The sequence below is a fragment of the Paenibacillus sp. J31R109 genome, from assembly GCF_059692055.1.
In genome coordinates this window covers 631,026-688,696 of the sequence record NZ_JCAUAR010000002.1, presented here as the reverse complement: position 1 = coordinate 688,696, position 57,671 = coordinate 631,026, and the positions used below count along the sequence as shown (strand labels likewise).

Below are 57,671 nucleotides of genomic sequence, written 5' to 3'. Positions count from 1 at the left end.
ACGAAAGCTGAATTTGGTCATTAAGAATCCACCGCCTGTTGCAGTTACCACAGTACCAAGCATCATTGGAAGCAAGACTAAGCCTGAGTTTGTGGCCGACCCGCCTAAGACCCCTTGAATAAATATCGGAATATACACGGATGCCGTTATGAAAGCTGCACCACTACAGATCGCGACCGCATTACTGGTTGCATACAAGCGATTCTTAAACATCCCGAACGAAATAATCGGCTCAGCTGCTTTACGCTCAACACATATAAAGGTGGTCGTCAACACGGCAAATAGGCCGAATAAACCAAGGATGAACGCGGAATCCCAAGCATATTGTTTGCCGCCTAATTCCAGTGCAAACATAAGTGACACAATGGCGGCGACAAGCAGGCTAGCTCCCCACCAATCGATGCGTTGCTTCGAATGCTCGACAGATTCTTTATAGAAGAAGGCAATGAATATAAATGCAACCATACCCAAGGGCAGGTTGATGTAAAAGACCCATTTCCAACTAATATAATCGGTTATGTAGGCGCCTAACAACGGTCCGAATATACTCGACATCCCGAATACCGCGCCGAATAAGCCACCTAACTTACCGCGGGATTCCGGTGGGACCGCATCAAACATAATCGTGAAAGCGATCGGTACAAGTGCACCGCCGCCAATCCCTTGAATGGCCCGATACATACTCAGCTCGACAATCGATTCAGCCGTACCGCACAGAATGGAGCCCAACATGAAGACGAGGAGCCCGAATACGAAAAATCTCTTACGGCCATACATATCGGATAATTTCCCGAAGATCGGCATGCCTGCCATTTCTGCAACCATATAAGCGGAGGTTACCCATACGAATTTATCCAATCCGCCAAGCTCCCCGACAATGGTCCCCATCGCCGTTGCCACAATGGTATTATCCATGGAAGCCATAAGAATGCCTAGTAGAAGCCCTGCAAGGACAATGCCTAAACCTTTATTCTTTTGTATGGTGGACATAGCGTAACTTTCCTCACTTTCTTCTACATGAATGGGTTCAAACACCTATTTTATATGTACGCAAGATGTGCTGCATGATATCAGCCTAGGGATGTATTTTGCTCGTTGGCGATCCGTGTTTGACCAGGAGGTGTGAGGGTGATAAGTTTAAAAGAAGATACAACGAAAGGTGGACTACCACATGACAGATCATTCAGCACAACCAATCATAGGCCTCATTGGAACAGGCGTTATGGGTAAAAGTATGGCAGGGCATTTTATTCAGGCTGGATATGAGGTTCATGTCTATACACGTACGAAGGCTAAGGCGGAAGAACTTGTAGCGAAGGGTGCGGTATGGCAAGAAACACCAGGGGAGTTGGCACAGAAGTGTCAGATCATTATGACCATGGTTGGTTTTCCGAGCGATGTTGAGGACATTTATTTTGGGCAAAATGGGATTCTCGCTATGGCACAGCCTGGCAGTTTTTTGATCGATTTGACGACCTCGAGCCCGTCTCTGGCAAAAAGAATTTATAACGAAGCGCTGACTCGGCAACTCTTCGCTTTGGATGCGCCTGTCTCTGGTGGAGACATCGGAGCGAGAGAAGCGCGATTGTCCATTATGGTCGGAGGCGCGCAAGACGCGTTCGAACAGATGCTTCCCATTTTCCAGAAAATCGGCACGAATATCGTTCATCAAGGTGAAGCAGGTGCTGGGCAACATACGAAGATGTGCAATCAAATTGCCATTGCAAGTAACATGATGGGTGTCGTTGAGGCACTGGTTTATGCGAAGAAAGCAGGGCTTAACCCAACAACTGTACTGCAAAGCATAGAAACCGGCGCGGCGGGAAGCTGGTCTTTAAGCAATTTGGGGCCGCGGATGATTGCGGATAATTTTGCGCCAGGCTTTTACGTGAAGCATTTTATTAAGGATATGAAGATTGCCTTAGAATCAGCTGAGGAAATGAAAGTGGAGCTTCCTGGTCTGACTCTGGCGAAATCACTTTATGAACAATTAGCTGCCATGGGCGAAGAGGAAAGTGGTACCCAAGCGTTGTATAAATTAATTAATAAGTAACGTTAGATACAACGACCCTGGAGGCTGAGCTATGAAAATTATTATCGCACCGGATTCATTTAAAGGAAGCCTTAGCTCTGAAGGGGCGGCCGAGGCGATTAGAGCCGGGATTCTGCGAGCCATGCCCGAGATAGAAACGATCCTCATACCGATCGCGGATGGGGGCGAAGGAACCGTGGATAGTCTCGTTCAGGCTACACATGGCCAGAAGATTACGCTCCAAGTACAAGGGCCGCTGCAAGAAGAGGTAACGGCTATGTACGGAGTTCTCGGAGACGGTGTTACGTGCGTAATTGAAATGGCATCAGCATCTGGCCTTATGCTCGTTCCAGCGGAAGGACAGAATCCGTTACTGTCGACGACATACGGGACGGGACAACTCATCAAGCATGCACTCGATCAGGGATATCGTTCCTTCATTCTTTCCCTTGGCGGGAGTGCGACCAACGATGGTGGAAGCGGCATGCTTCAAGCGTTGGGCTTACGGCTCCTGGATGAAGAGGGGCGTGAGATTGGGGCGGGAGGGCAAGCCCTCGCTCATCTTAGACATATCGATGCCACCAATTGGGACGAGCGTATTGTTGAATCTACATTTACAATTGCTTCCGATGTCACCAATCCGTTCATTGGACCGCAAGGGGCATCCCATGTCTTCGGGCCGCAGAAAGGTGCTACGCCAGAGATGGTTGAAGTGCTAGATAAGGCCCTCACGCATTGGGCTGATCAGATGGAAGCACATACGGGGATCGCTGTGCATCATCAGCCTGGGGCTGGCGCTGCAGGTGGACTTGGCGGTGCCTTTCAAGCTTTCTTCCCCTCCAGCACGAAGCGAGGCATTGATGTCGTCATTGAGAATACCAAGTTGACTGAGCATCTCAAGCATGCACAACTTGTCTTCACTGGCGAGGGGCGGACAGATGCACAGACCGCCTCTGGCAAAGCTCCGATGGGGATTGCACAGGCTGCCGCGAAGCTCGGCGTGCCAGTTATCGTGTTATCGGGATCCGTTGGGCAGGGGATTGAGAAGCTTTATGAATACGGCATCACAAGCATTTACAGCATCGTGAACGGTCCGATGACACTTCAGGAAGCCATGAGCCGCACATCAGAGCTGCTCACGCAGAAAGCGGAGCAAGTGATGCGTACATTTTTGGCTGGAAGTAAGAAGGAAGAATAGTGTCTGTCAACGAATAAACAAGATGAGGCTCTTAAGCGCACGAAAAAGGTATACCTTCAAGCTCCTAGTCATAAATAAGGTTATCATGTTGTATAAAGGAGTAAGCTCATGACATTGGCAGACCAATTCTATGTAGCGACAACTGGGAATGATGATCACGATGGGAGTAAAGAAAAGCCGTTTTTAACTATAACGAAAGCACAGATGACAGTTCGGAATTGCATCCAAAACGGGATGAATCACGATGTCATCGTGTTTTTGTGCGGCGGCACCTATTATGTAGAAACAACATGGCAATTCGACGAGCGAGATTCCGGAAGAAATGGTTACCGTGTCACTTATCGCAATGTGCCCGGTGAAGTCGTTACGATCGTGGGAGGCAAGCCCATTACGAACTGGGAACCCTATAGCTCAGACATGTGGCGAGCGTGGTGGGGGACTGGAAGTAACTTCCATACGTTATTTGCGGATGGTGAACGTATCACGAAAGCACGGCTGCCAGCAACGGGTTACTTCGAAGCAGAAGGAGAGCCAGAGGCTGGTTATATAGAAGGAATCCATTACCGTGAAGGGGATATTCCAATTGGAAGTGATCTCTCTCAAGCACAGGTATTTCTATGGCCTGGAAAAGGGGAGTGGAATTGGTTTTCAGAGCTGAGGGCTTTGAAAGCACACGATGTGGAAGCTAGATTTGTGCAATTCCAGCACCCTTCGATTTGGGATATCGGTGTGGGTTCGCGTTATTTTATCCAAGGCTCCCTCGATTTTCTTCAAGCTCCGGGTCAATTTCACTTGGATGAGAAGGAAGGCTGGCTCTATTACAAACCGAAAAAAGGAATACCGTTACAGCAAGAAGTCGTTGTCCCAACGGTAACGAGGCTGATTGAATTGAGAAGCAACGTTCATGATGAGCCTATTCAGCATTTTCATTTGCATGGACTCCAATTCTCCTGCACGGACTTCTGGTCCGATTATCAAATGATTCAAGCAGACGAGGGCTTGAGCAACGTGGAGCGGGATGAGCATCGTGAAGGCTTGATTTACATGCAGAACGCGGCTCATATTGAGATCTCACATTGCCAGATTGTTAACTCAGGCAGCTGCGGCATATTTTTGGATCATCAGGTGAGGAACAGCCAGATTAACAATAATCGCATTGAACATATGGGATATATGGGCATATGTGCTTCTGGATTTTCACCGCTTCAAGGACATTTTACTTCGGCGGCAGCATCGTACACGAATAGAGATCATACGATCACGAATAATGTGATTCGGTATGGTGGAGAGCTGATTGGACATGGTTGCGGGATCCTGCTCTATCAAAGCGGACATAATGAAATCACGCATAACTTGATCTCACATATGCCACGATACGGTATATCGTTGAAAGGTTTACGACATAAGGTCATGCCACCTACGATTTACGACATACCGGTAACTTGGGAGAATCACTGGGATTTCCTGCATACGAGGAATAATAACATCGCTTATAATGATATTTCACATGTGATGATGGACAGTCAAGATGGCGGTTTAATCGAATCATGGGGTGTCGGGACTCAGAATGTCATTCATGGAAACCGCTTACACCATAGTGGGATTCATTTCTCTTTCGGCTTTGGCATTTATTTGGATGATGCTTCAGATTACTTTACCGTGACTCAGAATGTGTTGACGCACCTCTATTCCACAGGGGAGGGTAAGTTGTGGATGCTTATTTTTTCGAAAGGGATAGGTAACCTCATTCAAGGAAACCTGCTCGTCTCGAATCCGGATGCGATCGCTGCGATTGGTACACAAGAAATGGCAGGCGAAGACAATAAGGATGTCAGGGTGAAGGGAAACATCATTTACAATTCTGGTTATCTCTATTATTTCGTCAACTGGCGCGATGATAAATTTGCTGAAGCGGATGGAAATCTCTATTGGCAAGATCACACTAAAGGCATTTGTCAGATTGCTGGCAAGCTTCCTCTACCAGCATCCGGTGCTGACATACTGGATCGTCATGTCTATGACTGGCTGTCATGGCGTTCCTTACTTGGAGGTAAGTTTGACGCGAACACATCGATCGCCGATCCAAGGTTCATCCAGTCAACTGATGGGAAGCTGCGGCTCCAACCGGATTCACCAGCCTATGCACTTGGTTGGATAGACATTGATGTTGCCCGGATAGGACCACAATAATATCGCGAGCATGTGAGGGGGCTTGGTCGTCTTGAAAGGATTCGGGTTCTATAAATCCAAGAAATATTTGCAGCGTGTACTGAACTCTATCCTGTTATCGATGGTAATCGTCCTATTAGCTTCGTCGTTTGCCAATACGTATTTACTTGAGAAATCAGTCAAACGGATTCAGGAAGATTCCAATCTGAAAATTCTTACCCAAATGCAATACAATTTCTCCTATATGAATGAAATCATCACGCATTTATCCTACTTCGTTTTTAAGGATAACCTGCTCATTCCATTGATGTTTGATGAAACTTTGCCCAAGATGGATTTAATCCGCAGCTACCAACGCATGTCCAGTATCATGGACAGTTCCTCGTTCTTACATTCCATGGTCGTTTATAATCATACGCAAAATGAGATTTACGGCACGACCAGCAATTTCCTTCTAGACGGCGGCGTGACCAAAAAGAAAATTTTCGATTGGCTGCTAGACCCCTCTCACATGCACGAAACTTCCCGACTCATCCCAGTGAGCCTTGAACACGAGGATGGACAGATCGATGCGTTCGCTTTTGTTGTAACCGACTCTTTAAAACCCTTCTCACGCGGTGAATCAGCTATCGTACTCTACATTAAATCTGATTGGGTATTCGATAGTTTGAAGAAAATGAACGACACAGGCAGCCGATCGCAAGGTGACATTCTGATGGGGGATCAGGAAGGCCGTTTGTACTCTTCCCACGCCTTGGGTGATTATGCGCAGTCATCGACGCAAGACGCCATACACAATTACATTATGAATCATAAGCTTGCAACGAACGAACCGTCTGGCTTTGTTATTGGGGACGTTGACGGTAAGAAAAGCATGATTACCTATATGGCAGATCCAATTCCGAATTGGACGATCCTGTATGTTCAGTCGTATGACCAATTGATGGCTGAGGTCACAGAGACTCGCGTCAAATCACTGCTGGTCTCGGGTGTATTACTTTTGATCGCCATTGGCATTTCAGTCTGGTTGTCCTATAAATTGTATCACCCGATCGAAGATATGCTGCACCGCATTCGCTTCCAGCATCCGCGTGATGAACACACAAGGCGAACCGAAGGTGATGAGTTGCATGTCATGAGTGAGAATTATCTAGCGTTATCCCATACCTTGCAGGAAATTAGTTCCGAGCACATCGTAAATAAGTATTACATCCGCAAATTTCTGACAGACGGTCAAATGTTTTCCCATCACGACATGATCCATCTGATCGAAAAGCATCGCTTAAACATCGTCTATCCATCCGACACGATTGTGTGTGTACTTCGATTAGACCATTTTCAAGCGTATGCAAGTACTACAGACCTTGCCCTAAAGAAGATGCACAGCTTTGCCATCACCAATATTGCGCAGGAAATGATGTCGAAGACATATCCTTGTGAAGCAGTGGAGGTATGGGGGGATCATGTCATCCTTATTGTTTCACGGAATGATACAGCGACGACAGGTGAAATGGATCGGATGATTCCCATTCTGAAGGAGATTCAACAAACGATTGCGACGTACTACGATTTGAGTCTGTCTTGTGGGCTTAGTGACCCGATTGCTCAGCTGACGCAGCTGTCATCTGGGTATACCCAAGCTTTGCAAAACAGCTTGTACACGGTTATTTTTGGCTACAAATCGATCATTACGAGTGAAATGGTGAAGGAAAACAACGCGAATAAGCGAGTATCCATCCCAGAAGCGATTGAGCGCAAATTATCCGAGAGCTTGAAGAAGGGCTTAATGACGGAGGCTGGTATCGAATTAGAGAAAGCATTCTCTCTTTTTGCCACTTTTCATTATCATGATATTCATCGCGCTGTAACGAATCTAGCCTGGGTGATCAAATATACAGTCGTTGAGATTATGGAGAATCGGGTAACGAAGATGAGCTTCAGCGTCGACTATATTCATCACATCCCGCAGGAAAAAGAGACGCTAGAAGAGATGTACGTCGCTCTGCTGGCTTTATGTTCCCAAATCTGTGAGGGTCAGAAACCATCCAACGTGGAACGCAATGACATGATTCTAGAAACGGTCAAAGAACTTATTCATCAGAAATATGCGGATATTAACCTCAGCCAACAAACCATAGCTTCAACCGTCAAGCTGTCATCAGCTTACTTGGGCAAATTATTTAAGGATAGCTGTCAGCTGACGTTAACGGAGTATATTAATGATATTCGACTCAAACATGCGCAGCAATTACTTGAGAATGGGGATCATTCGGTCTTAGATATTATGGAAAAATGCGGATATGCGAATCCGAGTTACTTTTTCCGACTGTTCAAAGCCAAATTCGGCAGTACCCCGAAAGAATACCGCATGAAGAAATCCATTTCATAAGAGGGATCATGGATACGACTAGCCGCCACTTCATCCACCATTTGGTGCCTAGAAGGGCGGTTTTTCACTTTTTGATGGTAAAAAAGAGAGTAATTCGAACATTGTACATAAGTTTTGTACATGAATTCTGAAATCTTACGCTATGTAAACGCTTTATCTTGTGGCAAGATACGGATATGGAGGAGGAGCACAATGAGGAAATCACATCCCATCAAAAACCGATGGCTTATACAGGAGTTCAAACATCTGCGCAAAAATCGAGAGCTGCTGTTGCTCGCGATGCCTGGCATCTTGTTTAAATTAGTCATTGCCTATTTCCCTATGATTGGTCTCATCCTTGCCTTCAAATTTTTCAGATATGATCAAGGGATTCTGGGGAGTAAGTGGAATGGGCTCAAAAATTTTGAATTCCTATTTAAATCGCAGGATGCCCTACGGATTATTCGAAACACCTTATTGTACAACATGACCTATATCTTACTTGGCACATTGGCGGCGCTAATCTTATCCATTTTGTTATATGAGGTTAGTGGACGCATGGTGAAAGTGTATCAAACGACTTTATTTTTACCGTATTTCATTTCGCTTGTTTTAGTTGGTTATATTACGTACGGCTTCTTAGAGCATAAAAGCGGCTATCTCAATACGTTATTGACGACCTTTGGGTTATCCCCGCACAAATGGTATTTGGAAACGACACCATGGTTATTTATTTTACCTTTGGTGGCTGTGTGGAAAGGTGTTGGATTCTCAACCTTGATCTACTACGCGGGGATTGTAGGCATTAATACGGAATATTATGAGGCTGCAAAATTAGATGGCGCTTCACGCGTTCAGATGATCTTTCGCATTACATTGCCCCTCATGAAACCATTAATTATCATTGTGTTTATCTTAGGCCTGGGCAATATTTTCCGCGGGGATTTCGGGTTGCATTATTTTGTACCGAATAATGTAGGAGCTAACTTCGCGACAACAGATGTCATCGATACGTATGTGTATCGTGCGCTCTCGAAGCTCGGCGACATCAATTCTGGGGCGGCTGTAGGCTTTCTGCAATCGATTGTAGGCTTAATTACTATTGTGACAGCCAATGCAGCAGTTCGCCGAATTGACAAAGATAACGCACTATTTTAATGGGGGAGGGGCTTAGGAGTCCTATGGAACTTGCACTAGCAAAACCAGTGAAAACAGCATCGATTTGGTATATCCATGTATTCTTTACGATCATTTGTCTGTTGATGATCATCCCCTTTGTGCTCGTTATTGCCGTGTCGCTGACTTCGGAGAACAGTTTAATTCAGTACGGTTATCGTTTTATTCCAAATGAGCTCAGCTTAGAAGCGTACCGAATTGTATTGAAATCACCGGAAATTTGGATGAAATCATACGGAGTTACGATTGTCATTACGGTTGTTGGCACCGTGTTATCACTATTGTTAACGACACTGACGGCCTATCCGATGTCGCGACGCGATTTTCGGTATCATCGACCACTTACATTCTATATCTTCTTCACGTTATTGTTTAATGGCGGCACGATTCCGTTCTATATGCTCATGACACAGTATCTCCATTTGAAAAATTCCATGCTTGCACTCATCATTCCACTACTGATGAATCCGTTCAATATCATTATTATGAAAAGCTATCTCGATAAAATCTCGATGGAAATCATCGAATCTGCCAAGATTGATGGCTCTAGCGAGATTCGTATTTTCTTTCGCATTATTGTTCCGCTGTCAACACCGGCGCTGGCGACGCTTGGCTTATTTATTTCTTTTGCCTATTGGAATGATTGGTTTAATGCGTTGTTGTTCATTGATGACAACAAATATGTACCGCTTCAGCTGCTTCTCGTTCGTATTTTATCGCAAATTGAGTTCTTAGCGAATTCACCTCTGGCTGAGACAGCAAGTAAATTACAGTTCGCGAACTTCCCCACATTGTCAGTTCGCATGGCTATGGCTTTGGTAGCCGGCGGGCCGATGATGATTCTGTTTCCTTTTTTCCAGAAGTACTTTATTAAAGGAATAACGGTAGGTTCATTAAAAAGCTGAGAGGAGGTGAGCGTTGCGTTGGTAAGGTTGGTTTGATGGATCTGATGAACTTAGGGGTACTTATTATGGAGGTGTGAAGGTTGAAAAAAGGAAAAAAAATGTACCTGAGCAGTGTAGCCATTATGCTTCTGAGTATGACGGTGTTAGCTGGATGCAAGACTGATACGGCAAGTGAAACGAAATCGCCGACGGCAACAACACCAGCAACTTCGACAAGCGCAACCCCAGCAACACCTGCACCAAGCACGCTGCCAGAAGTCAAGTTGACATTCTATTATCCAAGTAATCCGCCTGGTAAAGATCAAGCACTTGTGAATGAGGAAGTCAATAAGTATGTGAAGAGTAAAATCAATGCAACGGTAGACTTAAAACCTCTTTCCTTTGATGAATATGATCCGAAGCTGAATACGATTATGGCTTCCGGCGAAGCCTTTGATGTGGCGTGGGGCTCGAAATATTGGCTGCTAGGCTATCAGCCGAACATCGATAAAGGAGCACTCCTTGAGCTGACAGACGCAATGATCAGTAAAAATGCGGGTCAGGCCAGGAAGAACATTCCTGATAAATTCTGGCCAGATATGAAAGCAACTGATGGCAAGGTCTATGGCTTCCCTGTGTATCAAATTGCTGCGAAGACCAAGAGTCTTGTTATTCAAAAACAATTCGTTGATAAGTATAAATTGGATGTCAATTCAATTAAAACCTATAAAGACCTCGAGCCTTTCTTGAAGACGATCAAGACAAACGAAAAGGATGTTATTCCATTTGGAATGGCTATGAATTCTTGGGGCCTCTATACCGATCCTAATTTGGTGAATGCAGATGGACTTGCGGTTGCTTACAAAAAGGATGATAAGACGTACGCATCGATCACGAAAATTCAACAATTGTTGAATAAGAAGGACTTCTATACGACCATGCACAACTGGTCGAAAGCAGGCTATATTAATGAGGATGCACCACTAGTGAAAAACATCACGGATCTCAAGAAAAAAGGAAAAGTGGCTGTCAGTCTGGAGTTTACAACGAAACCAGGCGGTGAAGTAGATGAAATGGCGAATAACGGCAATAATCCGGTCGTGTATGTGCCGATTTCTGACTCTTACTTTACCGGTGTGGCAAGTGCGATGCAGGTCATTTCCAAAACATCCAAAAATCCAGAACGTGCCCTCATGTTTATTAATTTGCTGAACACGGATAAAGTGTTATACAACCTCATTTCGAATGGTGTGGAAGGCAAGCACTACACGAAGAAAGATGATAAGTATATCGAACCGATCAAGGATTCTGGGTATGCGCCGAATGTAGATTGGGTGTTCGGTAATCAATTCAATGCCTACTTAAAAGGTGCGCAGACGGCTGATGTATGGGATAAAACGATTAAATTGAACGAAAGCGCGATGGTTCCAGCCTCCTATGGCTTTGATGTGAACAGAGACACCATTAAATCGGAGGTTGCCAACGTGACGGCCGTCGATAACGAGTTCCAAGTTGCTCTTGAAACAGGTGCCGTAGATCCTGCGGATCAACTGCAGAAATACATCGACAAGCTGAAAGCAGCGGGGCAAGACAAGATTGATGCAGAAACGACGAAGCAATGGCAAGCCTTCTTGAAAGCGAAGGGCTTGTAAGAGTCGCAACACAAGTAGCCGTCACTTGGGGTCATTTGACCTTGTGTGGCGGCTTTTTTCATAGCTTGTCTATCATATTAGGCCAAGTTCCCGAATATAGTTGAGTGAGGGAATGACGATATGAGGTGGATGAGTAGACAAAGACAGCTGCCTTTTCAAAGTAAAAGGATGGCTGTTTTTGTTTTCATGCATATACTAATTCTACAACCCAGGAACGAAAGAGGTGATCTTGGTGGGAACACGGCTATTATCGGAGAAGCTTGTGAAAACTCGCTTTCCCCATTTAAGGTACATCCGAATTCACACTTCAGATAAATATAAGGCCACGATTTATGCTTGGACAGAGGATTTGCAACTAACGAAGCAGGATGCACTTAATGTAGAAAAATATGCAAACGCTTACTTGTACCCCTACGTCGCATTTCAAGTAAAAGCCTACTGTGCGGTTCGCGCAGATAAAGTGCCGTTAGTAGAAGAGGTGCCTGTCGAAATTGTTCAGACAGCGCTGCGCACGAACTTGAATCAATTTGGTATTCTAGCTGCGATTAATCGGCAGTTTCCCTATGGGCGTTTGCGTTTTAAGCATTATGATGTGATCCATAGTATGATTCATTTTGATTTCGATGCGCTTAAGCAAATGAGTGAGTCTGAGAAGGACAGTCTGATGCGCTATCTGCGCGAAATGATTCCACTTGGTTGTTTCTGTGAGGTTTGTTTTCTGGAAGATGATTCCTAAAGCACGGTTGTTAAGATCTGCGGGAAGGTGGTAAACTTGGTGTGCCGCAACAGCTCGTAAGATCTTAAAGGAGTGCAACTATGCTGAACCGTTCACCGTATTTCTTATTAATTCTCGCAACCTGCATTTGGGGAGGTAACTTTGTCGCGGGTAAGGCACTCGTTCTGCAAATTCCTCCCATCACTTTAGCAACAGTGCGCTGGGGAATTGCTTTCTTATGTTTACTGCCTTTTTTTGGCCAAGCAGCTTGGCGGCTCAAACATGAATTTTTTGCCCATTGGAAAATGGTGCTATTTCTCTCGCTGACAGGCGTGGCAGGATTTAACTCACTGACCTATGTTGCTGTTCAATATACAGGCTCTATTAATGCGTCATTAATGAATTCAGCGACACCTATTTTTGTAGTCTTGATCACTTGGGCAGTGATGAGGGAAAGACTTGCCTGGTGGGCGCTGCCAGGAATCGGTGTATCGATTGTAGGTGTGTGCTGGATTATCAGTCAGGGCGAATTGTCTGCGATTCTCCGATTATCGGTCAATCAAGGTGATTGGTTCATGCTAGTCGCCGTTATCTGCTGGGCTTTGTACTCAGTCGGCATGAAAAGGATGGCAGGAAAGTTCCCTGCCAGTCCTTTTTTGCTAGTTCAAGTAATGGTAGCGCTTGTTGTTTTGCTGCCAAGCTCTACCATGGAATGGGCGATCCGAGCACCTCAAGTTACGTGGAGTCCCGGCTTAGTGAGCGGTTTATTCTATGTAGGTATCTTTGCTTCCATCGTTGCTTTCCTGAGTTGGAATAAAGCGATAGAGCTTGCCGGTCCCCAGCGTTGTGCGGGATTTCTCAATTTCATCCCGTTGTTTAGCGCAATCTTTGCTACCACCTTCACCGGGGAGTCCTTGCAGCTTTATCACTTCATTGGGGCCTTCTCCATCGTGTTAGGCGTGTACATGACCAATAGGGCAATGAAGAAGCAAGTTCGCCCTTTTGTTTCAAAATAAAAGAAACTTATCATCGGGGAAACTGCTAATTGGGTGAAAGTCCCGAGTTATAAGCAGTTTCTTTGTATTGGATCACGAAAATTGATTGGATTTCCTCTCGACTTTAATTCAAAATAGAATTAAGCGTAGGGGAGGTTGAGCGTTATGTCAAAGAATATACTGAGCAAGCTTATAGCGATATTTTGCGTGTTTTTACGCATTAGCCCGCTCACATTCGGTGGCGGCTATGCGATGCTTCCAGCCATTCAACGTGAAGTGGTCTCTCAAAAACAATGGATGACAGACGATGAGATGTCTGAACTTTTGGCTATTTCGGGTGCAGCTCCAGGTGGCGTTGGTGTGAATGTGTCGGCGTTGGTCGGATACCGACTTGCAGGCGTCTCGGGGGCAGTTGCTGCGATTGTTGGAATTACGTTGCCAACCTTCTTCATCGTTCTGCTGCTTAGTTTACTCTATGCTTGGCTTGCGCATTACCCCAAAATGCAAGCCATCATGGATGGGATTCATGCGGCAATTATTGGCCTCATTGCGGCTGCTGCGTACAGAATGGCGAAATCCGCGATCTTAGACAAGCTCACACTTCTGACAACCATAGGAACGGTAATTGTAATGTTTACAGTTCCCATCTCACCGCTTGTCTTGGTCGTACTTGGTGTAGTGGTAGGTAGGATTGCTATGTATTTGAAGAACAAATGGGGCATGAACAAGCCCGTTACGCATACAGCAACACCACCCTCTACGAGTAAGGACAACAAGACTGCCGATTTTTATATGGCAGATGGCATATAGGGATGAGGTGATGGGCAGATGCTGCTTCATTTATTTCTCACATTTTTCCAAATCGGACTCCTCTCCTTTGGCGGTGGTTATGCCATTCTTCCCGTCATCCAGCTCGAGGTCGAGCGGCATCAATGGATGACCGTAGATGAATTCTATCATGTGATCGCATTAGCAGGATCCAGTCCAGGACCGATAGCCACGAACACTGCCACATTAATTGGCTATGAGACAGCGGGGGTCCCAGGGGCGATAGTTGCCACCTTAGGGATCGTACTTCCATCGCTAATTGTTATTATTCTTGTGGCTGCGTTCTTATTCCGCTGGCACTCGCATCCATGGTTTCAATCCTCCTTCTATGGATTAAAGCCTGTGGTGACTGGTTTTATCGTGTATGCGGCGCTGCATTTTGGCATGACCTCTTTCGGATCTGTACACACTGGCGTCTCATGGCGCCAGGTTGCTACACTTTTCATTGCAGGAGGAGCTTTCCTCGCCATTGTCAAATACAAGCTGCCTCCCCTTCTCGTGATCGTTTGTGCGGGCATGTTGGGCATTGTATTCTTCTTGTAAGTAAGGAGTTAGGGAGTTTAGAAAGAAACGCCTTTCAACCGTTGAGGTTGGAATGGCGTTTTTTTGTCTCTTTATAAGAAATAGGTGATAAATATTTCTTTTATAGGCAATAAACAACTTTATATATCAGATAAATGATATATAATATACAATATATAATAAATAGAACATACTATATAGCGGTATGACTTGGCATTAGGAGGGAAGCATCATCGAACTTACGGCTCGCCAGTTAGAAATTATTGATCTTGTCGGCAAATATGCACCTATTGCCGGGGAACGCATCGCGGAGCTGTTGGGCATTAGCCGGCCAACCATTCGATCGGATTTAGCCGTTTTGGTTATGCTGCGGCATATCGATGCGAAGCCCAAGGTAGGTTATTTTCTTGGCACAGCAGCGCTCGACGTACAAGCACCATTTAAATTGATCGAATCTATGAAGGTGAAGGACGTGATGGGCATTCCCGTCATCCTTCGTGAGACGGTGACCGTTAGTGATGCAGTCGTTACACTTTTTCTGGAGAATGTAGGGAGTCTGATGATTGTCAATCAAGAGGGAACCCTTGCTGGCGTCGTTTCAAGAAAGGATTTGCTTAAAGTTACACTAGGACATGCAACGGCAACGTCGATGCCAGTCTCGCTAGTGATGACCAGACAACCGAACATCATTACTGTGAAGCCGGAAGATAGTGTGTTGGAGGCCGCACGGAAGATGATTCACCATGAGGTTGACAGCTTGCCCGTCGTCCAAGCTATTGATGGTCGGGAAGGCTTGGAAGTGGTTGGCCGAATTACGAAAACAACGATGACCAAATTGCTGCTGGATGTAGCGCGGGGTACGTAAATCAGGGGGAATTTACATGGGAGAGAAGCTGCATACCATTTTCGTATGTTCGGATTCGGTAGGAGAAACAGCGAATACGGTTGTACAAGCAACGATTCGACAGTTCAATGCAAGTCAAGTTAGCGTGAAGAGACATGGTTCAATCCGCACAGAAGATGAAGTGCGAGCGATCGTAGAAGAAGCTTCACGATTAAAGGGATTTATTGCGTACACGCTGGTTCTGCCAGAGCTTAGAGAGATGATGCGGCAGGAAGCCATTCGCTTGAATGTGAATGCGATTGATATTATGGGTCCGATGATGCAAGCCTTTATCGATACGTTCAAGGATTCGCCGAAACGCAAGGTGGGGCTGTTGTATCAGCTAGATGAACAGTATTATCAACGGGTTGAAGCTGTAGAATTTACGGTTAATAGTGATGATGGCAAGGATCCAAGCACAATGAAACAAGCACATATCGTACTTCTGGGACCATCACGAACGTCGAAGACACCACTTAGCATCTATTTGGCGCATAAAGGTTATAAGGTATCGAATTATCCCCTAGTACCCGAAGTAAAACCACCAAGTATTTTATTTGACTTAGATCCCAAAAAATTAGTTGGGCTCACCATGAGTACAGATAAATTAATTGGCATTCGCACGGAACGGCTGAAAGCAGTTGGTCTTCCATTTGGTGCTAAATATGCAACGAAAGATCGCATAGAGGAAGAAATTGCTTTTGCCATGAAATTGTATCGTGAATTGGGTTGTTCCGTCATTGATGTGAGTGAGAAAGCCATTGAGGAAACAGCAGGCTTAATCTTGGCGGAAAGATCATAGCGCATCAAATAACGAATTAAACCAATTTCGGGAGGATGGATTGCTCATGCATAGAGACTTGTCGTTGGAAATCGTACGGGTAACGGAGGCCGCAGCCATTGCATCGGCAAGCTGGACGGGCAAAGGGAATAAGATCGATGCGGATGGAGCGGCAACGGCTGCGATGCGTGAATATTTCAGTGCCGTTCCTTTTCGCGGGACCGTTGTTATCGGTGAAGGGGAAATGGATGAGGCGCCTATGCTCTATATTGGAGAAGAGGTCGGCAGTGGCGCAGGGCCGGAATTTGATGTTGCCGTCGATCCGTTAGAGGGAACAGACATTGTGGCCAGTGGTCGGAATAATGCACTCTCCGTCGTCGCAATTGCTGAGAAAGGAAATCTACTCCATGCCCCGGATATGTATATGGCGAAGCTCGCGGTAGGGCCGCGTTTGGCTGGTAAGTTGAGTCTGGATGATCCGCTGGAGGTAACCATTCAGAAAGCCGCAAGTTTGCTGCAAAAGCAGATCTCCGAGCTGACCGTCTCCATTCTGGATCGCAATCGCCATGCCGAGCACATCCTTACTTTGCGTAAGCTTGGTGTCAAAATCTATTTGCTCAGCGATGGTGATGTGGCAGGTGCCATGGCGGTCGCTTTTCCCGAAACAGGCATAGATTTGCATGTCGGCTCAGGTGGAGCGCCCGAAGGGGTGCTTGCGGCTGCAGCATTGCGCTGTATGGGAGGCGAGTTGCAAGGTCGGTTGTTGCCAGAGAATGAGGAAGAGCGTCTGCGCTGCCTAGCTATGGGCATTTCCGATCCATCGAAAGTATTAGGCATGCGTGAGCTAGTGGGCGAGTCCGATATCATCTTCGCAGCAACAGGCGTCACATCCGGTGATTTCTTACATGGTGTGAAATATGGCTGGGGTGGCCGTGCTCAGACCCATTCCGTCGTTATGAGAGCTCAAACGCAGACCGTACGTTTTATCCAATGCGTCCATCAATTGCACAACGAGCAGCGCGGGAGTGCCTAAGCCTTAGAAGCTTCAAAGCCTCTCTTCAAATGATATTCATGTGCCAAGTTCCCCTCCGCATATACTTATGCCAAAGAAGATGCGAAAAGAGGGATAACGATGAGCTTGTCTTCAATTGATTTTCTTTCTGTCGTCCGCAGCTGTATTCCTGAGGAGGCCGAGATTGTCGTATTGCAGCAGGAGGGAAATCCCACGGCGATACTTTATGCCGATGTAGATGGGGATGGATTTCAAGAAATTACAGCTCTGTATAGATATTTAGATAGTCAATATTTGTTCTCCCTGAAAGAGTACTCGGGTAACTGGTTCCCGATTGCCTCGGCTTCTACAGGCAGGGAGCAGGCTGTTAAGGATTTTGCAGCAGCGCCGATCTCACGCAGAGAAGGCTGGGACGTCATTATTGGCTGGGAAAATGCAACTGAGCAGACTGCGGAATTAGATATTATTCAATGGACGCAGGCTGGATTCCAACGTGTCATTCCTCCTGGCACGACCTATTCACATGTGGAAATTGAAGATATGCCCACACGAAACGGCTCGGATGGACTTTGTGAAATTGCCTTATGGACAAAGGAGCAAGGCCAGGCGTATCGTGTAGAGACGTATCGCTGGGATCCACATCGCTTAGTTCCGACTACGGATGTGCATGCGTACTATTTTCAAAAGGTGGCTCGCTATTATGAGGAGTTAACAAAGGAGCATCCGGAAGAACAATTGTACAGGAGTTGTTTAGAGGATGCCCAGAAGCGGGCAGGTGGAAGCTAAGTTCTTTATCCAGATACCAGGGGAGATGCTCTCCTGGTATTTTTGTTGTGTCGTATTTTCTGAGTATGCTTGTCCGAAATTCAGACTTAAATTAAGCGTTTTCCTGTGCTAACATTTAAGGCAGTTGTCTAGATATCATATCATTGAATGTAAGAACAAAACCTACTGGAGGTCTTCACATGTCACGTAAGTATCGAATCGGTATTATTGGTTGCGGTGGAATTGCAAATGGTAAGCATTTACCAAGTTTGAGCAAGCTAGCTAATGTTGAATTAGTCGCATTTTGTGACATTGTCCAAGAGCGTGCAGCAACAGCAGCAGCAAAATACGGGATTGAAGGCGCAACAGTTTGCGAAGATTATAAAGAAGTACTGCAAGATGCAACGATCGACATTGTACATGTGTTAACACCGAATATTTCTCACGCAGAAATTTCGATTGCAGCACTCGAAGCTGGTAAGCACGTAATGTGTGAGAAGCCGATGGCAAAAACAGCTGAGGATGCGAAACGCATGCTTGAAACTGCGAAACGCACAGGCAAAAAACTAACCATTGGGTATAACAACCGTTTCCGCGCGGATAGCCAGCATTTGAAAAACGTTTGTGCTGATGGCGAGTTAGGACATATTTATTTTGCTAAAGCGCATGCGATTCGTCGTCGTGCTGTACCTACATGGGGTGTTTTCTTAGATGAAGAGAAACAAGGTGGAGGTCCGTTAATCGACATTGGTACGCATGCGTTAGACTTGACGCTTTGGATGATGGACAACTACAAGCCGAAGGTTGTGTTAGGAACTTCCTATCATGAGTTGTCTCAAAAAGAAAATGCAGCCAATGCATGGGGCCCTTGGGATCCAAGCAAGTTTACCGTGGAAGATTCTGCTTTCGGGATGATCGTGATGGAGAATGGTGCGACCATTATCTTGGAGTCCAGCTGGGCGTTAAATACGCTTGAAGTAGATGAAGCGAAGTGTTCGTTGAGCGGTACCGAAGGTGGAGCAGACATGAAAGGCGGACTTCGCATCAATGGTGAGAAGCACAGCCGTCTATACACAACTGAAGTTGATTTAAAAGCAGGCGGCGTTGCTTTCTATGACGGTGCCAGCGAGAGCGCAGCAGATGTAGAAATGCGTTCATGGATCAATGCGATTGAGCAAGATATCGATCCAGTTGTAACACCAGAACAAGCATTTGTGGTATCACAAATACTTGAAGCTATTTATGAGTCTGCACGTACGGGTAAAGCTGTTTACCTAAATCAATAGGAAATGAGACGGAAAGCCATTAGGATGATCGATCCTGATGGTTTTTTGTCATAGCTGTCGGTCAACTTGGATTTGAAAAAAGGCGTAGAGATGGCGTATGCTTAACCTTATAAAGGAATCATTCTGTCATAGAGGGAAAGGAAGCGAAAGCTATGCAACTAGGCTTACATAATAAAGTTGCTCTAATTACTGGAGGAAGCAAAGGGATTGGGTTAGCAACAGCCATTGCCTTATCGCGCGAAGGTGCAAAAGTAGCCATACTTGCACGTAATGCCGAGCAGCTTCAAGAAGCGGCTGTCCAGATTGCCAACTTAACCGAGGGTGAAGTGCTGACGATTCAGGCTGATGTGACATCAGAAGCGGATTGTCAGCGTGCGATTGAAGAGACTGTACAACGTTTCGGATGTTTACATATCTTAGTGAACAACGCAGGTACTGCTTCGGCAGCGCCATTCCAGCAGGTAAGCTCGGACGTGTGGCGTCAAGATTTGGAGTTGAAGCTGTTCGGAGCGATTCACTGCTCGCAATTTGCCATTCCACATATGCGCGAAGCAGGCGGTGGTTCCATCGTGAATATTACGACGTCCGCTGCAAAGACGCCGCCAGCTTCTTCACTGCCAACTTCCGTTAGCCGAGCGGCTGGCTTAGCTTTAACTAATGCGATGAGCAAAGATCTGGGTTCAGCACAGATTCGGGTCAACACCGTATGTATTGGCACGATACGAAGTGACCAAATCGAGAAGGTATGGAAGCGAGTTGCTCCAGATTTGACTTGGGAAGAATTCGCTAGCGATCCGCGGCACGATATTCCGCTAGGGCGTATTGGTAACGCGGAGGAAGCGGCCAATGTAATCACCTTTTTAGCATCGGATGCTGCTTCGTATGTGACGGGAACCTCCGTGAATATTGATGGTGGAAAAAGCGCAGCCTTATAGCAGATAACAGACAACAAAGCCTATGTCTCTCCCACAAGGGAAAGCCATAGGCTTTGTTCTTCTTCTATGTTTCTTAGGGCATGGAGTTGGATTTTAAGCTCTACGCTTCTTTCTCAGATACCAGACGATCTCAGAGATAGCGTCCCGGATTGAAGTGATTGGATGAAAAGCAAATGTTATTGTCATAAGCAAGAAACCTCCCTAACCCTGAAAGAATGTCATGCATGAATAGTATTACGTAACAAATATAGGGATGGTTCTATTTTTTTTTAGTGGGCAAAGCCTATTTTTTTGCAAGCTAGCTTGTATCGAATTTGTTCCTCCGAATTGGATATTTTCTCTTGACAGGTTAAACGTTTCAATTTAAGCTAAAAGTGAGTGTTAAACGTTTAACTCGCTCGGGCTTTTGGAGCAATCATTGAGCAACCTATAACAAGTGATACGGAGTGATTCTAACATGTGGAAACAAGCTATTGAAGATGCTTTGCAGAAGACGAAAGTAAATATTGAGCGTTTCGGGGATCAGTTCCCTCATGTCAGTGAGAACGATATTTATCATTTGAATCCAAATACGGATTGGACGGATGGCTTCTGGTCAGGCATTTTGTGGCTGGGCTATCAATACACAGGGGACAAAGTGTTCCAAGAAGCTGCACAGCGCACAGTTGCAAGCTTTAAACAAAGACTTGAGAATAATGTAGGATTAGGTCACCATGATATCGGCTTCCTCTATTCCCTGTCTTCGAAAGCGCAATGGATCCTCGAAAAGGATGAGAACGCGAAACAACTTACTTTGCAAGCTGCTGATGTCTTAATGAAGCGTTGGAGACCGAAGGGCCAGTACATTCAAGCTTGGGGTCCAGAGGGTGACGAGAAGAACGGCGGAAGAATCATTATCGATTGTCTATTGAATTTGCCATTATTGTACTGGGCTTATGAACAAACAGGTGATTCAAAATATAAAGATGTAGCTGTTATCCACGCGGATCTGTCACGCCGTTACTTGGTACGCGGTGACGATTCTTCGTACCACACGTTCTATTTCGATCAAGAAACAGGTGAACCGCTGCATGGTGGAACTCATCAAGGGTATTCCGATGGGTCAACATGGACAAGAGGACAAGCGTGGGGGATTTACGGTTTTGCGCTTTCCTACCACTATACGAAAAACCCATTATACTTAGAGACTGCCAAACGCTTAGCACGTTACTTCTTTGAGCGTCTGCCGGAAGATGATGTTGTGTATTGGGATTTCAATGCACCTGTTAATGCCGAAACGAAAAGAGATAGTTCTGCTTCTGCCATTGCATCTGCTGGAGCTCTTGAGATTCTTGAGCATTTGTCAGGGGATGATCCAGATCGTGCATTCTTGGAAAATGGTGTGCAACGTTCGATGGCTGGACTCGTGAAGTCCTACGCTACTATTGGCAAACCGGATGCACAAGGTTTCCTTGAGCGCGGTTCCTACAGTGTTCGCGGTGGAGCAGCACCGGATGATTATGTGATTTGGGGCGACTACTACTATTTAGAAGCACTTCTACGTCTAGAAAAAGGCTTCAAGGGTTATTGGTATGAGTAATTCGCTATCAACTGTGGCAACAGATCGCGCTTATTGGCTTCAGACGATGCTTCGCATTGCTGATCCTGTACTTAAGGCGCTAGCAACTAGACAACTTCGTGCCACAATGCCAGTGGAATGTAAAAAAGAAGAGCAACGCGCCTTTACGCATCTCGAAGCGTTCGGTCGTACGCTCGTCGGGATGGCGCCTTGGCTAGAGACACCTGCGCTCAATGCCGAGGAAGAAGAGATTCGCCTGACATATGGCAAGCTGGCAAGAGAGGCTATGGATGCGGCTACGGATCCTGAGTCTCCGGATTTCTTGAACTTTGCGACAGGCATGCAGCCGATCGTGGATACTGCTTTTCTGTCTCATGCGATTCTACGTGCGCCGAATACACTCTGGCACAGCTTGGATGAGCGTGTACAAGCCAATCTCGCAGCCGCGATGAAAACCTCGCGGACACGCAAGCCAGGCTTTAATAACTGGCTGCTCTTCGCAGCGATGACAGAAACGGCGCTTGGAGTCATGGGCGAGGAATGGGACCATATGCGTGTTGACTTTGCACTAAAGCAGCATGAACAATGGTATCTAGGCGACGGCATGTATGGGGATGGCGTAGACTATCATGCGGATTACTACAATAGCTTTGTTATTCAGCCAATGATGGTGGATATCATTGAGCATGTACATGCGTTATATACGGATTGGGGCAAAATGCGAGAGAACATCCTGAAACGCGCGCAACGTTATGCAGCCGTTCAGGAGCGCATGATTTCTCCGGAAGGTACGTTCCCAGCGATTGGCCGGTCATTAGCATACCGCTTCGGCGCGTTTCAATCGCTTGCTCAGACGGCACATCGTCGTGAGCTGCCCGTAGAGGTTGCGCCAGCTCAAGTACGCGGCGCCTTGACGGCTGTCATTCGCAGATTGATCGAAGCGCCAGGTACCTTTGATGAAGCCGGATGGTTGCGTATCGGTCTGTGCGGGCACCAACCTGAGTTGGGGGAGCCTTACATCTCGACAGGAAGCTTGTACCTGTGTTCTGCGGTATTCCTTCCGCTTGGATTGCCAGCGAATGATGAGTTCTGGCAAGGTGCTGATGTGCCGTGGACTTCCCAGCAGGTGTGGTCCCACCAGAAAGTGGCTATCGATCACGCGTTATACGAATAAATGTATTTATAGCACGTACACGTCCCGATGGGATGGGTACGTGTTTTTTTGAAAAATCTCTCTGTCTCCAGCAAATACAAATATCGACCACCATTTCCGTCGATTCCGATATATTTCGTTCCATGCCCTCATTGAGAGGAGAAGTTGATTTTTCTACAATAGGATGAAAGCGTTTTATTAGCCTAGCTCTTGGGAGGGGTATCATGGGTAATTTTTATCAGGTAGCGCAAAAAAACGGGAAATGGTCGTTTATAACGCCGCAAAATCAACCTTTTTATTCCCTTGGTGTGAATGGCGTGCATAACCAGATCGTGGATCAGGCTCATTGGTTGAAAACAAATCTGGTACAAAAATACGGCGGAAATCGAGAATGGTTTCCCGAATGGGCCAAGAAAAAGCTGAGCCAGGTGGAGCAGTTCGGATTCAATACGCTGGGGGCTTGGCATGAACCTTATTATTGGGGAAACGGTAAGCCAAAAACAGTTGAAATCCGTATGTCCAGGTTTGCGCCAAAGGTGAACACGGATTGGGGAACGGGATTCCCTGACGTATTCGACCCCAAATTTCATGCCTCCGTGGAACGCGCATGCTTGGATTGCTTTATGAGCGGCCGGGGGGAAGCACTATTGAACGATCCAGGTGTTATTGGTTATTATACCGATAATGAAATTCACTGGTGGGGACATGGCGGCAAATGGGGCAACAATGACCCAGGCAATGGCGCGAATGAAACGAGCCTAGTTGATGACTATTTGGAACAGCCGGCAAACGGGTACGGGAAATTGGCCTGGATCAAGACACTACGAGAACGCCACTGTTCGATTGAGAGATTAAATGAGACTTGGGGAGCCGAATATACAGATTTTGAGGACTTGGCGCATATTGCGGTTTACCGGGCGGATCATCCAGAAGCGCTGGAAGCGGACAAATTGGCTTTCCTTCGTCTGATTGCTGAGCTTTATTATCAAACGACATCAAATGCACTCAAACGATATGATCCAAGCAGACTTAACCTGGGGGACAGGATGGTGGGTACAAGCACACCAGAGGTTGTTTTTGATGTCATGAAAGACTACGCAGATGTGATTACGCTGAACTTTTACAGCTTTGACCTGCCGGAACGGTGGATGAGTTATATTCACGAGCGCACAGGCTTGCCGTTCATGATCACTGAATTCAGCTTCTGCGCGGGTGCGCAAGCAGGGTTTTTGATGAATACCAACGGAGCGCGTAATGTCTTAGTACGGTCCCAAGCTCGCAGAGGAGAAACGTATCGCAACTTCGTGGAAGAAGCTGCCCGCATGCCTTTTGTTGTGGGAACACATTGGTTCGCCATGTACGACTATGGCAATCCCCAAGGCTTGATTGGGAACTACGGGCTGCTCGATCTTGCTGATGAACCCTATGAGGAGTTCACCCAATTGGTTCGTCAGACGAACGAAGATGTACTTCAAATTAGAAATTCGCTGGAATCGTCATAGATCTATCGTACGATGGAAGAACACGCCGCTTGCTCATTTGGTCTGAGCTGGCGGCGTTTTTATGTGCGAAGACTTTGGAACCCATCTAATTTTCGTGTACACTTAAAATGAAAGCTTCCTTGTAAGTACATCTTTCTGATATCCACAAATACTCTAGGGCAAATGTTGTGGATAACTTTCATTTTAAATCGTAGATTGCGTAGAGAGAAGTGAGTTTGGATGCATCAACATTATCAATTAACCGTCGAAGAGGTATTGAAACGTCCCTCTTTTCAGCATGCCTACATCGCGGCTGGCGCAAAAGGCTTAGGCCGATTAGTTCGTTGGGTTCACATTATAGAAGTGATACAGTTTGAACAGCTGCTGCAAGGTGGCGAGATGATTCTCACCACAGGTGCGGCTTTTAAGAACGATACCGATTTGTTCATGACCTATTTAAATCAATTAATCCATAGAAATGTAACCTGTCTCTGTATCGAGATGGGACATTATATAAGTTCAGTACCACAAGCTTGGATGGATGCAGCAGAGGCTCACGATTTCCCGCTTATTATCTTCTCAGAGGCGGTTCGATTTATTACGATCACGCAAGATATTCATGCTCATATCATTAATCAACAACATAAGGTGCTTCAGGATTTGGAGAAAATCTCGCGTGAATTTCACCGGATGACCTTAACTTCGCAAGGTGTCACGCATGTACTAGCTTTACTGCAAAGCAGTACCAAAGGACAGGTCATTTATGCCCCTGTGGATGCCCAGCCAAAGTTCACGCCACCGCTTGGGAAAAAGGAGTCCTCCCAATGGCTGGCTTTTCTTGATAAACGCAGCCTAGAAAGTGGAAATGAAGGTCCAAGTGTTGGCCCATTGTATGAAGAAGTGGAGGGCCGCACGGTCATTGCTCAGCCTGTAGGCGCTATGGGGAAAACCTGGGCGCACATCCTGCTCGTTCTAGATCGAAAGCCACAGGAGTACGAGTATTTAATTTTGGACTCCGCATCCCTGTCCATCGCGCAAGATTTGTTGCGCAAAAGGTATATGGAAGAGCGGAAATTGTATTCGCAAACGCTATGGGTCGATGATTTACTGCACATGCGCATTCATGATGAGGAGCAGATTAAGGGGCTGATCGGCGCTGAGTTTAGGCGGTTGAATGCACTAACCTATCGGGTAGTTTTGATCGAATTTGACCAGGAGCATGATGAGGGTGGAGCCACAGAAGATGAGGGAATCGAATCTGCGGGATTGCACTTGTCGCTCGCAGCACGATCGATTTTCGAAGGTCAGCTTTTTCACCCCTTAATCACCTTGAAACACAATAGACTTGTCGTTGTCGCATTCGATAAGGCTCCCCAGAAGGCGGCTAAGGAGCGTTTGAAGCACGTGTGTGAGTTGATTCAAGGGATGAAGGATAATGAGGGGATTCAGTTGAAAATGGGGATTGGCCTGCCGAATCAAAAGTTCCTACAAGCGCATCGCAGCTATCAACAGGCGCTTCAAGCCTTATCTTTAACGGTCACACTTCAGCAAAAAAACGTGATGTTTTATGATGAACTTGGCGTATTTGAGTTGCTATTTCATATTGCGGACAAGGAGATTTTGGCATCATTTATTCGCTCCTACCTCGGTCCAATTCTTGATCATGATAGTCAAAAAGGCAGTGAACTCCTGCGAACGCTTAAAGTGTATCTCGACCATGATGGTTCGAAGCAAATTGCTGCGCAGCAGCTTTTTATCGTGAGACAATCCCTCTATTACCGATTGGACAAAATTGAAGAGCTGCTAGGCGCTGACTATATGAATTCGGAGAAAAGATTAGCCCTTCAAGTAGCCATCCGTGCCTATCAACTTTTGCATCCAGAGAAGAAATTGTGAAAAAAAAGCTGTTTATTTTTTGACAAAATGTCTAATGGAACGGAACCTTTTCTCTCTTATACTTGGAGTCAAGTAGAGAGCGATCCTTGTGTTAAGGGGTCCTCAAGAGAGGTTGATGGGGCATGATTATTGGCGTTCCTAGAGAGATTAAAAATAATGAGTTTCGTGTAGGCATGACACCGAGCTCGGTGCTATCATACATTAAAGCAGGTCACGAAGTACGGGTGGAAACATCAGCTGGGCACAGCATTGGGTTCATGGATGAGGATTATACGGCAGCAGGAGCAACGATTGTTCCAACAGCAGGGGAAGTATGGTCCTCTGATATGGTAGTCAAAGTGAAAGAGCCGCTACCTGAGGAGTACGGGTATTTTCATGAAGGCTTGATTTTGTACACGTATCTGCATCTGGCTCCTGAGGCTGAATTAACACATGCTTTGGTCAGCAAAAAAGTAACAGCTATCGCCTATGAAACGATCCAACTCGACAATGGCAGTTTACCGTTATTGACACCGATGAGTGAAGTGGCTGGACGTATGGCTGTGCAGATTGGTGCGCACTTTTTGGAAAAAGCGCATGGCGGCAAAGGCATCCTGCTAGGTGGTGTACCAGGCGTTGAACCTGGGAAAGTAGCCGTTATCGGCGGCGGGATTGTCGGTGCCAATGCAGCCAAAATGGCTATCGGGCTTGGTGCAGATGTGACCATTATTGATTTGAATGCGGATCGCCTGCGTCAATTGGATGATCAATTTCAGGGACGTGTCAAAACGATCATGTCCAACCCGTATAACATCGCAGAGGTTGTGCGTAAAGCGGATTTGGTAGTCGGTGCGGTACTTATTCCTGGTGCTCGCGCTCCTCGTCTAGTGACGGAGGAAATGGTGAAAACGATGAGCCCAGGCAGTGTAATCATTGACGTTGCCATCGATCAAGGGGGTTCAATCGAGACGATTGACCGTATTACTACACATGATCAACCAACCTACGTAAAGCATGGCGTTATCCATTACGCCGTTGCGAACATGCCTGGAGCGGTGGCGCGCACTTCAACCTTGGCGTTGACGAATGTCACCACGACGTACGGACTTCAAATCGCAAAAAAAGGCTTCGTGCGTGCAGCGCTCGACAACAAGGCGATTGCTAAGGGGATCAACGTCGCAGAGGGACATGTTACGTATCTAGCTGTAGCAGAAGCACACGGATATACGTATACCGATATCTATTCATTGATTCAGTAAAAAGAGATGAAGGGCCTCCACGAGTTTGTGGAGGTTTTTTAGTTGCCATTAAGCATCTCGCTATGAGGAGAGAACTGCGAAAATACATCTTTTTAAGGAGAATAGACCGTTTATCGAGGAATTGCTGCAAAATTACATCCTTTTGTACGGATAATCCATAAAAAGGAGAAATACCGTGGAAAAAGCTGCACAATCGCATCTTTTCTAATAGACCGCGACTTCTCTAGTAGAAAAAGTTGCGTATTCGCATCTTTTTTTAGAGTGTGACTTTCGGAGGATGGAAGATGGAGCAGCCGTGTTTCTTTTCTATTAAATCTATTTCCGTGAGCTCCCCACCGTAAATCCAACCCGGTAACTTCTCGTTGACGCTACATGTATTAGACTATAAAATGATAAAAGTGAAACGTTTCAACAACATAATGATAGATCTATTTTTTGCTATGAAACAAAAAGCTGATGAGCTTTTCAATAGGAGATGACAATTTGACGACGATACAGCAACGACAAGTAGAAATCATTGCCAGCATTGCAGCCGCTGCTAATATACAGCCCATTTTGAGCAATGGCTTTCTTTTTGAAGGGGACGTTCGGGATAATTTCTATTACGCCTCCTATTTATTTGCCGCTTCCGTGGATAATGCGGTTCCTTTCGAGGGTGATCGCGAGAAGGCAAAGGACAAAGCAGAGCGCGTGTTCCTGAACTTACTAGAAATTCAAGATCAGGATCCGGCTAGCAGCACCTACGGGCATTGGCCGCTTAATCTGAGACCAACACCTCAAGAGGCGACTAAGAATACATTACCTGTCGAGTTAATGGGGAGCTTGATGGTTTATTTTGCTCAGCGCTATCAAGAGCAGTTGAGTGATGCTCTCCGAACCGCTTTTGATAACACGCTTCGCCATATATACAAAAGCAACTTTTACCGGAAAGCGGTTACAAATTACGGTCATCATGAAGCAAAATATACCGCTGCTAAGCTGATTTTGGGACAACGGTACGAGGATGCCGAACTCCTTAAGGATGGGCACGAAAGCTTGCGTGTTACGCTCGAACGTGTAACATCCAACGGGATGACGGAGTACGGAGGACTGCCATGGTTCTGGCACTGGGTGCAGGCTTTTACCTGTGCGTGGCAGTTGACGCAAGATGAAGAAATTCGCAGTGATTTAGCTCAAATGTTGGACTATTTATGGAATGAACGTGCGACGTACTACTTAGGTGGAGCCTGGGTAGGTCCGCATGCGCGGATTTGGCCGCATGATATGCCGAGAGATATGAATGTGTTGCACGATTACGTACAGTTCGGAGATTTCAAGCTGCCAGCGCCGATGCCAAGAACGGAATATGCAGGTTTCCTTGTGTATGAAGCACCAACACATTGCCTTGAAACTGCTCTGCAGCGTAGGTCAACTCCTGTAGAAATTAAACGACAAGTTCCCAAACAAATTGGACAAGCGGAGCATGAGCAGGATCATCTTCACAGCTATGTATATATCACAGAAAATTATGCAATCGGTGGTATGTGGGAGCGAATCCGTGAGTTTGATAACGAGCAGCACCGCTGGGACGTTGCTTTCCCGCTCGATCATTTGCAATCTGTGAATCATGCTTATTTTTTCCATCCGGATTTGGAGAAGCCAGAAGGAGATTTACGCCATCAGAGCGAATACACAGAAGTGCTTTTTCATAGGCATGTAATTATGGCGACTTATGATATACCAGAGAACCAACCGGGCTATATCAAAGGGTGCTTACCGCTGGGTGAGTGGGTGGAGTCACCAACTGGACTATTTGGTCGGTTTGCTAATGTTTACTTGGCCGTATTTATCCAGCAACCGTATAAGCGTGAGATTCTTGAGGATCGCTGCTTTGTAACTAGCCAGGGGAGAAAGAATGCAGTCGTCGTCGAATGTATCGATCTGGCAGAAGCGGAGTCCCACGGCATTCGCGATGTTCACCATTTTGCCGAGCTCATGCTAGCTAAGCAACCTCATTTTGGTGAAAATAATATCCTTTCCTATACGTCTTTAACGAATGATACATTGTTAGTAAGCGGCGATCCAACGAAGGAAATCACTTCACTTGTAAATGGTGAAGCAATAGACTTCACTTCCTACACGGTCGCTTAAATTCATACATAGGATAGAAAAGAGGATGTTTACATGCCAGCAGTTGATTATCCATTAGAAAAGTTGCTCACGTACGAAGGGCGAAATCCAAGACCCGAAGACTTTGATGCTTACTGGGAACGTGCCATCGCTGAAATGAAAGCTGTAGATCCCCAAATTGAACTTCGCCCAAGCGATTTTCAAGTGCCGTATGCGGATTGCTTTGATCTGTATTTCACAGGTGTGAAAGGTGCTCGTATTTACGCGAAGTACATTCGCCCGAAGAACGTCACTGAGCCTCATCCAGCTATTGTTCAGTTTCATGGATATTCAGGTAATTCTGGAGACTGGAATGATAAGTTGTCTTACGCAGCTCTGGGGTATTCGTTCTTCTCCATGGATTGTCGTGGTCAAGGTGGATTCTCTGAAGATGTTGGCGGAACCAAAGGGACAACTTTACGCGGACACATTGTTCGTGGTTTAGATGATCATCCAGATCAGCTCTTATTCCGTGATATTTTCTTGGATACCGCACAGCTAGCAGGGATTGCCATGAACATGCCTGAAGTTGATGCAACACGTGTAGGTGCGATGGGAGGCTCACAAGGCGGTGCATTGACGATTGCCTGTGCGGCGCTGGAACCACGTATCAAGAAATTAGCACCCGTCTACCCATTCCTCAGTGATTACAAACGCGTATGGGAAATGGATTTGGCAAAGGATGCCTACCTAGAATTGAAAGATTTCTTCCGTCGTCATGACCCGCAGCACAAGCGCGAGGAAGAATACTTTACGAAATTGGGTTATATCGATATCCAAAACTTAGCGAATCGGATTGAAGGCGATGTGATGATGGCCGTAGGTCTCATGGACACGGTATGCCCGCCGTCTACCCAATTTGCAGCGTATAATAAAATCACGGCGAATAAAAAGCTAGAAATATTCCCAGATTTTGGTCACGAAGGATTGCCAGGTTTTAACGATTTGACTTTCCGATTCATGATGGATCTTTAACAAATAAAAAAACCACTCCCATTCAAATTGATGCGAGTGGTTTTTTGCGCTCAGCTTGCTGCTGGCGATATTGGGTCGGTGTGACGCCGATCATTTTTTTGAACAGCTGATTGAAGAATTTCATGTCTTGATAACCGACAAGTGCGGCTATATCACTGATTTTGTCTGATGATTCGCGTAAATACTGACAGCAAGCTTCCAATCGCGCATGCTGTACATATGTGGTGAAGGTCATACCTGTGAGCTTTTTCAGCTGACGTTGGAGCTGGCGTTCACTTAAAGATAGCTTGGCCGCTGCTTCAACTAAGGTGATCGGATGGCTGCAATTCGTACGAATATAAGCCAAGATATGCTCGATGCTTTTCATATTGGCTTGAGGAACCTGTGGATGCTGATCCAGCTTCTCTCGATGCATATATACGAGCAATTGCTGCACAGATGCTTGCATAACGGTGATAAAACCTGCGCGGCGAGCATTATACTCGAAATGTAATCGCTCAAATAGAGATTGGAATTCACCGTTCTGTTCATGAAAAGATAGAAATTCTACTTCGTCATTCGTTTCCGTTGCTTTTTGAAAAAAAAGCTGCATATCTGGATCCCCCATTGCTGCAGCATGCTGAAGCAATTGGTTCATCCAGGCTTGTGTGAAGATAAAGTTATAGACGATGAGCGGTTTTTTTTGATTCGTTGAGGATGGTCGGAACACATGGGAAATGCCAACTGGCAAAAAGAAGAGGTCTCCTTTGGTTACTTGCATACTGACATTGTCAATATAATGGGAACCGCTTCCTTCGGCGACATAACTAATTTCGATGAAATCATGTGTATGCTGCTGTAGATCAAAAGTTTCATGTACACGATTCACATAAAAGGGCAATTCAGGAATGAAATAGAGGTGGCCCGGCGACTCCATAATGCTTCGCTTGATCGTCATCTTATTTCACTTTGAAATGAATAACAGCACTGTACAGCATTTTACCTGCATTCGGGTCGAATACAATGTGGTGCTGTATCGCATAAACATCAAGCATGAGCGCTTTGTTATTGTCGATTTGGTCATTAATTTTCTTTTCGAGTGTTTTCATGTCGTAAGCTTGAAAAAATTCAATTTTATTTTCAATACGATCTAAAATAAAGTCCATGATCCTGCGCCTCCTTCGGTTGAATGTAAATTTATGACGACTTCTCTTATTATAACGTCAATTTTTGATATAGGAAGTGCAATTGAATAGGCGTATACTGTGAATTGCATAGGATCGGACGTTTATAATACATGGGCAAAGCCTTACAAGACAGTCAAAAAAGATATGGGAAGTGATGTCGTTTGAAACCTACACGGTTATTGGTTGATTTCTTATTAAGGAAATGGCCGTTGTATGTCATTGCCGCACTCTCTATTACGGTAGGGAATATTGTTTACTCGTTCTACCCCAAATTACTGGGGATGTTTACGGATCAGCTACAAAAGGGTGGGCTCAGTAAAAGCTTAATTGCGAAGTACAGTCTAGAATTGCTCGTGATCGGGGTTACTTTTGGTGTTTTATGTGCGATTGGGCAATACATGATCATGCGGAATGGGCGTCGCTTCGAATTCGAAACGAGAAATCGCTTGTTTGATCATTTCACCCATTTGGGAGCTACGTTTTATTCGAAGAATGGTGTTGGCAAGCTGTTGAGTTACGTAATGAATGATGTCACGGTTATTCGAGAATCGATCTCGATGGGCATCAACCAAGTTGTAAACTCTGTTATTTTAATCACTGCCGCTATATTTTCGATGCTATTTAGTTCCATTCCGTTGTATGTCATCCTAATCTGTATCATACCTTTAGTACTCATTCCTATCTTATCTGTTAAATTTCAACCCATTATTAAGGAACGGTCCTTAGCGGTTCAAGAAGCATTAGGATCGATGACGGAGTCGGCAGAAGAGCAATTCGGCGGTATTCGGGTAGCTAAGAAATTTGCTGTGGAACCGATTATGATCGGCCGATTCAGTGAAACCGTTGATCGCATTCGAGACAATCAATTACGATTAGTGCGGCTTTCTTCTTTGTTCGAAGCTATCATTCCGTTTCTGGGTGCGGTATCGCTAATTGTTGCGATTGCTTTCGGGGGCTATTTGACCATTCACGATAGGATTACAATCGGGAACTTCGTTGAATTAACACTGTACATTCGGATGATGGTCAATCCCTTACAGCAAATCGGACGTGTGATTAATGCCTTGCAGCGCTCACGAGCATCCTTGGAGCGGGTGAATGAACTGTTATCGATGGAATCGGAAATCAAACAGACGGAGCTTGCCCAGCCTACCCATCTCGAGCAGGAAGAGATTCGCATTGAACATTTGTCCTTCTCTTATCCAGATGATGAGGATGAAGTACTGCACGATATCTCACTGACGATTGAACCAGGCAAATCGATTGGTATTATTGGCAAAACGGGCAGCGGGAAGTCCACCTTGATGAAAATCATGCTGCGGATCTATGATCCGCCGGAAGGGACCGTGTGGATTGGCGATTGTGATATCCGTGATGTGACACTTGAAAGCTTGCGTAATCAAATCGCTTACGTACCGCAAGAGGGATTTCTGTTCAGTACATCGATTCGGGATAATATCGCCTTCTTCAAAAGGGAATCCTCGATCGAACAAGTGGAACATGCTGCCAATAAGGCGCAGATTTTATCCAGCATTGTGTCTTTTCCAGAGAAATTTGAGACGAAGCTCGGGGAACGCGGGGTCACTTTATCAGGTGGTCAGCGCCAACGAACGAGCTTAGCAAGAGGGATTATTAAAGATTCACCTTTGATGATTCTAGATGACAGCGTAAGTGCGGTAGATTCAGTGACAGAGAAGCATATTATTGATGCGATCAGGCAGGAGCGATCGAATAAAACGACGATCTGGATTGCACACCGTATCTCGGCACTGAAACATACTGATGAAATCATTGTGCTGCACGAAGGAAGAATTGTGCAACGTGGCACACATGATCAATTGCTTATGCAAGAAGGCTTGTATGCAGAGCTATATGCGATACAGGAAGGGGGCAACGAAGATGTTCAAGCAGACGAAACCTCCACTAGAGCCTAAGCAAACGCAAGCATCCTTTCGCGCGTTAGCCAAATACGCCAAACCGCATAAGTTCACATTTGCTATTGTCATTGTGTGTGCGCTCCTAGGTATCGCGGCAGATTTATTTCAGCCGTATTTGGTCAAAATTGCGATTGATGATAATTTGATGATCGGTAAAAATGACTTCAGTGCCCTGATTATGATTTGTGTGATGTACGGGGGGCTATCAATCTCAAGTATGTTCTTCAGCTACATACAAAATAATTTGCTTCAGTTCGCAGGTCAAAGCATTGTAGCTAAAATCCGCAAGGATCTCTTTCAACATATTTTCAAGCAATCCATGTCTTATTATGACAAAACGCCAAGCGGCAGCCTCATTACCCACGTTTCTAGCGATACAGAAACTTTGAACCAGTTCTTTACGCAAGTACTTCTAAGCTTAGTACGTGATAGTATGACATTAATTTTCATCGTTGTTCTTATGTATCATTTGGATCCGACACTGACACTGTACAGTATGATTGTGATTCCCATCATCCTACTTATCGCGGTAGGCTTCCGTGAATACATGCGCAAAACCTATCAACTTTCACGGTCGAGATTGTCTCAAATGGTTGCTTTCACGGCGGAGAATTTATCAGGCATGCACCTGATTCAAGCCTTCCATCAAGAGAAAGAACAGATGAGTCGCTTCACAGATAAGAATACAAGCTATTTCCGCGCGAACCTGAGAGAGGTTCGAACGAATGTGTTATTCAACCGCTCCTTTGACATCTTAGGAAATTTATCGATCGCTTTTATTACCTGGATTGGCGGTATTGCCGTCTTCGACAAAGCGGTTGAATTTGGGGTGCTCTACGCTTTCATTACGTATATTAGGCAATTTTTTCAGCCGATCAATAATATTACGCAGCAATGGAATACCTTACAATCTACGCAAGTGTCCATGACTCGGATATGGAACATTTTCGCGGCACAGCCTGAAGTGAAAGACAAAGAGGCTTCAGAGCTGGTCCCGCTGGACGATGTGAAAGGTGATATCCATTTTGATCATGTACACTTCGGTTATCAGAAAGACACAGCTGTCATAGAAGATCTTCAGTTGCATATCGCGCCAGGCGAGATGATTGGTATTGTTGGTACCACAGGTGCAGGTAAAAGCTCTCTAATTAGCCTTCTTTGCCGCTTCTATGATGTTCAAGGAGGCAGCATCCGGATTGATGGTGTGGATATTCGAGACATTTCACAGAAGGATCTCCATCGGACGATTGGCTTGGTACAACAAGAGCCTTATTTATATGCCGGGAGCATTTTGGAAAATGTAAGAATGTTTGACTCTACGATTTCACCAGAGACGGTTATCGAAGCTTGTAAGTTAGTCGGTGCGGACGCACTCATTTCCCGGATGAAGGATGGGTATGAAACACGGATTTCAGAGCGAGGCAGCGGTTTGTCGGCAGGGGAACGGCAATTGATTTCTTTTGCCCGTATCATCGTATTCCAGCCTAAAGTTCTTATCTTAGATGAGGCTACAGCTAATCTGGATTCACAAACCGAGCAGCTCATTCAAACCGCATTGCATATTGTTGCTGAAGGAAGAACGACGATTGTCATTGCTCACCGGATCTCTACAATTATGCACGCTGACCGTATTATTGTGATGAGTCATGGGGAAATTGTTGAAGAAGGTACACATACCGAGCTACTTGCTTTTCAAGGCTTTTATGAGCAATTGGTTCAGCATTCACAAGGAACGCAAAGTAAGGGGAACGAAACGGAAGGCCGCATTTCATCCATAGGCTAATGATCAGGTACTAGGAATAGATAGTACTTCTCAAATCAGTGATCTCCTGTACAATTAGAAGCATGGAAGAGAGGAGATGAACAGCATGAAAACCAATAAAGTCATGATCCAACTGGGATATATATTGGGAGCTAGTGCTCTTTTAACTGCGATCGGTTACTTCTTTGCTTCGAACTGGGCGATGTTAAACCGATTCGAGAAGTTTATTCCGATATTTGTACTCATTGTGGGGTTCTATGGATTATCTGTGTGGCTTTCACGCCATGTCGGAAGAGAGTTTTTAAGTAAATTAAGTCTATTTGCCAGTTGTATTTCCTTCGGTGTTGGGGTTGGGTTGATCGGTCAGACCTACAATTCGCATGCAGACAGCTATAGTTTGTTTCTCGTGTGGTTTGTGCCAGCGCTGCTGTACGCGATCTTAACAAGGTGGCAGCCTTACTATGTGTTGAGCTATATCCTTGGCCACCTTGCTTATGGTTTGTTCTTCTTTCCCAAATGGGGCAGTTATTTCGAAGCCGAGGGAGCTACACTCCTTATCTGGTTAGGGCTAGCGATTATGAACGGGTTCTTGTTCATCTTGTTTGAGAAGGGCCGATTACATGCACCATTTCTCAAATGGGTGACCTTTCAAGCGACATTATGTATATTCATTATCATGTCCGTGTCCCACACGTTCGAGCATTATGGCATTTGGATGAACCTGCCGCTCATTGCGGTACTGGCTGCAGCTGTCATGTATGCGCATCGGACACAGAATAAAGTGTATCTGCTGTTCGCTGGTTTGTGGATTTCAGCCGCGATCACCACGAAGTACATTGAACTGATTATTGAGTACCACAATGAACTTTTCTTCATAGTGAGCTTGCTTTTCGTCATTGTGTTTATCGGTGCGAATGTGATGTTTATGAACTATGTGCGCGCCTGGAAGCCTGCTTCTAAGGAAATAGAAGTGGAAGTCGATTCGGCTGCCAAAGGTGATGGAGATTTCAGTAAGTGGGTCGTTCGCGTGCTGACGGTTTCCGTCATTATCATCGGCTCGTTGCTAGGTTGCTTTACGTTGATTGGACTCGTAACGGTTGTTCTTGGGTTTGACGATCCAGCCAATATACTGATTGGATATGGGTTCGTGGCTGTAATTGGTATGCTAGCTGCGAAAAAACTCAATGTGCTGGCCCGTTTTACCATTCTGCTGAGTGGACTTATGCTCGGTGCTGGTGCGGCCATTGTGACCGAGCAATCCTCGATGCTGCTCATTTTTCTAGCTTTAACATTGGTTGCATTTGCCTATCTTAAAGGATTGGTTACACGGATTCTGTTCTTCGTGGCATCCATTATCATTGTAGCTTTTGTCTTGTTTGACTGGATCAACAGTGGGGTTACTGTGCTAAGTATATTGTCTGGATTGCTCTTCTTGCTTTTTGCCAGCGGGCAACTCATACGTCAAGTTGAGTACCGGGAACCAGTCCTGTATAGCAGTTTTCCAGCTTTCTTGTTAGCACTGTTTGCATTAACTTTCCTGACCGAGTCGGGCTGGTACTACTTCACGAATGTGCTGTTCTTTTTGTTGGTTCTCGCAGCGATTGTGATAAGTAGACAGCTTCAAGTTCAATGGGTATACGCTTGGTCCATGGGCTTCTGGATTGCTTTCCTCGTGTACAAATATTACGATTTGGCTTGGAAGCTGCTCCATAAATCCATTAGCTTCGCGATTATCGGACTTCTAATCCTAGGGATCACGGTGTGGCTTGAAAAGAGACAAAAGCCCGAAGAAGACGAGGCATCGCATGCGCTTCCTGTATATGGAGCAAATCGTTGGCTCATCGCTTTACTAGTCTTATTGCAAGTGGGGGCTATGTCTTTGCAAATTGGCAAAAGCGAATATCTGCTTAGTCATGGAAAGCTGATCAAGTTGCAGTTGGAACCACTGGATCCTCGCTCATTGATTCAAGGTGACTATGTACGACTTCGTTACACCATTTCATTGCCGCCTATGTATCAAAATAACCTGGAAGAACGGACGGGGAAAGGAAAAGTAGCCGTTGTTCTTGCGCCAAGCGGAAACTCGGAAGTATATGAGTTCCGCAGAGAGTATAAACCAGGTGAATCACTCTCTCCTGAGGAAATTCGGTTGAATGGTGAAAGAGAGGGTTATGAAGGAATCGTATACGGTATTGAGAATTTCTTCATTCCAGAGGGTACGGGTAGAGAGTATGAACAAAAAGCCAAATTTGCGGAAGTGAAGGTATCTGCGAATGGTGATGCGATACTCGTACGTTTAACAGAGAAATAAGTCAGCATTTATAGAAAGAATGAGGTAACGAACATCATGTGGCTGTTATTTTCCGTCCTCGCGGCACTATGCTTTGGGCTGCGAGGCATTTTATATCATTGGTCAAGTCAGCAATCGCTGAATCGCAATGTTTTGCTTTGCGGCACGTTTGCTATGGGGGCCGTTGTAAGTTTCGTGTGTGCACTAATATGGCAGGCACAGTGGGAGACCACCGCACTGATTGGGATTCAAATGGGTTTGTTCTCCTTCGGAGCTAACGCCAGCATGTTCAAAGGCTTCGCAGTGGGCAAAGCTTCGTTAGTTGCGATTTTGACAGGTTTACCATCGGTGGTGGTCGTACTATTTGCATATGTGCTATGGGGTGAACGGCTGAACTTGCTTCAGCTGTTTGCTTTTGTTGTTATTGTGATCGGTATTTTATTCGTCAGGTATTCCAATGATATTACGTTGAAAAACTTACAAGGCGCGGGATGGGGCGTGATCGCTCTCCTTTTATTTGCGGCCAATGACTTGTCCAGTAAATGGACAACACTTGTACACGCGTCGTTATTTCCGACCTTGTTCTTTATGTTTACGACAGGCACGATTTGCTTTGGCATCTGGTGGTGGCGGGATAAGAAGCAAGGTGATGAACAATCTTCAGCAAGAAGTTCGTGGACAGAACAAAAAACGTTCCTATTTGGTATGGCGGTTGGCATTACGAATGTCATGGGAATGATTCTTATTATTCATGGTTTTGCAAATGGCATTACGGGTCTGGTTTCTGCCGTAGTTGCCCTGAATGTGCTGATCGTCTTGTTGTACACGCGATTTATTTTGAAGGACAAATTCTCAAAGCTCGAACAGTCCGGCTTAGCGATTGCGATGGTTGGCATCCTTATGATGAAGCTTGTTGCTTCTTAAATTCGCAATTCATCATGTAAATTACAACATATACTTTCTGATCTGGCGTAAATGCGTTACAATAAGATTATTCGTGCCATTAAGAATGATTCAGGAGGCTATAACGACAATGACAGACAAAGATATCGAAACACAAGCAACCGAAGAGAACGAACATGATCCGGAACGTGATCAGGCCCAAGTCATTATTACATGGTTTCAACATATCCAAGAGATTGTGAAAGAACAATTCCCTGAATATGAAGTCGATGGGCAAATTGGGAATAACCCGACTTACGGTCCGATGTTTGCTTTTACCCTCAAAAAAGACGAGAAGTCCACAGCATGCGGATTTTTCTTGAATGAAATTATGCGTAATTTCCAAACGAATCCTAATGCAGGATTATGGTTGTCCTCATTCTTCGTAGATTTATTGAGAAGTGACGAGAGTCATCTGCTTCCGAATCCACCGCAAACCGAAGATGAAGCCAAAGAATTACTGGACAAGCATATTGTTCCTTATTGCGCTGCAGCCGTACGTGAGGAGTTCCCTGAACAGAAGATTTATGTAGATCTAGAGCTGCATGAGGAGCATGGCCCCGTACTTGAGGCTGGCTTCGTAGCTGTAGAGGATGGCAATAATACATGCGCATTACCTTTGCAATATTTAATGACGTTATATTTACTGAATCGTGACCCTGCAGAACCCCTGATTCAAGCGATGTACCGATTGTATGAGGAAAATAATCTAGGTCAAGTAAATTCTTAGTTACTATGCGAGCCACCCAAAATGGGTGGCTCGATTTTTTTAGTAGACCAAGTAGGCTGTGAGACGTCGAGAGTAGCGGTCTCAAGAGTGAAACTAGTTTAAACGCCGAAACGCGTAGCTGAGAGGTTAATAATAGCAGTCTCAGCCGCGCCTCAGCACCAAATACACTCTGAGCCGTCGAAAGAAGCCGTCTCAGCAAGTCAAACTAGTCTAAACGCCGAAACGCGTAGCTGAGAGGTTAATAATTGCAGTCTCAGTAGCGCCTCAGCACCAAATACACTCTGAGAGGTCGAAAGAAGCCGTCTCAGCTAAATAAATTAGTCTGAACGACGAAACGCGCGCAGCTGAGACGTCGGTAATTGCATTCTCAGCCACGCATCAATCACCGTTGCAGTTATCTCTTCAAATATCCCGATATACCATAAATTCCTCATACGTCTTTATGATCGGAATCGCTGCACTGGCACCCAACTTCGCATATTTCATCGCATGGGAAGTGTTGAATAATACCACAGAATCGGTGGAGCGAAGCCACCCTGTGTCACTAAGGAGTAGCATCGCTGCCCAAGTCGCTGCGCCCTCGGGGGAAGAGGAAATGCCCTCTGCCCCTAAGCTTTGCGTGGCTTGGGCAATTTGCTCTTTGGATACCGCGATAGCGGTTCCGCCACTTTGCTTCACAATCGACAGAAGCAACTCCAAATCCGGGGGATTTGGTACGCGCATCCCTGTCGGGTTGGGGATGATTTTGAGCTGCTCCGGCGTCACGGCCAACGGTTGCCCTAGACCATCGACAATGGGTTGGCAACCTGCCTCTTGCACACAGACGAATCTAGGCATATCGCCTTCGATAAAGCCGAGTTTCTTCAATTCTAAGAAGGACTTCCACATCCCAATAATGCCCGAACCGCCGCCTGTGGGATAGATAATCACATCGGGGAATGTCCATCCCAGCTGCTCGGCAAGCTCTAGCCCCATTGTTTTCTTACCCTCAACTCGGCCAGGTTCTTTCAAAGTCCCGACATTCACCCAACCTTGCTCCTTGCGGCCCGACTCAATGATTGCAGCGGCATCATGAATAAAGCCATCGACCAACACTGTCGTTGCCCCGTACAAAGGGCACTCATCCACAATGAGGGAAGGACAGTCCATGGGGATGAACACAAAAGCTTGAATACCAGCTCTTCCTGCATACGCCGCTAAAGCCCCTGCAGCATTCCCGTTGGAGGGAACAGCGGCTTTCGTTGCCCCAGCTTCTTTCAATAAAGACACGGCTACTGAAAATCCGCGCGATTTGAAGCTGCCTGTTGGATTTTGTTCCTCTCGTTTAATCCACAGACGTTTAAGTGATAGCTTGCTCTCCCAAGTTGGCATACGCAATAGTGGCGTCCAGCCTTCACCTAAGGAGATGATACTGGCCTGATCCTGTATGGGAAGCAGCTCCTGATATCGCCACATGGAGGGATAACGGAGTTGTAGAGAGGCTTTCGTAAAAGTCTTTGCAACGTGTTCGAGATCATAGTCAACCAATAACGTGCCGCCGCATGCGCATTTCATGTCTTGATAGCGGAAGGGCAGCCTTGCAGAACATCGTGAGCATTGCAGCTCCCATTGTTTCATTTGTGGGCCTCCTCAGCGTCTCTAGCAGGAACCGTCATGGCTGTTTCCTGCGAACATGAAATGATTTAATTTTGTGAAAGGCAGTTTTTGTAGGCAGCCTTAGAAATAATTCAAGCATCGGGGCAAAGTTTACTTCAATAATCCATACATGCCCTTGTTTATCAAAGGCCATATCAATGCCCATTGTTTTGACCCAGCGATAGGATGGACCTAACTGCTCGGCTGATCGCAGGGCAACACTGTGCAGCTCCGCAAGCAGCTCGGATGTCGGCATGTCCTTAAGCTCAGAGCCGCGGAGCGCACTCTCTACCGTAACAACACGGCCCCCGCTTCTGCGAATATTGGTGATAATATAGCCTTTACCCGCCACTTTCGCCAACATGCCTGTTACTTGCCAGGGTGATTTGCTATGCCTTTGAACCATCACTCTCAGATCAAAAGGACGCCCATTCTTAGTTGCTAGATGGATACGTTGTTGCACGATGTAGTTTTTATTTGCTTTTTTCTTAATAAAAGCATTCAGATCCTCAGGATCATGATATGTTCGGTGTTTTGCGCCATCCTGGACCTCATAAGCAGAGTTACCTGAGGGTTTGACCTGAAGGACACCACTTCCGCCATAGCTGCCAGTCGGTTTTAAGATGAGTTGCCCGTATTTGGGCAGCATACGCCAGAAACTGCTCACACTTAACCAATCCGTTTCTGGCAGCGCAGCTTGAAGTTTTTTGGACTTGCGCAGCAGCTTATATTTCGTCCATTTACTTGTGGAAAGATGACTCTTACTCATACGCTTTCTCTTCTTGCCTTTGTATAACTAGATCATGTTCCTCTACTTGAAGAAGTTGATTATGTTCATCAACGAAGACAACCTGTGGCTTGAGTGAGCGAATTTCTTCTTCGTTCATGAGCCCCATGCTGAGTATGATTACGAGGTCTCCCGGAGAGAAGAGGTGGGCGGGGGGACCATTTAAACCGATCTTGCCACAACCTTCTGGTGCAGGAATCGCATAGGTTTTCCATCGTGTTGCATTACGGAGACTGGTGACTTGCACCATTTCATACGGATAAATATTCGCTTTGCGCATCAGTAATCCATCAATAGTAATGCTGCCTACATAATCCAAATCGGCTTCCGTCACAGTCGCACGATGTATCTTCCCTTTACACATTAGTCGCTGCATGTGCAGTAGCGCTCCTTTATGATCACATGTTGTTCTTCACAGGGTATGAGAGAGTCAAGGATCACGATGTAGGCATGAGGCTATTTTTAGCAAAAAATAGGCTAATCTTTTGACGGCGTACTCGCATTATTTCCCGGGAAACGCGAGGTAAAATAAAAAGCAGAGCTCTAGGCTCTGCTTTCCAAAGTTAGATTAATTTTAATCCACTAATTAATACTAAGCTGGCAATAATCGTACGCAGTACATTAGTAGGTGCTTTCGTTGCAAGCATACTTCCGAGAAGTACGCCAGGGATTGAGCCAATGAGTAGATTAATGACGAGCGTATAATTCACATTTCCTAGGCTAGCATGTAGAATTCCTGCTGTTGAGGCGAGTAGGAAGGCATGCGCGATATCTGTCCCTACGAGCTGTGCAGGCATCATTCGGAAAAAGTAAAGCATAGCAATGGCATATAAGGATCCAGAGCCAATTGACGTAAGACCAACAATAAAGCCAAGAACCGCACCAATGATAATCGTGAGCCAGCGTTTCTCTTCGAGCGATTTTAGCTGCCAACGATTTTCTTTCATACGGTGTCCGAAGAACACCTTAAACAACGTTGCGAAGGCGACTAGAATTAATACATAACCAAGTGCATGCTTGATAATGACTTCTTGATTGTCGAAGAAAGAATCGAACACCTTCAGGAACACGACCGCGAGTATAACCCCAGGAAGACTGCCTAGGGCAAGCATTTTGACTAGTTTAAAGTCAATTGTTTTCTGCCGCCAATGTTGGATCGTTCCGAACAACTTCGTGATTGAGTTATAAAGAAGGTCTGTACCTACAGCAATGGAAGGGTGAATGCCAATTAAAATTAAGATGGGAGTCAGCAAGGAAGCGCCGCCAACACCTGTCATTCCGACCAGAAACCCTACAATTACACCCATTAGAATAATACTCAAAGTCATGTTGTCATGTCCTCTTTTCATTACCCACTAAACACATTGGATTAATTTTAGTCCCGTGTCTATGATTTGTAAAGATAAATTTTCCAAGCTCGTCCCCTAATCCAAGTAAATATCATGCTATTCTTCAAATCTGGAATCAGGTACAATGGATAGACGTGTCAAAGTCAGCTTTGGGAGGAAAAATCATGCGTAATCGAACTACTGTAATGGTCAGTATCGTACTGGCCATGTTAGTCGCGTCTATGGATACGACAATTGCTAATACAACCATGCCGATCATTGTGAATGACATTGGTGGAAACAGCCTGTATGCTTGGGCGTTTACTTCCTACATGGTGCTCTCTACCGTACTTGCTCCTTTGGCAGGACGATTGTCGGATTTATTTGGGCGCAAGCGCATCTATGCGGCGGGTATTCTCTTATTTCTTGGGGGCTCAGTTCTCTGCGGTTTATCAGACAGCATGGTGCAGCTCATTATTTTTAGAGCGATTCAAGGGATTGGTGCAGGGGTGATGATGCCGTTCCCATCCATTATTGCCGGCGATATTTATCCAGTGGAGCAACGTGGCAAGGTGCAAGCTTTTTTCACGGGCATGTGGGGGTTATCCGCAATTTTAGCACCTACATTAGGTACTTTTTTTGTAACGTATTTGAACTGGCGCTGGATTTTCTTCGTAAACGTCCCGATTTGTCTAATTGCCTTATTAGCTTTGTTGCCATACAAAGAAGTATATCAACCGAAGAAAGCCGTCATCGACTATTGGGGCGCACTCTTGTTTGCGGCGGGGATTTCGTCATTATTACTAATAACGGTGGTCGATTCCTATACCTTTGTGTATGGAGGCGTTGGTGTATTGCTGCTAGTTGTCTTCTTCCTGTATGAAAAAGGGCATGCTGCCCCACTTGTTCCACTGACGCTAATGCGAAATCGGCCCGTGGCCTTGATGATAGGCGGCTCTTTTCTAAGCTGTGCAGCGCTTTTCGGAACGTCGAGTTTTATTCCCTTATTTCTGCAGAATCAAGGGCACTCTCTGTTCATCAGCGGGATTGCATTACTGGGTACATCCATCGGGTGGATGGCAGTTGCCGTCCCTAGCGGGAAATGGGTGATACGCTTCGGCTACAAGCCGTTGCTGCTAGCGGGGAATGCATTGCTTGTCGTAACCGCGGTAATGCTTTTCTTAATTGAGGAAGGGACCTCATTTGGTTACATATTCAGCGCTCTTACGATGTTAGGACTTTCGTTTGGACTGCTGTTTACGGTATCAACTATTGGTGCTCAACAGTTAGTGGAAGCACATCAAAAGGGGATTTCAACCTCACTACAGCTGTTCGCGCGAAATATCGGTACAGCAGTCAGTGTCACCGTGATGGGGTCGATTGTGACGAAAGCGGATGTGTTCTATACGGGGATTCATGGCATGTTTGTATATGGTTTGATCGCTACGTTAGTGGCATTTGCAGTTCCTCTTGCGATACGTTCGAGTCATAAAGAACAACAGTTGACGACATAATTGTAATGGTGAGAATCGTCTCATAGGCACAAGTTGACAGCATGCCCAAGTTAGTAGATTATGGGTAGATATACGAATATAGAAAGAAGTGAGTGTACGTGCTGTTAAATGTGAAGTCCCGTCTGCATGAGGGAGATATTCAACAATTACTTGGCTATAGTGTGTTTCCAGATCCTGAAAGTCTGCAAGAAGCCCTCAGTCAATATGAAAATAATGAAAACACATGGTTATTTGCCTATGAGTCGGAGGGTTTACCTGTCGGCATTATCGGCTTCGAGTTGAATGAGAAGCAAGAAATGACACTTCGTCATCTCGCTGTTGAACCTGAGAGCAGAGGAGAAGGCTTTGGACGCGGGATGTTGCTTGAAATTATTGATGATATGCAGCCAGTTCGGATAACGGTGGAAACCGATGAAGAGGCTGTGCAATTTTATCGCAACGTTGGATTCGTGATTCGTAGTCTAGGTGAGAAATATCCGGGTGTAGAGCGGTTTCTGTGCACGTACGAGGTTGAAGAAGAAGACGAAGACGAGTAATAAAAGGTGAGTTAACGAGAAATCCCGAGAAACTGCTACATGCAGCTTTTCGGGATTTTTTTGCGATAAAGAAGATAAGTGCTTACATGCGGGATTTCACTGTTCTTGCGTATTCAGAAGGACTCATTAGGGTTGCTTTCTTAAAAGCTTTGGAAAAATAATGCACAGAACTGAAGCCAAGTTGTCTGGAGATCTCGGTGAAGTTATAGGTTTCCTCGCGAATCATAATTTTGGCTTGATCGATTTTCAATTTAGCAAAATACTCCATGAGCGTATAGTTCGTATGTTTTTTAAAAAGGTCTTTGAGCTGTGTTTTGCCGACACAGAACACTTGGCTGATTTCATTTAAGGTAAGATGAGCATCAATATGGTCTTCCATGTAGCTCATGACTTTACTGGTTAAATCGTGAATCGACTTTTCTTTAGCGACTGTGGAGAGAGACGTTTCCGCTTCCGGTGATGCTGATTTGCGTAGCAAACGTAACAACAGAATTTCCAAATAGCTTTGCATCATCTGCTCACAGCCAACAGGTGCATCTAACCTCCTCACAAGAGGATGACCGAAGGGGAACTCGAAGGCTTGTTGTCCTTCACGAACGATTTGGGCGAGTAAATTACGCTCTTCATCTTCAAGATGCAGCACCTTACGCTCAAAAAACTGCATCGCTTTCGAATGGCAATCGAATGTCATGACAATTAAATTAGGAGCTTTTCCTTTGGTTGCGTAAAAACTATGAAATTCATTGGGCTTATGAAAGATGATAGAGCCCTGTTTAAGTAAATAGCGATCATCATCCGCATGTACCTCGACTTCTCCGCGATCGACATAGAGAAATTCCCAGAAATCATGCTTCTCGCCATCGAACACAAAATCCTTCCCATACTCAAAGTAGTGCATGGTAATGACTTTTTGGATAACGATACTCATCTTCAAATGCGTCCGATGATATTCGGTCGTGTTCGTTTCACTTATCGTCATGGGAGTCACTCCTGATTGGTCGTTGCAAAGCCTATGTATCTATCATAGCACAGTCGAAAAAACAAAAAAATCGGCTTTCAAGACAAAGAAAAGGGAAGTAACATCTTTTATAATCAGGATAGCGTTAAGTTCGAGGGGGAGCTAACATGAGGATAGGTGTAATTGGGTATGGCCTTAGAATTAGTAGTGTAATTAAAGAGGTAATGAAGGCAGATGCGGACTGTCAAATTGCGGCAATTGTAGACATACGGAAAGATGCGGTTAAAGCTCTACTGGATGAGAAAGGTTGGCATCACATTCATTATTATGATACGCCAGAGCAAATGTTGGCAGATGAGCAGCTTGATGGTGTCATGATTGGAACGCGCTGTAATTTGCATACAACGATGGGGCTGAAGGTACTGCAGCATAATCTTCCGCTCTATCTCGAAAAGCCTGTGTCAACTAACTACGAGGATCTCCTTCGTTTAAAACAAGGATATGAGGCATCCACGTCACCTGTCGTAGTATCTTTTCCATTACGAGTGACATCTCTTGTGGAGCTAGTTAAAGAAATCGTGCAATCAGGTAAGATCGGTACGGTTGAACATGTTCAAGCGATTAATAACGTGCCTTATGGGCGTGTCTATTTCCAAAGCTGGTATCGGAATGAGGAAGAAACCGGGGGGCTCTTTCTACAAAAAGCAACCCATGATTTCGACTATATCCAAGCCGTTCTAGGGCAGACGCCGATATCTGTGTGTGCGATGACTTCCAAGCAAATTTTCAAAGGAAACAAATCGCCTGGGCTCAAATGTGTAGATTGTGAAGACAATCGCACCTGCTTGGAGAGCACGGTTGGAACAGCGGAAGAGCTGGATCCGACCTGGCAATATTGCTGTTATGCGGAAGACACAGGCAATGAAGATTCAGGTAGTGCACTGTTCCGATATGAAAGCGGTATGCATATGTCGTACTCGCAAAACTTTTTTATTCGTAAAGGTGCTGCTGCGCGTGGCGCGAGATTCATGGGGTATAAGGGGACTGTAGACTTCGATTTCTATACAGGTCAAGTCAAAGTGCATATGCACCATACAGCTCGAGTGGAAACGTATGACCTTGCCGCTGGCAGCAACCATTTTGGTGGTGATGCGAAACTGGCACGTAATTTTACAGAAGTTATGAAAAAGAAAGCGAACTCCATCTCAACGCTGGATGACGGTTTGATGAGTGCTCTCATGTGTATGAAAGCACAGGAGTCTGCACAAACAGGGACTTTCCAATCTTTGAAATGGGATTAAGGAAAGGAATCATAACGAATATTGGAGGCATGTAATCAATGGACAATAAGGTAACCTTCCAAACCATAAGCTTGAGTTCGTTATCCAAAGTTTTTGCAGATGAAGCTCCGAGCGAAGGGGCTCTTAAACAAGCATCGGTACTGAAAGGAGAAACCTTCGCTTTCCAAGTTGCATACACCTCAGATCACTTATTGAAAAACATTCGTGTTGAAGTTAATTCGACACTAGGGGTCCCTTTTACAACACGCACTGTAGGTCTCGTGCCATCTGAAATGCCTTGTTACGCTGACCATGATTCCCATGTGATGCGGACAACACCTGGTTTGTACCCGGACCCTTTGTACCCGCTTGAAGCAAAGTCTGTGACGTCACTGCCTGGTCAGTGGAGAGCGGTTTGGATTCATGTTGATGTGGATGCAACTACACGAGCTGGAACCTATAAAGTGAATGTAAGTTTTCTGTCTCCAGAAGGGGAACAACTTGGTGAGGAAGTGTTGGAGCTTACTATACTTGAAGCGACTTTGCCGAAGCAAAAGCTGATTCATACAGAGTGGTTTCACGTAGATTGCCTTGCGACACACTACAAGGTCCCTGTATTTAGTGAGGAGCATTGGCAGCTCATCGGCCAGTTCATTGAAACTGCTGTCAAGCATGGCATTAACATGTTACTGACTCCGATCTTTACACCGCCATTGGATACCGCAGTAGGTGGGGAACGACCGACCGTGCAGCTGATTGGTGTGAAAGTTGTGGAGGGGAGTATCGATAGTAAGACCACATATGCTTTTGAGTACGCCAATCTTGAGCGTTGGGTTGCCCTTTGCCAGAGCAAAGGGGTTGAATATTTCGAGTTCTCACACTTATTCACGCAATGGGGAGCTAAGCATACGCCGAAAATTGTGGCAACCCTGAACGGGGAAGAACAGCGTATTTTCGGTTGGGAAACGGATGCCACTGGGGAAGCCTATGCGAATTTTTTAGAGCAGCTCATTCCTGATCTAGATCGTGTTATCCAAAATCTTGGCATCGCTGGCTGCAGTTACTTTCATGTGTCAGATGAGCCTGCGGAAGCGCATTTGGAAACATACAAGAAAGCAAGTGATCTTGTTCGGAAGCTTCTGCCTCCCGAATATCCGATCATCGATGCTTTGACGGAGATTTCTTTTTATAAGCGAGGAATTGTTCAGAAACCGATTCCCTCGAATGATCATATTGAGCCCTTCTTAGAAGCGGGAGTCCCTGATTTATGGACGTATTATTGCTGTGTACAATACAAAGAAGTGTCCAATCGTTTCTTTAACATGCCTTCCGCACGTAACCGAATCATCGGTCTGCTGCTGTATAAGTTCGGTATTCAAGGATTTCTGCACTGGGGATACAATTTCTATTATTCGCAATATGCTATTAAACCGTTGAATCCCTTTCAAGTAACGGATGCTTTACATGCGTTTCCTTCGGGCGATAGCTTCCTTGTTTATCCTGGTGAATCAGGACCTATTGAGTCGATTCGGATGGAAGTATTCTTTGAAGCGCTGCAGGATTTGAGGGCGTTGCAATTATTGGAAACGTTGATTGGCAAAGAGCGCACGATTGCCCTCATAGAAGAAGGCTTGACTGAGCCGATCACGTTTTCTGTTTATCCCCGCAGCACGGCATGGATGCTCGAGGTGAGGGAGCGAATTAATCAGGCGATTAGTAACAATAGTTGAGAAGTGAATGAAAAAGGGAAGACTGTCGGACGGGTACTTTAGCCTGCCTTTACAGTCTTTTTTTTTTTTGCGCGGAAATGTGCTGAGCTCTTTATTTTTTCTTGGTTTAGTCAAGTTCCTCGCGCTGACGCATATACTGTGTTAGATTCTTATCTTTATGCTTGTTCATCATGTCATGTGATGCACTGAAAGCGATTACTCATCGACATTTACGTGACAAATTTCACAATGATGACAGGCTGTGACAAGGCGATTGTCAAAAAATGCAAGCCAGTTCCCCGTAGAAATAGGAGGGTGCAGAGATGCTGCATATTGTCGTTTGTATTAAACAAGTTCCGGATTCTAGAGAAATTCGCATTGATCCCAAAAATAATACGCTCATTCGTCAAGGTGTTCCCAGCATTGTGAATTTCTATGATATGCATGGCTTGGAAGAGGCGTTGCGTATTAAAGATGAGCAAGGTGCGCGCATCACAGTAGTGACCATGGGCCCGCCACCTGCTGAGAAAGGGCTTAAGGAATGCATATCACTAGGCGCTGATGATGCAGTACTGGTAACTGACCGTGGTTTTGCCGGGGCGGACACGCTAGCTACTTCCTATGTCGTTGCACGAACCATTCGCAAAATTGCGGAAACTTGGGGACCCGTGGATATCGTTTTTTGCGGCAAGCAAACCTTAGATGGCGATACGGGACAAGTCGGTCCAGGCGTAGCCTGTCGATTAGATTTGGAACAGCTAACCTATGTGAACAAAGTTGTCCAAGTAGATGAAGCCAATCGTAAAGTACGCGTACACCGACTATTGGAGGATGGCATCGAAGTGGTTGAGACAAGCATGCCTGTCCTGATTACTGCGTTGAAGGAACTAAATAAAGTAAGACGCGCTTCGCTGCCTGGGATGATTCGAGCGGCTAGATATAAGCCTACCGTTTGGACAACGGCAGATTTTCCAGATCTGGAGCGGGCAAAGATTGGACTTAAGGGCTCGCCAACGATTGTTGCCAAAACGTGGGTACCAGAAATTAAAGCTGTCAAAACCAATATGATCACTTTTGATAGCCCAGAGACGGGGGCAGCTCAGCTAGCCGATCAGCTATTAACGAAGGACATGCAGGCCTTGTTGGAGTGGACTTGATCGATAGGAACGGAGGATAACACGATGGCAAAAGAAACAGAACAGATAGATCCGACGATGCCGGACTGGTCGGCATATCGTGGGGTGTTGATCGTAGTTGAGCAGCGCGAGGGCATCGCGAAAAAGGTATCCTGGCAGCTGCTAGGCGAAGGCAAGAAGCTGGCAGCCAAGCTGGAAGCGCCGCTCATGGCGCTCGTCATCGGCGAGAATGTTGCCCATCTCGCCGATGAAGCCGTGGCCTACGGCGCGGATCGGGTTTACCTGTGCGAAGCCGCGGAGCTTCGCGATTACAGGACCCGGCCATACAGCCGGGTCTGCTTGAAGCTGATCGAGGATGCGAAGCCCGAGATCGTGCTGTTCGGCGCGACTGCGACGGGCCGTGACCTCGCAGGTGCGATCGCTACGCACCTGCCGACGGGGCTGACGGCCGACACGACGCAGCTCGACGTGGAGCCGCCCCCGTCACGGCTGCTGCTAGCCAGCCGTCCGGCTTTCTCTGAGAAGATGATGGCCACCATCCTCTGCAAGCAGTACCGACCGCAAATGGCCACAGCGCGAGCCGGTGTGTTTCAAGCGCTGCCGAAGGACGCAGCGCGCCAAGGCGAGATCGTGCGTATCGAGGCCACGATGCGCGAGGAAGAGATTGACGCGCAAGTGCTCGACTTTCTGCGCGAAACAGGCAAGCTGAATCTCGAGGACTGCGAGATTATCGTAGCGGGAGGCCGCGGATTAGGCGGGCCCGATGCTTTCAAGCTGCTCGCCGAGCTTGCGGATGCGCTCGGCGGTGTCGTTGGCGCGTCCCGCGCTGCGGTTGATGCTGGCTGGATCAGCCATGAGCATCAGGTGGGGCAGACGGGCGCCACGGTGCGGCCGAAGCTCTACTTCGCCATCGGCATCTCTGGCGCTGTGCAACACACGGTCGGGATGAGCCATGCCGACGTGGTTGTCGCGATCAACAAGGATGAGAAGGCGCCAATTTTCCAATTTGCCCATTATGGCCTTGTAGGGGATCTATTCAAAATCGTCCCAGCTATAACGGAGGAATTCAAGAAACGTCGCACACTTTTCGGCATTCACCCGTCATCCACCACCCATACGCAGACGGGGGCAAGCGAAGCACGGGAGAGGAGTGAAGCGAAATGAACGAAAAATTCGACGCTATCGTCGTTGGTGGAGGTCCTGCCGGAGCTGCTGCGGCCTTAACCATGGCACGAGCGGGTTTATCGGTTGTATTGCTCGAGAGGGGCGAGTTTCCTGGCGCCAAAAACATTTTCGGAGGCGTCCTTTACCGCAAACAGATTGAGGAGCTAGTACCTGAGTTTTGGACAGAAAAAAATTTCCCCATGGAACGCTACATTGTTGAACAGCGGATCTGGATGATGGGCAAAGAGTCCATGGTTACCTTCGGTCATCGTAATGAAGCCTACAAGGAGCCGTATAACTGCTTCACTGGCTTGCGAGTTAAATTCGATCAATGGTTCGCTGAAAAAGCGGTAGCGGCGGGCGCAATTCCAATTTACGAAACAGTGGCACTGGATGTCATTCGTGAAGGCAATAAAGTCGTTGGTGTGCGAACAGACCGTGACGATGGAGATCTATATGCGGACGTTGTCGTCATTGCTGATGGGGTTAACTCCTTGCTCGGCAAAGCGATGGGTATTCATAAGGAATGGATGCCGGATGAGGTGTCTTTAGCGGTTAAAGAAGTCATAGCACTTCCCCGCGAAAAAATTGAGGACCGTTTTGGGCTTGAGGGTGATGAAGGTGTCACCATTGAATTTATGGGTGAAACCTCGCTCGGCATGGCGGGAATGGGCTTCTTGTATACGAATAAAGAAACGATCTCATTAGGGGTCGGTGTGATGGTGAATCATTTGCGTGATAAAAAGGTAAAGCCCTACGCCGTACTCGATGCTGTCAAACAGCATCCGATGATTCGTAAGCTGATTCAAGGCGGAGAGACCAAAGAATATTCCGGTCATCTGATTCCTGAGGGTGGTTTTCACTCGATACCAACCTTGTCGGGAGATGGCTGGTGCGTGTGTGGTGATGCTGCGCAGCTGATTAACTTTGTCCACCGGGAGGGGACGAATCTCGCGATGACCTCGGGGCGGCTAGCTGGAGAAGCGATTATCGAAGCGAAGGCACGTGGAGATTTTACAGCTCCAACCATGCATCTTTACGATAATAAGATCAGAGAGTCCTTTGTTCACAAGGATTTGCAAAAGTACAAAGGCATGCATCAATTCTTGAAAGAACAGGATCCTGAGCTCTTATTTGATAGGCTGCCTCGAGCCGTAAATGAAGCAGCGTACAACATGTTCCTTGTGGACGGAATAACGAAAGCTGAGAAACAAAAAATGGCCATGAAGCTTATCAAAAATGCCGCAGGCGGCACAGTGAACTTGATGAAGCTGGGCTACAAGGGATGGAGGGCGATGAACGGATGAGCCAAAGTGATATCTCAGATAAACTGTTTACCATTCGTTACAAATGTGATGATAAATCCCATCTCGTGATCAAAGATAAACAAACTTGCTTAAATTGTGTCACCAAGGATTGTAATTATTTCTGTCCTTCCGATGTCTATGAATGGGAAAAGAAACTTAAAATTACCACGGTTGCCTTTGAAAATTGCATTGAGTGCGGAACGTGCCGCATTGCGTGTCCTTCGTACAATATAGACTGGGTGTACCCGAAGGGCGGACATGGCATGACGTATAAATACGGCTAAGCTAGATGTGCGAAAATGGACCTTGACTGCGTAGAGTCAAGGTTCTATTTTTGCAGTAAAACGACATTCCTCCATATGTAGGTGTAGTTTCTCCATAGTTTTGTTTCTCGTTGGATATGATAATAGACGATAGGAGGGATTATTAATGACCATTTCATTTGAAGCAGCACAAGGGATATTTCATTTAAACAATTCGTATATGAGCTATGTAATTCAACTGATTAACAATGCCTATCCAGCCCATGTTTATTGGGGACGCCCTATTCGAACGGGTCAACTTGGTAACGTGATTCAATATAAGGAACGTGCTTCTTTCAGTCCGAATCCCGTAAAAGAGAATAGAAAAATCTCCTTTGATACCCTACCACAGGAGTATCCAGCGTATGGGACAAGCGATTTCCGCGAGCCTGCTTATCAAGTGGCGCTGCCTAATGGCTCGACGATTACTGAGCTTATTTACGACAAGCATCGCATCGTGAAAGGAAAGCCAGTGTTAGACGGATTGCCTTCAACCTATGTAGAAGATGAACATGAAGCGGAAACGCTAGAAATTGAGCTTGTTGACAAAGTAGCGGGCTTACGCGCAATTCTGTCGTATACGATTTTTGCCAATCATGCGGCAATTACACGTTCCGTCCGTTTCGTAAACGAGGGCACAGCTGATCTCAGGTTGCTGCGTGCTTTAAGTATGAGCGTAGATTATTCTCATGCTGATTGGGATCTACTGCAGCTTTCAGGTAGTTGGGCACGTGAGCGTCACATCGAAAAGAGAGCTTTAGCTCCAGGCAAATTGACCGTCGAAAGCAGACGTGGGTCAAGCAGTCATTCGCATAACCCGTTTGTCGCTTTGCTTGCCAAGGATGCCAATGAAGACTATGGCGATGTGTATGGCTTTAATCTCGTCTATAGCGGTAACTTTGCGGCTTACGCGGAAGTGGACCCGTTTGCTACGGCACGTGTATCCATGGGAATCAATCCTTTCGATTTCAGCTGGCTGCTAGAACCAGGACAATACTTCCAAACACCTGAGGCTGTAATGGTCTATTCTGCTCAGGGGATTGGTGAGATGTCGAGATCCTATCATCGCCTGTATCGTACACGACTTTGCCGCGGTGAGTTCCGTGATCAAGTACGCCCCGTCCTGGTTAACAACTGGGAGGCGACATATTTCGATTTTAACGCGGATAAAATTGAGAGCATCGCTCGTGCAGGGAAAGAACTTGGAATTGAACTCTTCGTACTTGATGATGGTTGGTTTGGCAAAAGAAATGATGACACGACTTCACTCGGAGACTGGGTTGTTGATAAGGCCAAGCTCCCAGGCGGTCTTGAAGATTTGGTAGAGCGAGTTAACAAGCTTGGGCTTGAATTTGGATTATGGTTTGAGCCTGAAATGGTATCGCCAGAGAGTGAGTTATACCGCAAACATCCTGATTGGTGTTTACATGTACCGGATCGTCGACGGACCGAAGGTCGTGGGCAGCTCATCCTTGATTTTTCACGTGAAGAAGTATGTGAAGGCGTGACGTCCATGCTGCGCAACATACTTAGCAGTGCGCCGATTACGTATGTCAAATGGGATATGAATCGCAATATGACTGAAATTGGCTCAGCGGCATTACCGCCAGAACGCCAACGTGAAACAGCTCATCGTTATATGCTAGGTCTTTATCGCGTAATGGAAGCTATCACTACCGAATATCCACATATCTTGTTTGAGAGCTGCTCAGGCGGCGGCGGTCGTTTCGATCCTGGTATGTTGCATTACATGCCGCAAACGTGGACGAGCGATAATACCGATGCCGTGTGCCGTTTAAAAATCCAATACGGAACTAGCATCGTGTACCCGGTTAGCTCCATGGGCGCGCATGTATCTGCCGTGCCGAATCATCAAGTTCATCGCATGACGTCCTTGGAAACCCGTGGCCATGTGGCTATGTCTGGTAACTTCGGATATGAGCTTGATCTAACGAAGTTCACCGATGAAGAGAAAGAACTTGTCAAACGACAAGTTGCCGACTACAAACAAATCCGGCCTCTTGTCCAATTTGGGGATATGTATCGCCTGCAGAGCCCGTTCGAGGGGAACGACACCGCGTGGATGATTGTCTCCGAGGACAAGACACAAGCCATGGTCGTCTTCGTCCGTGTGCTTGCTGAACCGTATGCGCCGCTGAAGACTTTGCGGCTCAAAGGACTCAACCCTGCCTTCGATTATCATATCGAAGGGTCGGAAGGGCTGTTCCCCGGCGATCATTTGTTATACGCCGGTCTGCCTGTCGCTGGTCTACATGGCGACTTTGAAAGCAAAATCTGGCTGCTTGAGGCCAAGCAGCAGTAAACATAGTTACCCATTTCCCATGTTAGGGAAATGGGTTTTTCAATTCTCACTTTGTTTATCAAATCGATGTCATTGAAGGCGACTTGCTCCCCTTTTTCTCGGTTTGGGAGAGTGGTGGAATTTTTAAGTGCGTTTGGGGCAGGGGCATCCTTCTGCGAAACTAATTTTCTGTGATATCTACAACATGCGCTTTATTGTACCTTTTGAAGTTGCTGCTCAAAAGATTCAATTCTCACTTTGTTTATCAAATCGATATCATTGAAGGCGGACTTGCTTCCCTTTTTCTCGGTTTGGGAGAGTGGTGGAATTTTTAAGTGCGTTTTGGGTCAGGGGGCATCCTTCAGCGAACTAATTTTCTGTGATAACTACAACACCTTTTAACAGAGTAGTAACATAGTGGATTGAGAATAGAGAGGTTACAGGTTAGTGAAGTAAGAAGCGAGTATTGCGTATTGCGTATTGCGTATTGCGTATTGCGTATTGTGTGGTGAGTGGTTAGTGGGAGCGAGGACAGATGAGCAGTTACTAGTTACTAGTTATAAGCTAAGAATCGGGTCTACATTGCGGAGTTGTGAGTTTTCAATGGCTGGTGTTTATACGTGTAGATACCACAGAAAATTAGTCTATAAGAAATAGGCGGTGGGGGAGCAAAGTCATACTCAGGCGAACTTACATGGGAATGGTGGGTGTGGATTAGGTCTTACTGTTTGTGATTATTCTTGCAGATACCACAGAAAATCTTTTCAGCGAAATAGGCGTGGCTAGCAAGAGCGAGGATATTGCGATATGATAGAGAAATTCATACCAACATTTGTTCAATAGAAAGGAGACGATTCAAGCATGCTGCAGAGACCTAGTCATGACGAATATTCATCCTATTATACGGGGTATATTGGATTGGTACCCGATGGTGATTATGTATCCATTTTGAACAGTCAAGAAAAAGCCCTTGTAACGTTATTTTCACAATTAACAGAGGAACAGGCCTTATCTCGGTATGCCCCTGGCAAATGGAGTTTGAAGGAGGTTCTGGCTCATATCTCGGATACGGAACGCATCATGAGTTACAGGTTATTACGCATTGCCCGCGGGGATACAACGGATTTACCAGGATTTGATCAGGATATTTTCATTGCGAATACAACGTTTGATGAAGTAGATTTAGTGGATTTGATAAAGGATTTCCAAGCAGTACGACAGGCTACGTTAGCCCTTTTGCCTACGATCACGGAGTCAGCTTGGACTCGTCGCGGAACAGCGAATACGTTCGCTATTTCTGCCCGTGCTATCGCATATGTCATTGCTGGGCATGCGCAGCATCATCTTCATGTTGTAGAGAAGAATTACTTGTAAAACAGAACAGAAAAAAGCCTGAAATCCCTGACTAGGGGTTTCAGGCTTTTTCGATTAGTACAGAGATAGTGCCAGCGAGTCACGTTCATTCAAGGAATGAAGGATCGCTTCGCATCCGACAATCTCGATAGAGATGATTGAATCCAGACATTTCTTGAGTGTTGCTCTACCTTTGGTTACTTTGGCCTCAAGTGCTGACTTCAGTAAATTGAATTTCTTTTTATTTTTCTCATCGGAGTATACGGGCACAGGTTTGTTATGAATCGTTATAAACATTTTCATGAGTTCCACCATCCTAAGAATTGGATATAGTACTAGCATATCGGATTATTATTAATAGAACCTTAAAATAGTTTTACAATTTTAAGACAAATAAGAAGATTGCTATGTATTTCGTATATAGATAATACGATTTAGCGGCAGAATTTGTTTCATACAATGGTAAGGAATATTGAATATTGTGTGAATTTAATCAAATAATCTGTATTAGGTATGATGCATATTTTGTCGATACGTTTTGGGGGAGGTCCCGAAGCGTTGCTTAAAAGCTCGATGAAAGTAGGGATAGGAGCCAAAGCCGCAGCTTAGCGCGATTTGTTCTAAGGACATGGAACTATCATGCATGCGCTCCACGGCACTAGATAAGCGAACTTCTGTTGCGTACTGGATCATTGTTTTACCAAAATATTCTTTGAACAAATGAACGGCTCGGGAGATACTAAGTCCAACATGGTCTGCAACATCTTCGATTTTGAATACAGCGGTGGCATGTGCCTCAATAAATCGTTTCATGCGAGTGCCTGTAAATGGACGTCCTTGCACCGTTTCTGTTGCAGCACGTTCGAGATATAGGCATAAGGCT

49 protein-coding genes (2 of these 49 cut by a window edge) are annotated in these 57,671 nt (G+C 45.8%); 39 read left to right on the top strand and 10 right to left on the bottom strand.

Features of this window, described 5'->3' with window-relative positions; genetic code table 11:
• Nucleotides 1–990, bottom strand: the 5' portion of a protein-coding gene (locus AC58QT_RS08895; protein WP_497408587.1) for an MDR family MFS transporter. Its footprint begins 543 nt before the window's first position; the window shows 990 of its 1,533 coding nt (coding positions 1–990); its start codon is at nt 988–990; its stop codon lies beyond the left edge, outside the window.
• A 181-nt stretch (nt 991–1,171) separates the two neighbouring features.
• On the opposite strand from AC58QT_RS08895, the gene AC58QT_RS08890 reads away from it, so the two are divergent.
• The 24 genes from AC58QT_RS08890 to AC58QT_RS08775 all read left to right on the top strand — a co-directional run bounded on the left by AC58QT_RS08890 (nt 1,172) and on the right by AC58QT_RS08775 (nt 30,650).
• Nucleotides 1,172–2,053: an NAD(P)-dependent oxidoreductase gene (locus AC58QT_RS08890; protein WP_497408586.1), complete on the top strand. Its 882-nt coding sequence runs from the start codon at nt 1,172–1,174 to the stop codon at nt 2,051–2,053.
• A 31-nt stretch (nt 2,054–2,084) separates the two neighbouring features.
• On the top strand, nt 2,085–3,230 hold the full coding sequence (locus AC58QT_RS08885; protein WP_497408585.1) for a glycerate kinase: 1,146 nt from the start codon (nt 2,085–2,087) through the stop codon (nt 3,228–3,230).
• A gap of 108 nt (nt 3,231–3,338) precedes the next feature.
• Complete coding sequence (locus AC58QT_RS08880; RefSeq protein ID WP_497408584.1) at nt 3,339–5,420, top strand: right-handed parallel beta-helix repeat-containing protein; 2,082 nt, start codon at nt 3,339–3,341, stop codon at nt 5,418–5,420.
• 31 nt (nt 5,421–5,451) lie between these two features.
• Nucleotides 5,452–7,788: a helix-turn-helix domain-containing protein gene (locus tag AC58QT_RS08875; protein ID WP_497408583.1), complete on the top strand. Its 2,337-nt coding sequence runs from the start codon at nt 5,452–5,454 to the stop codon at nt 7,786–7,788.
• Between the two features lie 192 nt (nt 7,789–7,980).
• The gene (locus tag AC58QT_RS08870; protein ID WP_497408582.1) at nt 7,981–8,925 is read left to right on the top strand and encodes an ABC transporter permease subunit; all 945 of its coding nucleotides are present in this window, start codon (nt 7,981–7,983) and stop codon (nt 8,923–8,925) included.
• 23 nt (nt 8,926–8,948) lie between these two features.
• Nucleotides 8,949–9,848, top strand: a complete 900-nt coding sequence (locus AC58QT_RS08865) for a carbohydrate ABC transporter permease (RefSeq protein ID WP_497408581.1) — start codon at nt 8,949–8,951, stop codon at nt 9,846–9,848.
• Nucleotides 9,849–9,928: 80 nt separating this feature from the next.
• Nucleotides 9,929–11,479, top strand: a complete 1,551-nt coding sequence (locus AC58QT_RS08860) for an ABC transporter substrate-binding protein (RefSeq protein WP_497408580.1) — start codon at nt 9,929–9,931, stop codon at nt 11,477–11,479.
• 232 nt (nt 11,480–11,711) lie between these two features.
• Nucleotides 11,712–12,215 (top strand): hypothetical protein, encoded by a 504-nt coding sequence (locus tag AC58QT_RS08855; RefSeq protein WP_497408579.1) that lies wholly within the window; start codon nt 11,712–11,714, stop codon nt 12,213–12,215.
• 80 nt (nt 12,216–12,295) lie between these two features.
• Entirely contained in the window at nt 12,296–13,210 is a 915-nt protein-coding gene (locus AC58QT_RS08850; protein WP_497408578.1) for a DMT family transporter, read from the top strand.
• A 144-nt stretch (nt 13,211–13,354) separates the two neighbouring features.
• Nucleotides 13,355–13,999: a chromate transporter gene (locus AC58QT_RS08845; protein ID WP_497408577.1), complete on the top strand. Its 645-nt coding sequence runs from the start codon at nt 13,355–13,357 to the stop codon at nt 13,997–13,999.
• Between the two features lie 18 nt (nt 14,000–14,017).
• Nucleotides 14,018–14,560 carry a chromate transporter gene (locus AC58QT_RS08840; protein ID WP_497408576.1) on the top strand — a complete coding sequence of 181 codons (543 nt, stop codon included), beginning with the start codon at nt 14,018–14,020 and terminating at the stop codon, nt 14,558–14,560.
• Nucleotides 14,561–14,768: 208 nt separating this feature from the next.
• Complete coding sequence (locus AC58QT_RS08835) at nt 14,769–15,404, top strand: helix-turn-helix transcriptional regulator (protein ID WP_497408862.1); 636 nt, start codon at nt 14,769–14,771, stop codon at nt 15,402–15,404.
• Between the two features lie 16 nt (nt 15,405–15,420).
• A complete protein-coding gene (locus AC58QT_RS08830) occupies nt 15,421–16,224 on the top strand; it encodes a pyruvate, water dikinase regulatory protein (protein WP_310223109.1) in 804 nt (267 codons plus the stop codon).
• A gap of 46 nt (nt 16,225–16,270) precedes the next feature.
• The gene (gene glpX, locus AC58QT_RS08825) at nt 16,271–17,236 is read left to right on the top strand and encodes a class II fructose-bisphosphatase (RefSeq protein WP_497408575.1); all 966 of its coding nucleotides are present in this window, start codon (nt 16,271–16,273) and stop codon (nt 17,234–17,236) included.
• Nucleotides 17,237–17,335: 99 nt separating this feature from the next.
• Nucleotides 17,336–18,001 carry a hypothetical protein gene (locus AC58QT_RS08820; protein ID WP_497408574.1) on the top strand — a complete coding sequence of 222 codons (666 nt, stop codon included), beginning with the start codon at nt 17,336–17,338 and terminating at the stop codon, nt 17,999–18,001.
• Between the two features lie 179 nt (nt 18,002–18,180).
• The gene (locus AC58QT_RS08815) at nt 18,181–19,266 is read left to right on the top strand and encodes a Gfo/Idh/MocA family protein (protein ID WP_497408573.1); all 1,086 of its coding nucleotides are present in this window, start codon (nt 18,181–18,183) and stop codon (nt 19,264–19,266) included.
• A 152-nt stretch (nt 19,267–19,418) separates the two neighbouring features.
• Complete coding sequence (locus AC58QT_RS08810; RefSeq protein ID WP_497408572.1) at nt 19,419–20,201, top strand: SDR family NAD(P)-dependent oxidoreductase; 783 nt, start codon at nt 19,419–19,421, stop codon at nt 20,199–20,201.
• Nucleotides 20,202–20,658: 457 nt separating this feature from the next.
• Nucleotides 20,659–21,780, top strand: a complete 1,122-nt coding sequence (locus AC58QT_RS08805; RefSeq protein ID WP_497408571.1) for a glycoside hydrolase family 88 protein — start codon at nt 20,659–20,661, stop codon at nt 21,778–21,780.
• Nucleotides 21,773–22,933, top strand: coding sequence for a DUF2264 domain-containing protein (locus tag AC58QT_RS08800; protein WP_497408570.1), 1,161 nt, complete (start codon nt 21,773–21,775; stop codon nt 22,931–22,933). The genes AC58QT_RS08805 and AC58QT_RS08800 overlap by 8 nt, the downstream gene beginning before the upstream one ends.
• A gap of 203 nt (nt 22,934–23,136) precedes the next feature.
• The gene (locus tag AC58QT_RS08795; RefSeq protein ID WP_497408569.1) at nt 23,137–24,414 is read left to right on the top strand and encodes a hypothetical protein; all 1,278 of its coding nucleotides are present in this window, start codon (nt 23,137–23,139) and stop codon (nt 24,412–24,414) included.
• A gap of 219 nt (nt 24,415–24,633) precedes the next feature.
• On the top strand, nt 24,634–26,289 hold the full coding sequence (locus AC58QT_RS08790; protein ID WP_497408568.1) for a PucR family transcriptional regulator: 1,656 nt from the start codon (nt 24,634–24,636) through the stop codon (nt 26,287–26,289).
• A gap of 122 nt (nt 26,290–26,411) precedes the next feature.
• Nucleotides 26,412–27,527, top strand: coding sequence for an alanine dehydrogenase (ald, locus tag AC58QT_RS08785; RefSeq protein ID WP_497408567.1), 1,116 nt, complete (start codon nt 26,412–26,414; stop codon nt 27,525–27,527).
• Nucleotides 27,528–28,010: 483 nt separating this feature from the next.
• Nucleotides 28,011–29,657 (top strand): hypothetical protein, encoded by a 1,647-nt coding sequence (locus AC58QT_RS08780; RefSeq protein ID WP_497408566.1) that lies wholly within the window; start codon nt 28,011–28,013, stop codon nt 29,655–29,657.
• 33 nt (nt 29,658–29,690) lie between these two features.
• The gene (locus AC58QT_RS08775; RefSeq protein ID WP_497408565.1) at nt 29,691–30,650 is read left to right on the top strand and encodes an acetylxylan esterase; all 960 of its coding nucleotides are present in this window, start codon (nt 29,691–29,693) and stop codon (nt 30,648–30,650) included.
• A 22-nt stretch (nt 30,651–30,672) separates the two neighbouring features.
• Here the strand turns inward: AC58QT_RS08775 and AC58QT_RS08770 are convergent, their stop codons facing one another.
• On the bottom strand, nt 30,673–31,587 hold the full coding sequence (locus AC58QT_RS08770) for a helix-turn-helix domain-containing protein (protein ID WP_497408564.1): 915 nt from the start codon (nt 31,585–31,587) through the stop codon (nt 30,673–30,675).
• 1 nt (nt 31,588) lies between these two features.
• Nucleotides 31,589–31,795 carry a YrzA family protein gene (locus AC58QT_RS08765; RefSeq protein ID WP_310223138.1) on the bottom strand — a complete coding sequence of 69 codons (207 nt, stop codon included), beginning with the start codon at nt 31,793–31,795 and terminating at the stop codon, nt 31,589–31,591.
• A gap of 182 nt (nt 31,796–31,977) precedes the next feature.
• On the opposite strand from AC58QT_RS08765, the gene AC58QT_RS08760 reads away from it, so the two are divergent.
• The 5 genes from AC58QT_RS08760 to AC58QT_RS08740 all read left to right on the top strand — a co-directional run bounded on the left by AC58QT_RS08760 (nt 31,978) and on the right by AC58QT_RS08740 (nt 39,477).
• Nucleotides 31,978–33,750 (top strand): ABC transporter ATP-binding protein, encoded by a 1,773-nt coding sequence (locus AC58QT_RS08760; protein WP_497408563.1) that lies wholly within the window; start codon nt 31,978–31,980, stop codon nt 33,748–33,750.
• Nucleotides 33,716–35,536 (top strand): ABC transporter ATP-binding protein, encoded by a 1,821-nt coding sequence (locus AC58QT_RS08755; RefSeq protein ID WP_497408562.1) that lies wholly within the window; start codon nt 33,716–33,718, stop codon nt 35,534–35,536. Before AC58QT_RS08760 ends, AC58QT_RS08755 begins: the two co-directional genes overlap by 35 nt.
• An 85-nt stretch (nt 35,537–35,621) precedes the next feature.
• Nucleotides 35,622–37,826, top strand: coding sequence for a GDYXXLXY domain-containing protein (locus tag AC58QT_RS08750; protein ID WP_497408561.1), 2,205 nt, complete (start codon nt 35,622–35,624; stop codon nt 37,824–37,826).
• Between the two features lie 36 nt (nt 37,827–37,862).
• Complete coding sequence (locus AC58QT_RS08745) at nt 37,863–38,729, top strand: EamA family transporter (RefSeq protein WP_497408560.1); 867 nt, start codon at nt 37,863–37,865, stop codon at nt 38,727–38,729.
• 109 nt (nt 38,730–38,838) lie between these two features.
• Nucleotides 38,839–39,477 (top strand): hypothetical protein, encoded by a 639-nt coding sequence (locus AC58QT_RS08740; protein WP_497408559.1) that lies wholly within the window; start codon nt 38,839–38,841, stop codon nt 39,475–39,477.
• Nucleotides 39,478–39,879: 402 nt separating this feature from the next.
• Here AC58QT_RS08740 and AC58QT_RS08735 read toward each other — a convergent pair whose 3' ends face one another.
• The 4 genes from AC58QT_RS08735 to AC58QT_RS08720 all read right to left on the bottom strand — a co-directional run bounded on the left by AC58QT_RS08735 (nt 39,880) and on the right by AC58QT_RS08720 (nt 43,227).
• Nucleotides 39,880–41,094: a threonine synthase gene (locus AC58QT_RS08735; RefSeq protein ID WP_497408558.1), complete on the bottom strand. Its 1,215-nt coding sequence runs from the start codon at nt 41,092–41,094 to the stop codon at nt 39,880–39,882.
• A 34-nt stretch (nt 41,095–41,128) separates the two neighbouring features.
• The gene (locus AC58QT_RS08730; RefSeq protein ID WP_497408557.1) at nt 41,129–41,881 is read right to left on the bottom strand and encodes a YheC/YheD family protein; all 753 of its coding nucleotides are present in this window, start codon (nt 41,879–41,881) and stop codon (nt 41,129–41,131) included.
• Entirely contained in the window at nt 41,874–42,275 is a 402-nt protein-coding gene (panD, locus tag AC58QT_RS08725; RefSeq protein ID WP_310223154.1) for an aspartate 1-decarboxylase, read from the bottom strand. Before panD ends, AC58QT_RS08730 begins: the two co-directional genes overlap by 8 nt.
• A gap of 187 nt (nt 42,276–42,462) precedes the next feature.
• Complete coding sequence (locus AC58QT_RS08720; protein WP_310223156.1) at nt 42,463–43,227, bottom strand: sulfite exporter TauE/SafE family protein; 765 nt, start codon at nt 43,225–43,227, stop codon at nt 42,463–42,465.
• Nucleotides 43,228–43,412: 185 nt separating this feature from the next.
• On the opposite strand from AC58QT_RS08720, the gene AC58QT_RS08715 reads away from it, so the two are divergent.
• Nucleotides 43,413–44,741, top strand: coding sequence for an MFS transporter (locus tag AC58QT_RS08715; protein ID WP_497408556.1), 1,329 nt, complete (start codon nt 43,413–43,415; stop codon nt 44,739–44,741).
• 98 nt (nt 44,742–44,839) lie between these two features.
• Nucleotides 44,840–45,277 (top strand): GNAT family N-acetyltransferase, encoded by a 438-nt coding sequence (locus AC58QT_RS08710; protein WP_497408555.1) that lies wholly within the window; start codon nt 44,840–44,842, stop codon nt 45,275–45,277.
• 82 nt (nt 45,278–45,359) lie between these two features.
• On the opposite strand, the gene AC58QT_RS08705 is transcribed toward AC58QT_RS08710, so the two are convergent.
• The gene (locus tag AC58QT_RS08705) at nt 45,360–46,256 is read right to left on the bottom strand and encodes an AraC family transcriptional regulator (RefSeq protein ID WP_497408554.1); all 897 of its coding nucleotides are present in this window, start codon (nt 46,254–46,256) and stop codon (nt 45,360–45,362) included.
• Nucleotides 46,257–46,402: 146 nt separating this feature from the next.
• On the opposite strand from AC58QT_RS08705, the gene AC58QT_RS08700 reads away from it, so the two are divergent.
• The 8 genes from AC58QT_RS08700 (at nt 46,403) to AC58QT_RS08665 (ending at nt 56,809) form a co-directional block, all read left to right on the top strand.
• A complete protein-coding gene (locus tag AC58QT_RS08700) occupies nt 46,403–47,536 on the top strand; it encodes a Gfo/Idh/MocA family protein (protein ID WP_497408553.1) in 1,134 nt (377 codons plus the stop codon).
• Nucleotides 47,537–47,574: 38 nt separating this feature from the next.
• A complete protein-coding gene (locus AC58QT_RS08695) occupies nt 47,575–49,245 on the top strand; it encodes a DUF4091 domain-containing protein (protein WP_497408552.1) in 1,671 nt (556 codons plus the stop codon).
• A gap of 302 nt (nt 49,246–49,547) precedes the next feature.
• Nucleotides 49,548–50,381 carry an electron transfer flavoprotein subunit beta/FixA family protein gene (locus AC58QT_RS08690; protein WP_497408551.1) on the top strand — a complete coding sequence of 278 codons (834 nt, stop codon included), beginning with the start codon at nt 49,548–49,550 and terminating at the stop codon, nt 50,379–50,381.
• Between the two features lie 24 nt (nt 50,382–50,405).
• Entirely contained in the window at nt 50,406–51,524 is a 1,119-nt protein-coding gene (locus AC58QT_RS08685; RefSeq protein WP_497408550.1) for an electron transfer flavoprotein subunit alpha/FixB family protein, read from the top strand.
• Nucleotides 51,521–52,831 carry an FAD-dependent oxidoreductase gene (locus AC58QT_RS08680; RefSeq protein WP_310223183.1) on the top strand — a complete coding sequence of 437 codons (1,311 nt, stop codon included), beginning with the start codon at nt 51,521–51,523 and terminating at the stop codon, nt 52,829–52,831. The genes AC58QT_RS08685 and AC58QT_RS08680 overlap by 4 nt, the downstream gene beginning before the upstream one ends.
• On the top strand, nt 52,828–53,115 hold the full coding sequence (locus AC58QT_RS08675) for a ferredoxin family protein (protein WP_028554142.1): 288 nt from the start codon (nt 52,828–52,830) through the stop codon (nt 53,113–53,115). The genes AC58QT_RS08680 and AC58QT_RS08675 overlap by 4 nt, the downstream gene beginning before the upstream one ends.
• Nucleotides 53,116–53,260: 145 nt before the next feature.
• A complete protein-coding gene (locus AC58QT_RS08670; RefSeq protein WP_497408549.1) occupies nt 53,261–55,456 on the top strand; it encodes an alpha-galactosidase in 2,196 nt (731 codons plus the stop codon).
• Nucleotides 55,457–56,296: 840 nt separating this feature from the next.
• Nucleotides 56,297–56,809 (top strand): DinB family protein, encoded by a 513-nt coding sequence (locus AC58QT_RS08665; RefSeq protein WP_497408548.1) that lies wholly within the window; start codon nt 56,297–56,299, stop codon nt 56,807–56,809.
• A 54-nt stretch (nt 56,810–56,863) separates the two neighbouring features.
• On the opposite strand, the gene AC58QT_RS08660 is transcribed toward AC58QT_RS08665, so the two are convergent.
• A complete protein-coding gene (locus tag AC58QT_RS08660) occupies nt 56,864–57,091 on the bottom strand; it encodes a hypothetical protein (RefSeq protein WP_028554145.1) in 228 nt (75 codons plus the stop codon).
• 204 nt (nt 57,092–57,295) lie between these two features.
• Nucleotides 57,296–57,671, bottom strand: the end of a protein-coding gene (locus AC58QT_RS08655; RefSeq protein WP_497408547.1) for an AraC family transcriptional regulator. It continues 419 nt past the right edge of the window; 376 of the gene's 795 nt are visible here — the last part of the coding sequence; the start codon falls outside the window, past its right edge; it ends in the stop codon at nt 57,296–57,298.

What these genes read in the sequence shown, in the direction of transcription:
- AC58QT_RS08805 (WP_497408571.1), top strand. Translation starts at nt 20,659, where the DNA reads ATGTGGAAACAAGCTATTGAAGATGCTTTGCAGAAGACGAAAGTAAAT.
- AC58QT_RS08800 (WP_497408570.1), top strand. Translation starts at nt 21,773, where the DNA reads ATGAGTAATTCGCTATCAACTGTGGCAACAGATCGCGCTTATTGGCTT.
- AC58QT_RS08690 (WP_497408551.1), top strand. Translation starts at nt 49,548, where the DNA reads ATGCTGCATATTGTCGTTTGTATTAAACAAGTTCCGGATTCTAGAGAA.
- AC58QT_RS08890 (WP_497408586.1), top strand. Translation starts at nt 1,172, where the DNA reads ATGACAGATCATTCAGCACAACCAATCATAGGCCTCATTGGAACAGGC.
- AC58QT_RS08695 (WP_497408552.1), top strand. Translation starts at nt 47,575, where the DNA reads ATGGACAATAAGGTAACCTTCCAAACCATAAGCTTGAGTTCGTTATCC.
- AC58QT_RS08745 (WP_497408560.1), top strand. Translation starts at nt 37,863, where the DNA reads ATGTGGCTGTTATTTTCCGTCCTCGCGGCACTATGCTTTGGGCTGCGA.
- AC58QT_RS08755 (WP_497408562.1), top strand. Translation starts at nt 33,716, where the DNA reads ATGTTCAAGCAGACGAAACCTCCACTAGAGCCTAAGCAAACGCAAGCA.
- AC58QT_RS08675 (WP_028554142.1), top strand. Translation starts at nt 52,828, where the DNA reads ATGAGCCAAAGTGATATCTCAGATAAACTGTTTACCATTCGTTACAAA.
- AC58QT_RS08750 (WP_497408561.1), top strand. Translation starts at nt 35,622, where the DNA reads ATGAAAACCAATAAAGTCATGATCCAACTGGGATATATATTGGGAGCT.
- AC58QT_RS08790 (WP_497408568.1), top strand. Translation starts at nt 24,634, where the DNA reads ATGCATCAACATTATCAATTAACCGTCGAAGAGGTATTGAAACGTCCC.
- AC58QT_RS08770 (WP_497408564.1), bottom strand. Translation starts at nt 31,587, where the DNA reads ATGACGATCAAGCGAAGCATTATGGAGTCGCCGGGCCACCTCTATTTC.
- AC58QT_RS08665 (WP_497408548.1), top strand. Translation starts at nt 56,297, where the DNA reads ATGCTGCAGAGACCTAGTCATGACGAATATTCATCCTATTATACGGGG.
- AC58QT_RS08775 (WP_497408565.1), top strand. Translation starts at nt 29,691, where the DNA reads ATGCCAGCAGTTGATTATCCATTAGAAAAGTTGCTCACGTACGAAGGG.
- AC58QT_RS08700 (WP_497408553.1), top strand. Translation starts at nt 46,403, where the DNA reads ATGAGGATAGGTGTAATTGGGTATGGCCTTAGAATTAGTAGTGTAATT.
- AC58QT_RS08735 (WP_497408558.1), bottom strand. Translation starts at nt 41,094, where the DNA reads ATGAAACAATGGGAGCTGCAATGCTCACGATGTTCTGCAAGGCTGCCC.
- AC58QT_RS08840 (WP_497408576.1), top strand. Translation starts at nt 14,018, where the DNA reads ATGCTGCTTCATTTATTTCTCACATTTTTCCAAATCGGACTCCTCTCC.
- AC58QT_RS08845 (WP_497408577.1), top strand. Translation starts at nt 13,355, where the DNA reads ATGTCAAAGAATATACTGAGCAAGCTTATAGCGATATTTTGCGTGTTT.
- AC58QT_RS08870 (WP_497408582.1), top strand. Translation starts at nt 7,981, where the DNA reads ATGAGGAAATCACATCCCATCAAAAACCGATGGCTTATACAGGAGTTC.
- ald (WP_497408567.1), top strand. Translation starts at nt 26,412, where the DNA reads ATGATTATTGGCGTTCCTAGAGAGATTAAAAATAATGAGTTTCGTGTA.
- AC58QT_RS08740 (WP_497408559.1), top strand. Translation starts at nt 38,839, where the DNA reads ATGACAGACAAAGATATCGAAACACAAGCAACCGAAGAGAACGAACAT.
- AC58QT_RS08680 (WP_310223183.1), top strand. Translation starts at nt 51,521, where the DNA reads ATGAACGAAAAATTCGACGCTATCGTCGTTGGTGGAGGTCCTGCCGGA.
- AC58QT_RS08880 (WP_497408584.1), top strand. Translation starts at nt 3,339, where the DNA reads ATGACATTGGCAGACCAATTCTATGTAGCGACAACTGGGAATGATGAT.
- AC58QT_RS08865 (WP_497408581.1), top strand. Translation starts at nt 8,949, where the DNA reads ATGGAACTTGCACTAGCAAAACCAGTGAAAACAGCATCGATTTGGTAT.
- AC58QT_RS08765 (WP_310223138.1), bottom strand. Translation starts at nt 31,795, where the DNA reads ATGGACTTTATTTTAGATCGTATTGAAAATAAAATTGAATTTTTTCAA.
- AC58QT_RS08815 (WP_497408573.1), top strand. Translation starts at nt 18,181, where the DNA reads ATGTCACGTAAGTATCGAATCGGTATTATTGGTTGCGGTGGAATTGCA.
- AC58QT_RS08715 (WP_497408556.1), top strand. Translation starts at nt 43,413, where the DNA reads ATGCGTAATCGAACTACTGTAATGGTCAGTATCGTACTGGCCATGTTA.
- AC58QT_RS08850 (WP_497408578.1), top strand. Translation starts at nt 12,296, where the DNA reads ATGCTGAACCGTTCACCGTATTTCTTATTAATTCTCGCAACCTGCATT.
- AC58QT_RS08820 (WP_497408574.1), top strand. Translation starts at nt 17,336, where the DNA reads ATGAGCTTGTCTTCAATTGATTTTCTTTCTGTCGTCCGCAGCTGTATT.
- AC58QT_RS08885 (WP_497408585.1), top strand. Translation starts at nt 2,085, where the DNA reads ATGAAAATTATTATCGCACCGGATTCATTTAAAGGAAGCCTTAGCTCT.
- AC58QT_RS08730 (WP_497408557.1), bottom strand. Translation starts at nt 41,881, where the DNA reads ATGAGTAAGAGTCATCTTTCCACAAGTAAATGGACGAAATATAAGCTG.
- AC58QT_RS08830 (WP_310223109.1), top strand. Translation starts at nt 15,421, where the DNA reads ATGGGAGAGAAGCTGCATACCATTTTCGTATGTTCGGATTCGGTAGGA.
- glpX (WP_497408575.1), top strand. Translation starts at nt 16,271, where the DNA reads ATGCATAGAGACTTGTCGTTGGAAATCGTACGGGTAACGGAGGCCGCA.
- AC58QT_RS08685 (WP_497408550.1), top strand. Translation starts at nt 50,406, where the DNA reads ATGGCAAAAGAAACAGAACAGATAGATCCGACGATGCCGGACTGGTCG.
- panD (WP_310223154.1), bottom strand. Translation starts at nt 42,275, where the DNA reads ATGCAGCGACTAATGTGTAAAGGGAAGATACATCGTGCGACTGTGACG.
- AC58QT_RS08670 (WP_497408549.1), top strand. Translation starts at nt 53,261, where the DNA reads ATGACCATTTCATTTGAAGCAGCACAAGGGATATTTCATTTAAACAAT.
- AC58QT_RS08795 (WP_497408569.1), top strand. Translation starts at nt 23,137, where the DNA reads ATGGGTAATTTTTATCAGGTAGCGCAAAAAAACGGGAAATGGTCGTTT.
- AC58QT_RS08705 (WP_497408554.1), bottom strand. Translation starts at nt 46,256, where the DNA reads ATGACGATAAGTGAAACGAACACGACCGAATATCATCGGACGCATTTG.
- AC58QT_RS08720 (WP_310223156.1), bottom strand. Translation starts at nt 43,227, where the DNA reads ATGACTTTGAGTATTATTCTAATGGGTGTAATTGTAGGGTTTCTGGTC.
- AC58QT_RS08810 (WP_497408572.1), top strand. Translation starts at nt 19,419, where the DNA reads ATGCAACTAGGCTTACATAATAAAGTTGCTCTAATTACTGGAGGAAGC.
- AC58QT_RS08660 (WP_028554145.1), bottom strand. Translation starts at nt 57,091, where the DNA reads ATGAAAATGTTTATAACGATTCATAACAAACCTGTGCCCGTATACTCC.